We start from the raw sequence: 57671 nt of genomic DNA on the forward strand, positions 1-57671 counted from the left end.
ACTCATCGCTTTCTCCAATCCCATGTTGTCATTCTTTAGCTGTCTATTTGTGTTACTTAATTATACAAAAAAGTACCCTACAGGTAGACTTTTTTTAATGTCTACTTTATAGGGTACATTTTATAAACTAAGCGTTTTTTAAAGTAGATTAATTATTTCTTACAAGCAATGCACAGCATTCCACATGAACAGTGTGTGGGAATAAATCAACTGGTTGCACCACTTTTAACGTATAACCAAACGGCTCTAATTCTTTAATATCCGTTGCAAATGTATCTGGATTACATGATACGTAAACAATTCTTTCTGGTTGCGAACGACCAATTCTTCTCATTACTTTCCCACCTGCTCCTGAGCGCGGTGGATCTAGAAGCAATAGTTCTGGTCTACCAAAGGTTTCTAGTACTTGAGCTAGTCCATTTCTTGCATCTTTTGCTAAGAACATCGTGTTATCAATGCCATTGTCACTTGCATTTCGTTTTGCAGACTCAATAGAAGTCTCGACAATTTCAATTCCAGCCAGTTTTTCTACCTTGCTTGCAAAAGGAAGAGAGAAGGTTCCTACTCCACAGAATAAATCAATCATGCTTTCTGTTTTTTTAGGCTCGCCCATTTCTACTGCTAAATCCACTAATTTTTGCGCTTGAGTAGGATTTGTTTGGAAGAATGTATCAAACCAAATTCGGAATTTATAGCCATCCATCATATCATAAATGAAATCTCTACCTGCTAGTGTATGACTTTTTTCTGATTGTGTACGGTCTGCCCAGTCCGTGTTTTCAAGCCACATTAAGCTTTTTACTTGTGGGAATTTTTCTGTAATACGGGCAATTAGGTTATCTACTGCTGGCTGAATAGGGGCTTTTGTTGCAAAAATAGCTAGCATCATTTCTCCAGTAGCAAAAGATTGTCTTACCATTAGGTGACGTAATAATCCTTCATGTAGGTCTTTATCATATCCTTCAAGACCAAATTCTTTTACCCATTGAGCAATTTCCATTGCTGCTTCTACCATTTCTTCCCCTGCAATTAAACATGTTTCTAAAGAGATAATTTTTCTGAAGTTTCCTTGCTCATGCAAGCCTAGTGAACCATCTTTTGCAAATGTAAATTCCATTTTATTACGGTAACGCCATGGGTTGTCCATGCCTATTGTATCGCGAACAAGACTTGTATCAAAACCTTGCTCTCCAATAACATGCTTCACATGCTTTGTTTTTTCTTTCAATTGTCCTTCATAATCCCAATGTTGCCATACACAACCACCACATCGATCAAAATGTATACAAGGTGCAGCTACTCTTTCTGGATGCGCTTCTAATATCTCATCAGGCATTACTTTTCTTCTACGTCTCTCAGGTTGATCTACTGTTACACGAACCTTTTCTCCTGGCAATGTTTGTGGAACAGTTAATTTCAATTTCTTTTTATTTCCTAATTCATTCTCTCTCCAGACAACTCCTTGTCCAGCACCCTTTTCATCTACTCTATCTATATCAACAATCCATGTTTCTTTTTGCATTGTGGTCAAAAGCCTGTTCCTCCTGTAAAAAAAATTTATCTATATTTATATAGTTTATTTGTTGTTCATAAATTTACATACTTAAATAGTATATAAGAGAATGGCGTTTAATGAAATCATTTATTTTTGGAAGATGAAAATTGATACTATCCATTTTAACCAAGTTATACTATCATTCATTCCAAATTATAGATCATTAAAACCCCTAGTAAAGGGAAATTCCATCCTTACTAGGGGTTTATAATTGAATTAATTATAATAATCCTACCATTCTTAACCCATTTACAATTCCATTGTCATCTACAGAAGTTGTCACATGCTTTGCAACGGCTTTTACTTCTTCCTCCGCATTTCCCATGGCAACACTATTTTTAACTGTTGATAACATTTCCAAGTCATTAAATCCATCTCCAAATGCATAAACACAATCAAGTGGGAATTCTAATTTTTCGATAACTTTTTGAATACCTCTTGCCTTTGAACCACCTTTTGGTAATACATCTACAGAAAGAGGATGCCATCTTACAAAATCGAAATGATCAAATGCCTCTTCATACTGCTTCTCTTCACCTTCCGCACAGAAAAGCAGTGATTGATATAAATCTCGACCTTTGTAGTAATCCGGGTCATGTGTTGGAAAATGATTAATTTTCAATGTTTGTATACTTTCATTAATATAAGCATGCTCTAGAACATTCGCTTTCATGTCTTCATGATCCATATACACAATTGGATGATCATTTAGAAGAGCAGCAGCAGTTAGTTTTTCAAGCGATTCTAAATTCAATGGATTGGTATGAAACACTTTTCCTTCAAAAACAATGTATTGTCCGTTATAGCTAAGATATGTATCGATTTCCAGTTCTTCTCGTAATTCCTTATACATAAATGGAGCACGCCCTGTAGCAATTGCTACAATATGCCCAGCTTCCTTTAGCTTAAAGACAGCTTCTTTAGCTGAAGCGGGTAAGTTTTTATCATGATCTAACAATGTTCCGTCAATATCGAAAAAGATTAGGCTTTTTTCAGTCAACGTAATACCTACTTTCTAAATTTGTTATTGGAATAAATTATGTATTCTTCCATTACCCTACTACATGCTAACTGGTAGTTCAAGAATTCAAGCTACAAATTTTCTTTCTTTTAATTATGTAAGAGGTGTTTAGGTATAAATTTTTGGTCAATTATTGTTAATTTAGATTTTCATCTATACTATAATTTATGAAACGGGTATCAGGTCAAGGAAGAATTATTATTGTTGTTTTAGAACTTTATGAAAAAATATTTTATATTAAGGGAATGAACTTATTTGTAAGCAAAAAATTTCCCAAAAGCAACTTTTTTTATTAAAATTAAATTAATCTTATCTTAAGATTGAAAATATACTATATAAATACGTATTATTTTATTCCAAAAAGAGGTGAATGAAATGTTTAGAAAGATAATTAAATCCCTTACAAATATGTCCCGTAGTCATAGCGATAGAGGAAGGCATAGAAGACATCGTAGCTATAGTAGTAGTGATCGTGGATATCATCGTGGCCGTAGAAGCTATAGCAGCTCTGACCGCAGAAAACACAACCCATACGGTGGAAGTTCTTACTACAAACGCCGTAAATACAGCAGTAGCTAAAATAATAACCTAAATAAAAAATTCTTGTACCCTAAATTAGGCACAAGAATTTTTTTATTTTACTGATTCTATAGCAGCTTGTAGATCATTATGTATCATTTCAATGTTTTCATACTCTTTCGTAATGCCCAATAATCCTTTTAACAAATATTCTAACTCGGGAGTCAACGTTAATTCCTCAAGCCAGCTCTTCTTCCTACTCTTTTTACCTGTATAAAGGGAATACAACATGAATAATATCATTTGTCCAAAATCAAAAAAGTCGTCTTGTTTGCGATTATGGATCTCTTTTACTTCTTGTGCTGATAATTTCTTTGCTAGCCCGAAATCGATTAAATACAGCTTTTCTTCATTCAAAATAACATTTGGTGGACGAATATCTGTATGAAATATTAGATGAGAATGCAAGTAATTCATAATGTCCAAAAGTTTACACATTAGTAGTAAGGTCTCTTTCTCCGTAAACTTCCCGTCTTGAAAAAATAATACTTCTTCAATATTATCTCCTTTTATATATTCCATTACATAATAATATTGATTTTCCCAGTCTAAATCCTGGATAAATCCCGGAATGGCTGGACAATCTATACTCATAAGAAGTTTTCCTTCTTCCTTAAAGCGAATTTGTTCTTTTGTTTTCTTTTTTTTACTTGGGCGAAGTTGTTTTAAAACAAATTTTTCACCTTTTGTATCTGTACATAGATAAATTATGCCATATCCACCTTTTCCTAAACATTTAATAATTTTATATGTGCCTATTATCGTACCAGGTTTATGTATCGTATCAAAGATCCATCTTGTAAGATGATTCCATTTCATTTTCTTGCTCCTCTATACAAATTGATAAATATATTTTAGCATAAAGACAGCAAAAAACACCGACCCAAAAGAATCGGTGTTAGCAAACTAGTTATTTAGCAAATCGATGATTACCGATTGTTAGGGTTACTTCTCTTGATGTAATCCATTCACTTTTAGCTGTTTTTGGATTATAGAAGTATAAGGAACCATTGCCACTTCCACCTAATGCAATTGCTTCATTCACAGCTCGTTTTGATTCTGCATCAGCTGGTTTATTTATTTCTCCATTCTGCACAGGAGTAAAGGCATAATATCCAGATGATTTTTCATTTACAACTCCACTAATAGTATTAGGGAATAAATTACTTTTCACACGGTTTAATACAACAACTGCTACAGCTACTTTTCCAGCATAAGGTTCACCTATTGCTTCTGCACGCACTAAACGTGCTAGTAAATCTTTTTCTGCTGGTGTTACTGTTGCATTTGGTAGAATCATAGTTTGTCCAGTTATAAGTGCTTTGCTTTTATTTGCCTTCATCAAATCACTTACAGGCACGCCAAATCCCGTTGCTACCTTCCAATACGTGTCACCTGATTGAATAGTGCGGTTTGTTGCTGCTTCTGTTTGATGAGTAAAAGTAAAAGCTGAAATAGATACCATTAATCCAGCGGCTACTATCAGTTTCTTTAGTTTGTTTTTCAAATGAATCCCTCCTAGTAGTCGTTCGTCTACTATTAGACTAGCAAATGTAATATAGTCATTCATCGACCAAAAAATGACATTTACAAGAATAGTAGAGCAAACTACTGAGAGACTTAGCTTTATTATTAATGTGGAAAATTCATCCATAGTATAAAAGATACCAAGAACAAACTCAGATGGATTAGTCTGGATGTATTATTACAAAAATGAATATTCATATTACAAACTCCATCTAATATACTTGCATATTTATTTCACTTCCATCAAGATAAAGATAGTTTTTAAGAAAAGGTGTGAACATCATGAAAAGAGTTTTATTATTAATTCTCCTACTTTTCATCATAATTGGAGCAACTATTTACTATAAAAGTAAAGAAGAAGTGGTGGAAGTGCAAGAAGTAAATCCTCAAACCATCCATGTTTCATTATCTGGAAGCGATGAGAATGATGGAAGTGAAGAACATCCATTTAGAACACTGAGTAAAGCTGCAAAAGAAGCAGTAGCAGGAACAACTGTTTACATACATGAAGGAACTTATGAAGAACCATTAGAAATTCTACATAGTGGTACAAAGAAAAATCCAATTGTCTTTCAAGCATATAAGCAGGATAAAGTCATCATTAGTGGTGCTAAAATGGAAGACAAGGAAGAAGATATTGCACTTGTTTCTATAGATAGCAAAAACTATATCTCCATAAAAGGACTCATTCTTCAAGATTTAACAACGGAACTAGAGAATGCCACCACCATGGGGTTATATGTTACTGGTTCAAGTAGTCATATAACTATAAAAAATAATACCATCAGAAATATTCGCACTTTACATAATGACGGAAACGCACATGGACTTGCAGTATATGGAACTGAAGGTGTACAAGATATAAAAATACAGAATAATATAGTAGAAGATTTAAAACTCGGCTGGAGCGAAGCATTAGTTATTAACGGAAATGTAGAGGACTTTACAATAGAAGGAAATACAGTTCGTAACAATGACAATATTGGAATTGATGTAATAGGCTATGAAGGTACAGCAAGTAAACATGACTATGCACGAAATGGTCAAATAATAAATAATAAGGTGTACAATAACTCTTCTTATGGTAACCCTGCATACAGGGACGCATATTCGGCAGGTGGTATTTATGTCGATGGAGGTAAGAGTATAACCATTAAAGAAAATACTGTTCATGACAATGATATAGGTATCGAAGCAACCTCTGAACATGATGGGCAATATGCAGAGGATATCACAATAAGTCATAATATTGTTTATAAAAATGTATACACTGGTATCTCCATTGGAGGATATGATGAAGAGCGCGGGGGTACAAAAAACTCCATCATAACTAAAAACATTCTGTATCAAAACGATACAAAAGGTTTAGATGGTGGGCAATTATTACTTCAGTATGACACTAAAAATAATACTATCGAGAAAAATATACTGACTAGCAGTTCTTCTAGTTTGTTTATCGTCAATTACTTTACGAAGAATGAGGATAATACACTTCTGCAAAATATTTATCATAAGGAAGAAAAGAAAAAAGGAATTTGGGTGTGGAAAGAGGAAGAATATGATAACTTTGAAGAGTTCAAGATCGCTTCTAATAGTGATAAAAAATCTCAATATATTGATCCAAAATATGAAGATGCTGAGAACGACCATTTTCAGCTAAACTCTGACTCACCAGTTTCTTTTTAATTCTATCTAAATAGGAGGCTAATAGATGCAAGTTAGAAATGTACAAATAGAAGATCTAGAACAACTATATTTTCTTGAAAACACGGGATTTACACCTGACGAAGCAGCCACAAAGAATGCGTTTCTTCACCGTATTCATACTATTTCCGATACATTTATTGTTGCAGAGGAAAATGGGATGATTATTGGATATATAAATGGTCCTGTCATTTCTGAACCTTTTATTACCGATGATTTATTCAAACAAACCTTACCAAATCCCCCTAAGGGTGGGCATCAATGCATTCTTGGGATTGTTGTTCATCCCAATTATCAAAACTTAGGGATAGCAAGTTTATTACTGGCTGAAATGGAAAAAAGATCGAAACTACACCAGCGTTTAAGCATTACCCTTACCTGTAAAAAAGAGCTAATCTCATTTTACGAAAAAAACGGCTACACAAACCAAGGAGTAGCAAGCTCCCAGCACGCAGGAGTAGTTTGGTATAACATGAACAAGGGACTGGAAGTTTAATACTCCCAGTCCCAAATTAGTCACATTTTAAGAAAAAGCAAGAAAAAGCACTGCTATAAAAAACAGAATAACTAAAATATAGAAAATAGTAGACACAATAAGAACAATCCAACCTAAAAGTTTTCTATCTGTTCTAATTAGATAGATACCCAGTGCAATAGTCCCAAAGAAGAAACCTAAAATCCCCCATAATACAGGACTCTTTCCATATTTTTTTGAATCAATAATTAAATATACAGTAATTAATATATTTATTGCCCAAGAAAACAAAGCTTCCATCTATACATTTCACCCCTCTTATTAAATTCATCATAATACAACAAGGAAAAAAAATATAGAGATTTTCTATAGAATGATTCAAAATAAAAGCCTATATTACTGTGTTTGACTTTGATTAGTTGTAACCGGATTTAATTACTTGTCTTTCTATATTCCATCTGTTTTTTAAAGACCTTTTAATTTCTTACCCTTCCAAGTGCTTCGCTAAAGGAAGTAGTAAAAAAACTATGTGCTTTTCTTCTTTCTTCTTTCTTCTAAAGGTATAACTTTTGTTCTTTTATAAAGGTTGTTTTGTAGAGAATGTATGTTGTGGTTATTTTGTATTTGTATAATACGCAGCAATCATAGAGGATTTTACTTTTAATATATACTCTTTATTGTTTTTCATTTAAGTACTCAAGCACACTTTGATGCTGTTTTTGCACATTTACCACTTGAGTTATTTCGCTACTTAGCTCCGCTTTCGTTTCATCCAGCTTCTTCATTAAACTACCGTAATAAAAAGCAGTTTCTTTTCTAACTTCACTTAGTTCCATACTAAATTCCTTTTGATTATCCTCAACTACAGTTAATCGTGTTTCCACTGAATTCATCTTAGTTTCCATCGAATCCATTTTGTTTTCCATTGAATCCATCTTAACTTCCATCGAACCCATCTTGGTTTCCATCGAATCCATCTTGGTTTCCATTGAATCCATCTTAACTTCCATCGAATCCATCTTGGTTTCCATCGAATCTAAGCGATTAAGTATTTGTTGTAAGATTTTCTCCATTTCATTCACCTCCATTCATATCCTATTCTACCTCTCCTTATCTTTGTTGTCATCATACAACCAAACGAAAACAGAAAATAGACAGCAAAAAGTGACAATTTTCATCATGTCCCATTTCGCTGTCTTCCACTTATCTTTAGTATTAATTTTTCATAATAGAAGCATCATAAATGGATGTGACTGCATTTTTTAATACTTTATTAAATTCCTCCTCTGACTGCTTTACATTCAAGTCTTCACTTAACGCCCTAGAAAAACTAGCAATTACTCCTACGTTTTGTTTTAATTTTAGATTTGCTTCTTCTCGGCTATAACCTCCAGAAAGAGCTACTACTCGAACAACTCTCGGGTGCTCTGTTAATTCTTTGTATGTGTTAGCGACAGTAGGAATCGATAACTTTAGCATCACATTTTCTTTTTCAGTCAATAGATTTAGGTGATGTATTAATTCTTCTTTTAAGATAACCTCTGATTGTTCTTTATCCGCACTTTGAATATCTACTTCCGGTTCTATGATAGGTACAAGTCCAGCTTCGATAATTTTCTTCCCTATATCAAATTGCTGCTTAACTACTTCTTTAATACTTTCTGGATTTGCCACTTTAATAACAGACCTCATCTTCGTTCCAAAAACATTCCGCTCCCTTGCACGATGAAGTATAGCATCTAAGTCTGGTATAGGATTCATTAACTGCACTCCGTTAGAAAGCTCCGCTAACCCCTTATCAATTTTCAAGAAAGGTAAAATCCCCTTCTCCTCCAATAGATAATCCGACGTATACATTCCTTCTATTTTGCTATCCATTGTTTGCTCAAATAAAATAGCTCCAAGAATATATTGAGAATCGAAGGCAGGTGCAGTGATAATTCTTGTACGCATTTGGTGTACAAGATCAAACATTTCCTCCTCTGTTGAGTAGGCATCCTCTGTTACCCCATAATTTAACAATGCTTTCGGTGTACTACCACCACTTTGATCTAGCGCAGCAATGAATCCTTTTCTATTTCTCATGACACTTAATAAATCTTGCATGTAGTCCACTCCTTTAAAAGAGATTTATGTCTTCTTATATGGAGTATTTACTTTTAATAGGAAGTTAAAACATTTATCTACTTTAACAAAGGACGAACCTTTCAAGATATATAAATCTTGAAAGGTTCGTCCTTTGTTCTACTATACTTTTAAAAATTATTTTGTATACTCTTCCTCTTCTTTAGCTGACAACAATCTAGTAGCCTCACCAATTGTTCCATCCTGAAGATTCCAAATGTCATTATGATCTTCCACCGCGTTACTGAAATCTCCTGCAGACCATCTTTCTAAAATACTTATGTATAAGTCACTCTCATCATATTCAGCACTATTCTCTTTCACAACTGCAAGAATCCGATCAATTTTCTCTTGAGTTGGTACAATATAGCCCCATTTTTCCTCTGCATGTACTTTTGTATGACTCATTTTATGAATGACATCTTGTACATCTAACTCTGACATGTCACTAGGGTATTCTAAAGCTAAATCTTCAGCAGTTTCTGTTGCTGATTCAGTAGCAACCTCTTCTTTCTTTCCCTCTCCTTCTATTCTATTCTCACTAGTAGGATTAGGAGATTCTTCCTCACTAGAAGTACCCGTAACATTCTTAGCTGCATTACTAGTAAAGTATATGCCAGCTCCAATAATAAGCATAGCCAATGTAATACTAATAAATTTAATTTTCATCGTAACCTACCGTATATGTATGACCTGATAATTCATTATGATTTTTCTTCCTGTTAATAACATTCTTTAGTATTCTCTCTGTATAATTTACTTTCATTTGTTTCCCCACCTTCTTACTATTTATAGCATAAGTACTGATGTAAATGCTAGTTCGGAGATTATATAATCATATGATAGTATATTGTTTTTATATAAATTCTATATTATACTACTATTCGATTTCCCCTTTCATTTTCCCTCTTTTTGTTTTATCTAGAAGGTTTTATAATTGTGAATAAGAATCCACTACAAATTATCTTTAGTTAAATTACTTCCGTCATCCACTTTAAAAATGCTATGATAATTATAACTTATCTAATTGATCAACAGGAGGAATTTTACAATTGAAAAAAACAGTAATGGTAGTAGCTGCAATTATTGAAAATGAGGAAAATGAAATATTATGTGCTCTTAGATCACCACAAATGTCGATCCCAAATAAGTGGGAATTCCCAGGTGGAAAAGTGGAAAAAGGAGAAGATATATATACTGCTTTAGAGAGAGAAATTAAGGAAGAATTAGGCTGCGAAATAAAAGCTGAAAGCCTTTTTCATGAGTATACTCATGAATACGAAACCTTTATCATCACATTAATATGTATTAAATCTATAATAGTTAGTCAAACACCAACAGCTAGTGAACATTCTAAATTAATATGGTTAAAGAGAGAAAATTTAGATTCATTAAATTGGGCACCAGCCGATGTTCCAGCAGTGAATATATTGATAAATGAAAAATAAATGTCTAATAATCCATTAATTTATTAGTAATGGATTATTAGACTAGGTACTTAGTAAAAATAAATACTAAGAATAAGATGAATGAACTAGAAGTAATCGATAGTATTATTACCACTTATATACATTTTGATTTTACAAATTTTACTCTTAATTATTTTTATATAATAGATTACCTAAAGTTAATTTTTACTCTTCTACTAAATAGTGATAAATATCATACTGAACAGGGTGCTCTAAAACTAAATTCATCGTAACTACAGATAAATAACTCCCTTTTCCATCAGACATTGTTTCATTCTTCACACTCTCTTCATCAATATCCACTTCACCCAAGTAATAAAAATCAGTACCTTCTCCATCATCTTTTTTAGTAAATAAATGAATTTTCATCCCTGATTCTTTATATGATAATATATTCTTTACTTCTTTAGACTCAAGGGTTAAACGATTACGAGTGAACCATCTAAATAAATCAGGTGCTAAAAATTCATCTCCGTACGCTTGACTTGTTTCAACCTCATCCTTTTTATGGTATGTAACAAAGATTGGACATGTATTATGTTTTGCACGATAACCATAAATAGTTGATGAATCATCATGTGGCCAGTTTAATAAACGACAAACATCTCTACGGGAATACTTTTTAAATAACGTCATGGCTTTAGATTTATCGTATTTTTCATTTTTAGAAAATGCACACCTAATTATATCCTCAATAAACCCTTTAAAATATGAATCTCTCAAACTTTCTTGGATTTCCATATTAAATTGGTAATGACCATTAATCAACTCAATAATTGGTTTAAACTTATATTTTTTCACATCGCTTTGGACATGGAACTTTAATGAGAACATATTCTCAATCGATTGAATAGTTGCATCATCTATATATGTACCAACTTTTTCAAGTTCATTAATATAATCATTTTTAGAAATAGATTCATTAGCAAGCAATATCTTTATTAATAGTATTTCGTGTATTCTTTTTCCATTAATAAACTCTTTTGAAAACATATTTATAATTGATTGTTCATACTCAGTAAGAGAAGGTACTGACTCTTTCATCTTCAATAAGAAATTATAATAGTTATCGGAATAACCTATAATCACCTCAGGATCAATAGAGTTTTGTTCAATGAAATTAAAAAGATTAGGGATATTTCCTAAACGATTCTTCATTTCTATATAAGCATCTCGTAAAATTTTTAAAGTCGATAAGTTTGTATTATTTATTGCATTAAAAATTTGTTTCTTAGCGATTTCCTCAAAATTCACTGTTGAAATGCCCTGTATATAGTTAGTATTCACAGTTCTTCGTCGAACGTTGTCTTTGTTCATTGTTTGATCCCCTGAAAGTGCAATTGGAATCATGTAGTTATTTTTATAGTTACCGATAAAATCAATAATAGAGACATATTCTTTTGAATTATGTTTACGTAAACCTCGACCGAGCTGTTGTATAAAAATAATACTCGATTGTGTTTGTCGAAGCATTACAATTTGATTTAAGAACGGGATATCAATGCCTTCATTAAAAATATCAACTGTTAATATATATTCAAGTTCTCCACTACTCAATTTTAATATCGCTTCTTCACGTTCTTCCTGTGGACTGTCACCCGTTAAACCAATAGTTTTTAACCCCTCAAGGTTTAACATAGTTGACAGTTCACTAACCTCAGCTTTTGAACTACAAAATATTAAGCCTTTTACACGATCACCTGAATATCCATAATAATTAATTTTCTCAATAATATGTTTAACTCGTTCATTAGAAACTAATCTTCGGAGCTCTGTGGCATCATCAATTGTTTCCCCATCTTTTACATAATCTAATACACCAAAATAATGAAAGGGACAGAGCATATCCTCTTCAAGTGCTGCTTGTAGCCGAATCTCATATGCAATGTTGTAATCAAATAACTCATAAATATTAAATCCGTCTGTACGCTCAGGAGTCGCTGTCATACCAAGTAAAAACTGTGGATCAAAATATTTTATAATTTTCAAATAGGATTCAGATCCTGCTTTATGTACTTCATCTATTAACACATAATCAAAATGATCTTTGGTAAATTGTTGTAAGTACCCTTCTTTTGAAATTGTTTGGATAGTTGCAAACAAATATTTGGCATGAAAGTCTTTAGAGTTACCAGAGAGAATACCAAAATCATCTTCATGTCCACCGAGAATCTTTCGATAATCTTGCATTGCCTTCTTTAAAATTTGCTCTCTATGTACAATAAATAGTAATTTACCAGGAGAAAAGTTTCTTACATCAAAAGCTGATAAATACGTTTTACCAGTTCCTGTTGCAGAGATAATTAATCCTTTTTGAGCTCCAGTTGCACGAAGTGACCTTAATTGTTCAAGTGCGGTTGATTGCATTTTGTTTGGCTTAATCGCTAAACTATCAGCGAGTGCATTTGATAAATATTGAGTATTTAACTCTAGTGTATTAGAAGTACCCTTCTTAATAAAAGGTTGTAATTCATAAACTTTTTTATAATTAGAAATCCATTCTTCATTTAATATGTATGCTTCTTGCCATGCTTCTTCAAATTGATTTTTAAAATGATTAATGATTTCTCCACTTTCTAAAGATGTTAGAAATATATTCCATTCGTAATTTGCTTTTAATGCACTGTCTGTTAAATTAGAACTACCTACAATTAAAGAGTAGTACTCTTGATGTTCAAAGATATAACCTTTTGAGTGGAAACCTTTTTCACTAGTTAAACGTACTTCCACGTTTTCAAGCTTAAGAAGCTCAACAAACATATTTGGCTGATTAAAATTCAAAAATGTTGAAGTTAAAATACGTCCTTTTACCCCTTTTAGTTTTAAATCAAAAAGCATTGTTTTTAAAGTCGCTAAACCACCCTCAGTAATAAAAGCTACTGAAAAACTAAAGGTTTTACATGTTTTCAATTCTTGAAGTAAGGTAGATAACACTGTTTCGTGATACTTATTTGTTAATAGTTTTGGCTTAAATTGTGCCGAGACTGGTTTAGTTTGGTCAATAAATCCCTTGTAAATGGAATTTTCTATTTGTCGAATTAGTTGCTGTTGTTCCATTTAAATTCACATCATTTCATTCAAATTGTAAATTTTTTCATTTTTCTCTTATAGCCCATATAGAACTAAAGAAAATTCTTGTATTGTCATATCCTCTATTTTCTCTTCCCATACATTTCTCTTACAAATCAATTAATGTAATTTAAACAAAGAATATCCACTAGCTCCTATTAAATACCTGGTTTATGAATTTTACTTTTACGTTTTAGACTATCATTTATCACCATCCCTTGTAGCTATCTTTAAGTCTATTATTAATTAATTGTGTAGTATAGCTAGAAAACACTCTACATAATTTTACATTTTTCTACAGTTTTATACTAGTTTTGTTTTTTTATAAATTAGTACTATTTATATTATGATTAACTCTTTTTCCTTAATTGCTTATACTACATTTGCATAACCAATCTCATAGAAATTATATATTAGAAGTTGTATGAGTACACTTGCAACCACAGCTAATCATAACTAAAGAATACTTGATAAGGGACATACTTCATTCTCTTCCCTTGTTCTAAAATGATCATTGGTGGCTTGACTTAAAATTCACTTTTACCTTCCTACCATTTAATAAATAAAGGATATTAAAAGTTTAAAATATCCCTACCAATTTATACCCATTAATATCCTTTTTATTGGTACAATATAACTATATCAATAGATTGGAGAGAGTATTATGGTTGCAATTTTAGTACTATTAGTAGTCATCGTTATTCTAAAACGTTCCTATCCTAAGGTAAAAGGAGCAATAGGTGAAAAAAAGGTTAATGGAATTTTATCGAATCTTCCTTCTGATACATATAGAATTTGGAATGATCTTTATGTTCCTAATAAAAAGAAAGGAACTTCTCAAATTGATCATGTTGTCCTTACTAACAATGGATTATTTGTCATTGAAACGAAGAACTATCAAGGCTGGATTTTTGGCCATGAGCAAAGTCAGTATTGGACACAGAGTATCTATAAAAGAAAAGAAAGATTTCATAATCCTATTTGGCAGAATTATGGGCATATCCGAGCTTTAAAAGAGCTTCTGCAAGAAGATCTACCAAATGAATTTCCTATTTACTCCATCATCGTTTTTAGTGACAAAGCAACACTTAAATCTACCTTTGAAAATGCATCTGTTATTAACAATAAACAACTACTATCAACTATAAAGGAATTAAATTCAAACATTTTTTATGAAGCTATACCCTTAAAAAGTATGATAGAGAAGATTACCAAATATGCCATTACAGATAAGAAACTCAAAAAACAGATTTCCAAACAACATATAATACAGATTAGAGAAGATAGAAAGTTAGATTCGCAAAAGATCAAACAAAATATTTGTCCACGATGTGGCAGTTCTTTAGTTGAAAGGAAAAGGAAAAACGGGTCTTTTATTGGGTGTAGCGGATTTCCAAAGTGTCGGTATACTCGTTAATATAACTTATAGTATCAATATTCTACTTTCTGTACTTTGACACAAACTAAAAGCTCTAACATCTCTTAGTTATGTGTGTTTGACCTATTCATGTCCTTCAGATAGCACCTCCTTCTATAGTGAGATAAAGTGATTAAAAAAGCATCTTATCCAAAATTGAAGAGAGTTTTTTTATAACATGCTATAAGTTCTCTGGCCCCCAGTATAGTGTGGGTTCTCTAAAACATAAAAAAGACCCACAACTTTTTTCAAGCTGCAGATCTGTTTTAATTACTTCATCTCAACCCCAACCCCAAAATGATCCGAAACAATCGGAGTTACTCTCCCATCAAAAATAGTTTCATAAGATTGAACAGATAGATGACTAGAGACAAAAATATAATCAATTCTTAGCAAATCGTTATTATTTTCCCAGCCATCTATTTTTTTGACAACCGTATATTCCCCGTTTTTATTAGTGGCATCCAAATAAGCATCTTTAATAGATGTATGTTCTGAAATGACCGTATATCCTTCTTTCTTAATATGGGCTGGATTATTAAAATCTCCCATTAACAATACATTCTCTTCTTTATAGGGTTCCCATGCTTTAACGAGTTTCTCCCATTGATAGAGAAATGGATAACTTTCTATCTCATCCTGCCACCAAGAGAAATGCAAGCCATAAACATAATAATTTTCACCATTTGCTTGAATAGTAACTTCTAGTGCTTTTCTTGTACGATAATCGCTATAATCATCTGAGCGTGAAAGCAATATTCCTCTTGCTTGTTTTATTTTAGATTTAGTTAGAATGGCAATTCCTTCATCATACTTGTCATAACCAATATGATTTGGAACCCAGCTCCAATAATACTCTAATCCATTTTGCTTCAACTCTTGTTGAAGAAGAAATGCAAAGTTATCTTCTTTAATTACAATATCTTGGCTTGCTGAAATGTAGAATGAATCTACATACGCTTTCTTAGCATTCATGGATTGATTTACTTCTTGCAAGGAAATAACATCATATTCCTCAGCAAGTAATTGGTCATGAATTGCTGAAAGCTTCTCTAATGGATTCTCTTCCATCCAACTATGGGTGTTTAACGTTAATAATTTCATTCGTTTTGCTCCAAATAATCATTTATATCAGATTTCAAAATATCTGCTTTTGGACCATAGATAGCTTGAACTCCTCCATCTTTCTTAATTAACCCCATTGCTCCTGCAGATTTCCATGATGATTCATTACCAACTTTATCTATTTCCTTTACAGAAACACGTAAACGAGTCATACATGCGTCAACATCCAAGATATTTGTTTTACCACCTAATAATTCTACAATCTCTAAAACTTGACTATTTATAGTTGCCGCATTTTCTTTTCCTACTGCTGTTTCTGCTAAAGAAGTATCTGCGTCATTTTCATAATTGCCATTACGTCCTGGTGTAGCAAAATTAAATTTCTTGATCATGAAATTTGCGATGAAATAAGTGAGCACAAAGAAAATAACACACACAATCACAAAATTTAATACATCTCCACCAAGTCCTGCTTTGAAAGAGATTGGTAAACGTGTCAATAACTCTAAATTACCAAAGGAATGTAATCGTAAATGGATAATATCAGCTGATGCAAATGCTAATCCTTGTAAGATAGAATAAACAAAGTAAAGTGGTGGTGCTGCAAACATAAACATAAATTCTAAAGGCTCTGTAACACCAGTTAAAAATACAGCAACAGCTGCTGAGAAAATCATTGATTTATACTTTGTTTTCTTATCACTATCCACATTGCGGTATATTGCTAAAGCTACTGCTAAAAGGATTGCGGTTGCACCAATCATTTGTCCAACTTTAAAACGTGCTGGCGTAACAGTTGAAAGCAACTGATTATAGGCAGTAGAATCACCAGCATTTTGTAAATTAACTAAATCACTTGCCCATGCTAACCATAGCGGATCTTGACCAAATACTTCTTTTCCAGCCATTACACCTGACATAATAGTATACGTTCCACCTAATGACGTATAGTTAATTGGAATCGTTAACATATGATGTAAACCGAATGGAATAAGAAGACGCTCAGCCATACCATAGATAAATGGAGCAAGTACTGGAGCGCTTTCACTCGAGGTCGCAATCCATAATCCGAATTGGTTAATTCCAGTTTGAATAGTTGGCCAGATTACAGCTAATAGTAAAGCAACAATAGTAGACCATACAATCACAACAAAAGGCACAAATCTCTTTCCATTAAAGAAAGATAATGCATCAGGTAACTTTCTAAAATTATAGTACTTATTATAAACAATAGCTCCAACAAAACCAGAAATGATTCCAACAAATACCCCCATATTAAGTGCAGGTGCTTCCATAACACTAGTAAAATATCCATCTACCAATATCTTCGTTCCAAATAATGTGTGAGTAAATGCTCCTTCCTGTGAAAGCATCTCGTTTGTAACACCAAAAATGGATCCTGTTATTCTATTAATGAGTAAAAAAGCAATACCAGCTGCAAATGCACCCCCTGCTTTTTCCTTTGCCCAAGATCCACCAATAGCTAATGCAAATAGTATATGTAAGTTACCAATAATTCCCCAACCGATATTTTCTACAACGCTTCCAATCGTGATAAACATAGAAGCATCAATCATAGCTATTAGCTTTCCTATGCTAATCATAATACCAGCCGCAGGCATTACAGCTACCACAACCATAAGCGCTTTTCCGAATTTTTGCCAAAATTCAAATGAGAACATCTTTTTCATTATTTTACCTCCAATTTCAATTCAATCGTTTGCACTAAATTCAACTTTGATTATAGTGATATATCAATGTTTTTGCAAGCGTTTTATTACATTCTCTATAATTTTTATCGTTATTTACGCAAACGATTGCATTATATTAGTATTTACTATTAAATACTGCATAATTAATAAGGAGAATACATAATAAAAAGGCACGAGAGAATGCTTCAAACTCGTGCCTTTAAGAAAGAATATGTTATATCTCTAGCCTACTATTCTAGAACTGTATTCTTTATATAATCCCCTGCTCAATCATCGCGTCTGCAACCTTGACAAACCCAGCAATATTAGCACCTACAACTATATTGCCTTTAGTAGCATATTCTTCTGAAGCCTTCATACTTTTAATATATATATCTTTCATAATGTCTTGCAGCTTTCTATCTACCTCATCTTCTGTCCAAGCAACTCTAGCACTATTTTGCGCCATTTCTAAAGCAGAAACTGCAACTCCTCCTGCATTAGCTGCTTTTGCAGGCGCAAATAATACATTATGCTCAAGAAAAGCGTCAACTGCTTCTAAAGTTGAAGGCATATTTGCTCCTTCTCCTACTGCTTTTGTTCCATTGGAAATTAACTTTTCTGCAGATTCCTTATTCAACTCATTTTGTGTTGCACATGGTAAAGCTATATCACAAGGAATTCCCCAAATACCAGTATAGCCTTCTTCGTAAGAGGCACCTGGATGTGCTTTTACATATTCATAAATTCTCTTATTATCCTCTTCTTTTAAGCGTTTCACCGTATCTAGATTGATTCCATTTGGGTCATATATATAACCATTAGAATCACTACATGCAACTACTTTTGCTCCTAATTGCATCGCTTTTTCCATTGCATAAATAGATACATTACCTGACCCAGAAACGACAACTGTGCTGTTTTTAAAACTTAATCCTTGAGCAATAAGCATTTCTTCAACAAAGTATACTAATCCGTATCCAGTTGCTTCTTTACGGCCTAAGCTTCCACCATATCCGATTCCTTTCCCCGTTAATACACCTGCTTCGTATGCCCCTTTTAATCGTTTGTATTGGCCAAACATATAACCTATTTCTCTTGCACCTACTCCGATATCTCCAGCAGGTACATCGATATCAGGACCAATATGTTTGCTTAATTCTGTCATGAAGCTCTGGCAAAAACGCATAATTTCTAAATCAGATTTACCCTTAGGATCAAAATCAGATCCACCTTTACCTCCACCTATTGGCTGGCCAGTTAAGGAGTTCTTAAAAATCTGCTCAAAACCAAGGAATTTAATAATACTCGCATTAACAGAAGCGTGAAATCTTAAACCACCCTTATAAGGTCCAATAGCACTGTTAAATTGAACACGATAACCACGGTTTACTTGTATTTTCCCCGAATCATCTACCCAAGGAACTCTAAAGCTAATCATTCGCTCTGGTTCCAATAATCTTTCTAAAACACCATGTTTGATATATTTCGGATTTTTTTCGAGTACAGGAACTAAAGAATCAAGAACCTCTTTAACCGCCTGCTGGAACTCTCCTTCGTGTGGATTACGCTCTTGTACACTATTAAATAGATGTTTCATGTAATCTTCCACGGTTTGTGTGTAAATCTCTTCTTTCTTCTCCAGCACTTTCATTCTCTTCAGCCCCTATATCAATTAATGTTAGAAAATTCTCTTTTCTTAAATTTGTTTTTATTTTATAATTTTATAATTAATAGGTACAATACTAATTTCGAAACAAATTCATGCGAATTTCGCATCAATAGGGAGAATCAGCAATGGAAATGAGGCAAATTCAATATTTTTTGGAGGCAGCAAAAAGAGAACATATCACGGAAGCAGCAGATGTTTTGCATGTAGCACAATCATCAGTTAGTCGACAGATTGTTAATTTAGAAACAGAATTAGGAGTGGAACTTTTTATAAGGGAAGGGAGAAGTGTAAGATTAACCCCCTTAGGTAAAGTGTTTTTTGAACGTATGAAACAAGTGTGGAGTATGATGGAGGATGCGAAAAGAGAAGTGGAAGAATCATTAGATCCTGAAAAAGGAACAGTAAGAATTGCCTTTCCAATCAGTATGGCTGCTCATACTTTGCCTTCTATCATTTATTCTTTTCGCACCAGATACCCAGAAGCTAAATTTCATATGAGCAATGCCCTTTATCACGACCTTATTGATGGTGTTATTAATGGTACATTTAATTTGGCCATGATTGCTCCAATGCCAAATCGAGAAAAAGAACATAAAATTGAAGGTTCTACATTATTTACTGAAAATATTGTTGCACTTCTCCCACTTCACCATCCATTAAGTAATCAAGAAACAATTCGTTTACGAGACCTAAAGGAAGATCCCTTCTGTGTGCTGCCTGAAGGCTTTGTATTTCGAGAGCAAGTTGTGCAAGCTTGTCAGGAATTAGGTTTTTCTCCACAGATTGCATTTGAAGGAAAAGATATTGATGCACTTAAAGGATTAGTATCAGCTGGATTAGGAGTAGCCTTGATGCCTGAGATGACGCTAGTCGATAACACACCACGTTCAACGTGCGTCATTCCCCTTTCTGATGCCAATCTCACTCGAACAGTAGGTGTAATCTATCCAACCCATCGTCAACTGCTTCCAACAGAATCATTATTTTATGATTTTCTCCTAGAAACGTATGAAAGATTAAATGAGTTTCGGAAGTAAGGAAGCGTAAAGATGCTTTTCCTTCTTTGCATTTATAAGTAAAGAATATAGTAGCTGTCACTAAATTCTTTACTTATAATCCTTTAACCTATTTTGTTATTCTTATCTTTAGTTCCTTAGTAATCTCTGTCTGAGAATGCTTAACCAACATATTGGTGACTCCTGATTTTATTGCTTGAATAGAAATACTATTATTATCCATTTTAGTCATATTTATTAAATCTTGTTCTTCTAACTCCCATGTAAATGGTGCATCAACTGTAATCCAATCAGGCTTTAAATGAGCATCAATGGTTTCGCTCTCCCCTACTATTAGCGTTATATATTCCGAACTCACAACAATGCGCTCGACCTCATTTTTCTTAGGGCGTTCACGCGATGTTGAAAATAAATGATAGATATCTAATGAAACAACCTTTACTTTTCCACCTTTAGTGTATAGCTCAATGCCATTACTCGTAGGTTGAGAATAAATTAGGTTAGTAAAGGCATATTCACCATCATTTATAAACACTTCAACAGAGGATTCGTCAATAAAGCCTCTAATTTTTATTCGCTTTGTTTCAGGAGTAAAGGTCGTTGAATGACGATTCCCAAACTGGAATGAGTTACCATTGCGATCGAGCAAAGTTGTTAGCCCCGCATTAGACCTATCAAGAAATAATTGATGACTCTTGGTATCAAATCCTATAACAGTATTCTCCTTATCCGATTGACGAACTCTAATTCCGAATTCCTCCACATCATCCCACTCGAGTACAGCCTCAAATTCATAATTCACACCAGTAAAATCATCAATAGGTTGTTCGCCTTCGACTACCATTGAATTCACAGAAATATGATCAACACGTAAACTTTCCAATTCACTTATCGGTTCCTGAAATAATTTAATATTTCCATCTTCGACTGTCTTTAGAGATAATTGACGAGGAATAGATATAGAACCCTTCCATGGGTCAGTTGGAGATTGGTAAGGGTATCTCCAATTTGCCATCCAACCTAACCATATTCTTCGACCATCCTTTTTCGGGATGTCTGAAAAGGATTGTGCAGCATAAAAGTCTTGGCCATAATCTGTTGTCAAAATGGTTTCTGGAGAATTATCATTTATAAACTGTGTTCCGTCAAATTCTCCAATAAAATATTGTGCTGTTGAACCATTTGTTACTTCGTTATCTCCAACACTGACATGGAGTAGCCATTTACGATTATTTAAATCGCCATCCACCGGTAATTCGAATAGATCTGGACATTCCCATACAGCTACATGTGATCCTTCCATATCCCCAAATTGACTTTGAAACTCCCAGTCAATTAAATTATCAGAATTATAAAAAGCCACACTTTGATCGGTAGAAACAACCATTACCCATTTATTTGTATTTTCATGCCAAAATACCTTTGGGTCACGGAAATCCTTTATTCCTGGGTTCGCAATAACTGGATTACCTTCATATCTTTTCCACGTTCTTCCGTTATCTGTGCTATAAGCAATACTTTGAGATTCGCCACCCTCTGTATTTGTATAGATGGCAACTAAACCCGCTTTCCCATCAAAAAATCCTGTTGAATCATTCCAATCAACAACAGCACTTCCAGATAACGCTTGCCCTAAATAATCATGTTCTAACGCAACCGGTAAATGCTCCCAGTGCAGTAAATCCTTACTTACTGCATGTGCCCAATTTCCATTTTTTTGATGGAATAAATGATATTCTCCCTCAAAATAGATTAGTCCATTTGGGTCCGCTAAATTTCCTGTAGGTGTTGAGAAATGATACTGAGGACGATACAACTCTGTGTAATAGTTTGAAGTGGCAGCTTCCATATTATCTGGTCGTAATGAGTCCAAAATTTCACCATCCTTCCCCATTTGTATGATACTACATCCAGTTAAGAACAATATGGCAAATAAAACAACTATTAAGATTCTTTTAAGAGCCAAGCTATATTCTCCTCCTAACTTGATTTCTCACACCAGTTAGTTTACTTCAGTTCTTAGATGCTTCAAGATAAATTCTTCTATTTGTTGGAGAGTAGGCATGGAAGGAATTCCCCCTCTATGCTGTGCGACATATGCACCCATCGCATTTCCAAAAGTTAAAATTTGTTTTAATGTCTCACGTTTTATATTTTGAGATAATAAATCCCTCTTTAATAATTCATAAAGTATTCCAGCAAAAAATGCGTCCCCACATCCTGTTGTATCAATAGCTTTCACTTTCATCCCTGGCACATACACTAATCCATCTTCTCCGTATGAATAGCTTCCTTTATCTCCCATCGTCACAAAGAGCAGCTGTAAATGGTATTTTTCATACAATTGTTTCGCTCCAATAGAAATATCATTTGTGCTAGTTAAAAATTCTAATTCCTCTTCCGAAACCTTCACTATATTCGCAAAATGCATGATAGCTTCTATTTGTTCTTTTGCATCAGCTAAACTTTCCCATAGCAGTGGCCGAAGATTTAGATCAAAGGAAATTATTTTATCATGTTGTTTAGCACATTTTAATGCATATAATGTGGCTTCTCTTGATGGCTCATTTGTCATGGAGATAGAGCCTACATGAAATATCTTCGTCTTCGAGAGTAAAGATAAATCGATATTTTCCTTCGCTAGCATCATATCTGCACCTGGTTGTCTATAAAAGGAAAAGGAACGTTCTCCCTGCTGATCATTATGAACAAACGCGAGTGTCGTTTTTGCCTCAGAATAAGTAATTCCATTTGTTTGAACACCTTTATCATTTAAAGTGGACACTAGTAATTCGCCAAAACGATCTCTTCCTATACATCCAATAAACTCAGTGCATATCCCTAACAAGGATAAAGAAACTAGTACATTTCCTGGAGCACCACCTGGATTTGCAACAAAAATTGGATTACCATATTCATTTTCTCCCTGAGAAGTAAAATCAATTAAGATTTCACCCAATGCTACTACATCAGTCATTTCTATATCCCTACTTTTCTATGTTATTTTTCAATAGCATTATTTACAATTAATCAAAAATAGTGCATGAATGGATATCATGTACTTTAAAATGACACTTTAATCAGTAATAACCCTGCCTTTTCGATAACAGAGATAAAATAGCCAGAGGCATAGATTAACTCAATCCTCTGGCTAAATTTACATGTTTCTTAATTTTCGAAAGGAACGAATACCTTTCCACATACTAGATTTATCTTTCCCTCAGATGCAAAAAGAGATATTCTTTTGCACGCTTTATCTGGATAGATTAAGCTTGTTAATGCTTGTTCTCCTTCATTTATAAATAATTCTAAGGAAGATGAATCTATAATTAATTGCAGATGAATGCGATTTGATTCTCTGAGCTTAACCCTTTGCAACTTAGGGAAATTATCGGAAAAATCAATCACCCCAGATTTTTCGCGATTTAAACATAGTTGATTCTCTTTTGGATCAATAGTAATCGTAGTATATTGAGTGTCCGTATGCTGTATAGTAAAACCATATTCATTAGCATCCAAATTCTCTAATGTTAGTAATATCTTTGTGTAGTTTGCATTCACTTCAAAAATATTGCCTTCTCTTTCTGAAATGATTGTTTCCGTTCTTTCTTCTTTTATCTCAAAATATGACTCTATTTCTCTTACTACATTTTGAAGGAGATGATAATCGCCATTTATCTCACACAGCTCAAGTTCTCTTGGAAGGGTCATCTGACTTCTCCACCCTTCTGTTGGAACTTGATTTGCATAGCGCCAATTACTCATCCAGCCAAGATATATTCTTCGTCCATCTTCTTTAGGAATATCGGAAAAGCTTACCCCTGCATAGTTATCTTTCCCATAGTCTAGCCATTTTATATCCTCATGCTCTGGTATGAATCTCTCTCCATTGAAAGAGCCAACGAAATATTGAGTGCGTGATCCTGTCTCAAATTGAGGATTATCGCCAATGCTGACCATAAGTATCCATTTTTTTACGTTAAGGTTCTTTATTGTTAGTTCAAATAAATCTGGACATTCCCATACTCCATCATGAGAGCCAACATGTTCCCCAAATTCACTTTCAAATTTCCAATCTTTTAAATTAGGGGATGAATAGAACGAAATGGTTTGTCCTGTAGCTAGAACCATTATCCATTTGTCCGATTCTTTGTGCCAAAAAACTTTCGGGTCCCTAAAATCTGATTTAAATGGGTGACTAAGTACAGGATTACCATTATATTTAGTCCATGTTCTTCCCTTGTCGAAACTATATGCTAAACTCTGTGTTTGAACTGCCTGATTGCCAATTTGCCCCTCCCTATGATGAGTGAAAATAGCCACCAAACCTGGTTCTTCTGAGAAGAAACCAGTTGTATTATTCCAATCCACTACAATACTGCCCGAGAAAATAGTCCCATTCTCATCCGGAAATAAAGCAATATCTAATTCATCCCAAACTATTAAATCCTTGCTGACTGCATGGCCCCAATGCATGGGCCCCCAAATACTATCATTAGGATTATGTTGATAAAACAAATGATACTCACCTTTAAAAAATACTAAACCATTCGGATCATTCATCCAGTTTCTCTTAGGAGAATAATGCAAAGCTGGCCTATATTTTTCTAGTTTAGTAATCTTCAATTTAATGCCTCCTATTAGTTTACTGTTCGATCATAACCATCTTGCTTAATTTGCAGCCATGTGCTTAAGCCAAGTCTCTCTAGTTCTTTTAAGTACTCATCCCATTCTGCATCTATCTTCCCGTTTGTCATCCATTCAGCTCTTTTTCTTTTAACATAAGCAAATAAATCGGTTTCAATCTTTGCTTTTTCATCTGCATCATCCAGTGAGAAAAATACTGGCGGATAGAAGTTTTCTGCTTTAACATGTGGAACAATAGATTCTTCTAATATATTCAATCTCCAAGCAGCATCGTCTGGTTTTGTTGTATATACATTGTAATATTCATCCAGTATAGCTAATGGACCCCCTACATTTGTCTTTTCTCTTAACTCAACAGGAGCTGTACCTTCTAACGGAAGATGCTTTAACATATTAGCCTCTTCATCTAATTCAAAAATATTTTTCTGTTTTGTGTCACCATATGTTCCCCAGTTATTTTGTACAGATTGTAGTGGCTCATAAAGCTGATCGATCCATTTTGCTGTTAACTCCAAGTTTTGATTCGCACTCGTAATCACCATTCTTCCTCTGTCAAGACCAAAGCCATTTGTTTGAGCTACATTTACTTCTCCATTAGGACCTGCTACTGGCGGCATAACATCGTAAGTATCATTCATGCCAGTAATGTTTCCTTTATCCCATGTAAAGTAGAGACCATATTTGGAGTCTTTTCCTTTAGCTACATACTTATTCCAATCTTGTTCATATGCTTCTACATCAATTAGACCTAGTTCATTTAGCTCATTAAAGAATTCTAGTGCTTCTTTATAACCTTCTTCCGCAGCTGTGAAAATAACCTCACCGTCATCTGAAACAACTGTATGGTCCCAGTTATCTCCTAGACCAAATGAAGCAAATAAAAAGGCTGGATCTTCTCCTCCGTGATTAATCATAAAAGAAAGTGGTATTTCATCTGCTTCCCCATTGCCATTTGGATCTTGCGTTTTAAAAGCAATAAGTACCTCTTTCAATTCTTCTGTTGTTGTAGGCATTTTTAATCCTAGATTATTTAGCCATTCCACATTTATCCAAGGAAGATCATCTACCACTTGAATGCGGCTTTTGCCGCTTCCCAGCTCCTCAATCCATGGAAAACTATATATATGTCCATCAGGTGCTGTAATCATAGATTTATATTCAGGTGCCTGCTCCAGTACCTTCTTCACGTTCGGCATATACTTATCAATTAAATCTTCTACTGGAATGATGGTTCCATCCTTGGCATATTTCAATAAATCATAATCGCTAAAGGCAGCATCTAAAATAGCGTCTGGCAAGTCTCCACTCGCTAATGCTAAATTACGCTTTTCCACAAATTGATCTTTTGTGTAGTTTTTCCAATCAATATGCACACCTGTCTGTTCCTCTAACCTTTGGTAGATTAGCTTTTCATTCGGATCCGTTGGCGCTAAAGCCGAGCTTTGTGTCATAAAATGAAGTGTAGCTTTCTCTTCTAGCGGAAATGTAATATCTGTCAGTTTTAAATCCTCTGTAGAAGAATTCTTGCTAGCCTTTTCGCCACTACAACCTGTAAGCACAAGGCCTGCAACAAGAAAAGAAGAAAGAAGATTATTGATTTTCCCCATAAATTAACCCTCCATATGCTTTATTTTTATTTTAGAGATCCGACCATAACACCTTTTTCAAAGTATTTTTGGAAGAATGGATACATGATTAGAAGTGGTAAACTTGAGATTACAATAGATGCATATTTTATTTTTTCTGCCAATTTACTTAGTTCAGCCATTGCCTGTTGATCACTAATCATTCCAGGCTGAACTTGATTTTGAATTAAAATGGACCGTAAAACTAATTGAAGCGGATGCAATTCTTGATCCTCTAAATAGATCATGGCATCAAAATAGGAATTCCATTGTCCAACAAAGGCATAAAGAGCGATTACAAAAATGATAGGTTTAGACAATGGCAAAACTATTTTTAAAAAGATTTTCAATTCCGAAGCACCGTCTATTTTAGCTGCTTCAATTAATTCTTTTGGCAACCCTTTAAAAAACGTCCTTGCCAAAATAATATTCCAGACACTTATGGCCCCTGGCAAAATAATCGACCAAATAGTATTTAACATCCCTAAGTCTTTTACAACTAAGTAAGTTGGAATTAAGCCACCATTGAAGAACATCGTAATGAGAAAGAAGACCATTATGACGTTTTTTCCTCTGAAACCATCCAGAGAAAGCGGGTAAGCCGCGAATATGGTGACAATCACAGTAACTAGCGTAAACCCTGCTGAATAAATGACTGAGTTAATAAATCCTTTTACCATTAAGCTATCTTGAAAAATTCGTTTATAGCCTTCTACACTCCAATCATTAGGATTAAAGGAAATACCTCTACTAAGCAAAGCATTTGGATCTAAAAAGGACGCCAATAAAATATAGAGCAATGGTAATAAAACTAATAAAACCAGTAATATTAAAATAATTTTGTTACTAAAAAGAAGCATTTTATCACTTTTTGAATTGTTCTTCATTGGTTGTTCCCTCCTTTCTAATATAGCCCTTCTCCTTCATTCAACTTCTTTACAACAAAATTCACAAAAACTAGCAAAATCACATTGATTACAGAGTTAAACAATCCTACAGCAGTTGAGTAGGCATAGTCACCAGCCTGTAAACCTACCTTATAAACATACGTTGGCAAAATTTCCGAGCTTGGTAGATTCATGGAAGTTTGCATTAAATAGGCTTTCTCAAATCCTATCGCCATAATTCCTCCTGCACCAAGAATAAATAAGACTGCCATTATCGGTTTAAGAGTAGGAAGATCAATATGTCTTATCCTCTGTAAAAGTGTTGCTCCATCGATAGTTGCCGCATCATGTAATTGAGGATCAACATTCGCAAGTGCTGCCACGTAGATAATAGATGACCACCCTGCTGCTTGCCATATTCCCGATAAGATATAAATAGATCTAAAGTATTCTGGATCTGTCATAAATGAAACGGCTTTAACATTAAATAGGGATAATAGGGCATTTATTGGTCCTGTCGGCGACATGAAGATAAACAACATTCCTGTAATAACTACTACAGAGATAAAGTTTGGTGCATACAAGATTAATTGGATGTTTTTCTTAATGGCAGCTCTTCTCACTTGGTTAAGACTAAGAGCTAAAATAATCGGGATAGGAAAGCCAATTATCAACCCATAAAAACTTAATTTAAGCGTATTCATAAAAATGTCTGCAAAATTAGGAGAAGTCAAAAAATCCTTAAAATGTTCTAGGCCAATCCAATCACTTCCCATAATTCCTTTCATTGGACTAAAATCTTTGAAAGCTATTACAGCCCCGTACATTGGCACATATTTAAAAATGACTGTTAATATGATGGCAGGAGCTAAAAATAAATACAGTGCATAGTTTTTTCTAAAGTATTGAAAAAAGTTTTCTTTCTTCTCCATTGAGATAATTTCTCTTTTCTCAGCTATTCTTTCAGGTTCCGGCAATGACATAATACTTCGCCTCCTTTTATATAAATTTAAAGTATGATTTATGTCAACCGCTTGACATACTCTTAATTCCCCCTCTTATTCTATTTGCATCAACCGTTTCTATATTTATGATAACCGCTTGATACAATCATTTTAAACGCTTACATTTAATATGTCAACCGCTTGACTTATTTGTTTTTAAAAAATATAATCTAGCCTCTTAGATTATATTTTACCGATTTAAGAATTAGGTTTCTGTTTAGATAAAGCGAAATTCGAGAATATGAAATAGGCATAGTCTAGGAAAGTGTAAAACTAGATAAACGTTCAATGAATGTCTTTCTAGATATCCTTTTATGCTAACAATAAGACTAGATTATGCCGTATTATTTTTCAATAATTGAACAGGTAAAATAATTTCCATCCTTTCATCCTTGTTTACATCATTAATAATGTCCATTAATCTTTGCACGGCCGTTTGGGCTATCTCTTCAATCGGTTGTTTAATAGTTGTTAATTGTGGCAATAACCTCATAACACTTTGAGTACCATCGTATCCTACCACTTTTAGTTTGTTTGGAACAGGAATACCCAGTTCATTTGCTACTTTTAAACAGGTGGATGCTATTAAATCATCACTTGCGAAAATGCCATCCGTTTCTGGATTATCCACAAAAATTTGCCTAATTGTTTCTGCAGTAGCTTCCTCTTCAAATAGATTCGTAAGTTCATATGTAATAGGATTTTCTACTTGATCTTCATAAGCTTTTCTTCTATTTTGAGTTGGAGTTTCTAACTCAATTGGCCCATTTATATGAACGATAGATTTACAACCCTGATTAAGTAAGTGTTGCACCGCAAGTCTTCCGCCTTCATAGTTATCTGATCCAATTACAGGAATTGTTGGTGATAGGTAATGGTCAATTGCCACAATGGGAAGTTTGGGATTCTTATATATTCCAATTCCTCGATTGTAAGAACAGACAATTATACCGTCTACTTGATGTCTGATGAGCATCTCTGCATATGACTTTTCTTTTCCAACTTGACCCAAACTATTGCAAAGAATGACTTTAAATTCATGATTTGAGCATATATTCTCAATATATAACGCTAGTTCACTAAAAAAAGGATTATTAATCGTCGGTAAAATGAGCCCAATAAAATTAGTCCTTTTTTTAAAAAGAGAACGGGCAATATCGTTTGGATAGTAATTTAAATCTTTAATTGCCTGTTCTACTTTTTCTCTCGTTTTGTCACTAATATAACCTCGATTATTCAGCACACGGGAAACAGTTGTCGGTGAAACACCAGCTAGCTGTGCTACATCTTCTAATTTTATTTTCATTATAACCACCCGAAAGATCATTAATTAATTTCATCAAAAATTATGTTAATCGTTTTCATACATACTAACATAATCCTTAATAATTTGCATCTCAGCTTACTTTTCCTATTTCCTAATGCCTTATCTCTGTTATCTATAGAGGTAGGTAATAAATAAAATTAACAATTCACCATGAATTATTGAATATCAAAATGGCTAGAAAAAGGTCATTGTCCTGTAACCTATCCAATAACCATCATTAAAACAAACTCATCTGCTGAACTTCACCAAGACGCTCAATTATTTGGGGTTCATGATCCTTGAAAAACGCATATGTAGCCACGTTTCCTTGGTCATTATCTTTTTACTAGCGTCACTCAAAGATCTTAATCGACAGCTAGAAAATAAACTTGTAGAAACTTCACTTCTGCATGTGCTGTCAGTGCAATGATTTGGAACCCTTACTGCTCGGCAATGAAACACACGCGACTTAACACATGATCACTGGATGCTTTCCTGAATGGATTATCCAGTATGACTACTCTGTTCCTTTTTCTGTTAGTTGGTTGGTATTTTTTCTTTTCTGCCACATAGTTGAGTAATCCTAAGAATAACGTCATATTCTTACTCCATTTTTCCCCACCGGACCAAACGTTACTTTGCGACAAATTACTTTAAGCACATCATTAAGACTAACAAGTGGACCTTCTACTCGGAGGAGATTAAAAATATATTACTATTATTGTACTAGATAACAATAAATAGACTAAGTGCTTTTTCAAATATAGAATACATATACAAAGATATTTCTATTTTTTTGCAAAGAAACTGTTGCTTAAAACGTGGAGAATATTACCCTCATACGAGATGTAACCTAGTAATAAAAAAGTGGCAATAGTCCATGTTCCAAATAAAGAAACTATGTCATAATTAGAATAATCTGTTTATTTTATTTTAAAGGAGAGCAAAACTATGATAGAAAAACTTTATTGGTTGCCAACAGGAAAACTAACTTTAGATTATTCTTCCTTAAATCAAAGACTAGAACCCGGTAAGCTAGTAACCTTGCAAATATGGTCCTATCTTCTCGAAACGAAGGATGGACCTATTCTCATAGATACTGGTATGCCAGAATCATTTATTGAGAATCCAGGCTATTTTAACAATACGGCATATGAAGGATTATTCTTACCTGATATGAGAAAAGAAGACCACATTGTATCTGTTTTAAATAAAATTGGTTATAAACAGAACGATATTCAAGCCATCATTTCTTCCCATTTACATATGGATCATGCTGGGGGAAATCCATTGTTTCCCAATACACCTATATATGTACAGCAAGCAGAACTTGATGTTGCCATAGGGAATGAGGCATACGCTCCTCCTGAATGTACTCAAAATGGATTAAATTATAGAGCTATTAACGGTGATTATGAACTTCTGCCCGGCATTCAACTTCTCTCTACACCTGGCCACACACCCGGCCATCAATCAATACTTGTTACAACGAAACATTCTGGTCCAATTTTATTAACCATTGATTTAGCGTATACAAAAGAAAATTATGAAGAAGAAGTACCCTTCGCTACATTTGATCCACAATTAGCGAATGATTCTATTAGAAGAATTAAAACGCTTATGGCAGAAATCCATCCTACACATATTTTCTATGGTCATGATTTAACCCAAGCTAATACACAAAAGGCATACCCAGATTTCTCTTAATAGTAAGATGTCAGGTATTTTGTAAATTTGACTTCGGCTTTATTCACATCTTAACATCCTACGTATTTTTCTATACAAAAAAGCCAAGCAACTAATTAGCTGCCTGACATCTTCTACAATCATATATCAAGTGTTCTAGTACCAATCCACTTCACCATTTCCGGATCTCGATGAGAAAAGAATAAGCTTTCTTTCGTATCTAATGTAGCGATTGTTTCCATCTCTTTATTACTTAATTCAAAGTCAAAAATATCGATGTTTTCAATAATTCTTTCCTTACGAACAGATTTGGGAATGACCACCACTTCTCTTTGTGTTAACCAACGTAATATAACCTGTGCTACCGATTTATTATACTTTTCGCCAATCATTAATAACGTTTCATTTTGGAACATATCGTTTCTTCCTTCAGCAAAAGGTCCCCATGATTCTATCTGTACATTATGTTCTTTCATAAAATCATGGCTTTTTATTTGCTGACAGAACGGGTGTGTTTCCACTTGGTTTACAGCTGGAACTACTTCATTATGAAGGATTAAATCTACTAAACGATCAGAATGGAAATTACTTACTCCAATAGCTTTAATTCTTCCTTCTTTATATAATTCTTCCATCGCACGCCATGAACCGTAAATATCTCCATATGGTTGATGAATGAGATACAAATCTAGATAATCTAATTGCAGTCTTTCTAAGGATTTTTCAAAGGCTTGCTTCGTTCTTTCATAGCCGGTATCTTGTACCCATAGTTTAGTGGTTATGAATAATTCTTCTCTTGGTACCCCACTTCGCTTAATTGCTTTACCAACAGCCTCTTCATTTAAGTAGGAAGCTGCTGTGTCAATTAAACGATATCCTGCCATAATTGCCTCATAAACACTTTGTTCACATTCTTTTGCATCTTGTATTTGAAAAACGCCAAATCCTAATATTGGCATTTCTACAACATTATTTAATAATACTTTTTGCATGATAATCCTCCTGCTCTTCTATTAATGATCTTATTATTTTCCAACTCTGTTCGCGTATTCAGACGGATAGCGATCTCCTAAGATTTTTATTTTAGAAAGTGCTTCCTCTATTTGACTAAGATCTCTAGTAGTTAACTCAATAGTAGCTGCTCCAAGATTTTCTTCAAGGCGACTTTGTTTTCTTGTTCCAGGAATTGGTACTATCCATGATTTTTGAGCTAGCACCCATGCAAGGGCAATTTGTGCAGGTGTCGAATCTTTATCTGTAGCTATCTTCTTTATTAAGTCTACTAATGCTTGATTTGCTTCTATATTTTCCTTTTTAAATCTTGGAACAATGCTTCGAAAGTCTGAACTTTCAAAAGTGGCATTACTAGAAATAGTACCAGTTAGGAATCCTTTTCCTAACGGACTAAATGGGACAAAACCAATACCAAGTTCTTCTAACATTGGCAATAGCTCTTCTTCAGGACTTCTCCACATCATGGAATATTCACTTTGAATTGCAGTTACTTTTTGCACGGCATGCGCACGGCGAATTGTTTCAACTCCTGCTTCTGATAAGCCCCAGTGCTTAATTTTCCCTTCATTTATTAAATCTTGAACCACTCCAGCTACTTCCTCAATAGGAATATTTGGATCTACTCGATGCTGATAATATAAATCAATTGTATCTACTTTTAGGCGTTTAAGTGAACCTTCTACTGATTGTTTAATTTGTCTAGGACTACTGTTTAAAACTTGCTTGCCTTCTTCCATTTGTATACCAAATTTAGTTGCGATAACTACCTTATCTCGATAAGGGGCAAGTGCTTCACCAAGTAGTTCTTCATTTAAATATGGACCATATACTTCTGCTGTATCAAAGAAAGTAATACCACGATCAATTGCCGCATGAATCAATGAAATCATCTCTTGCTTGTCTGAAACAGGGCCATACCCATGGCTCATACCCATGCATCCAAGTCCAAGTGCAGACACTTCTAATCCACTTCTTCCTAATTTACGCTTTTGCATATGTTTCATCCTTTCTTTTATGAATTACTCTTATTATGCAACAATAAGAAAAGCTATCGGTATCATATTCCCCTCAAATAATTGCCTAATACTCTCATAAAGAGATTACTGGAAAAATATTATCAAGAATATTATTTTATAACCATTAATAAAATGCAAAAAAGCCCTTCTACTACATAAGAAGGACTTCCTCTTCAAGCACCATATCATTCCTTTATCCTACTAAATCAATCCATACTTTATAAAACTTTGATAAATTCCATCTTCGTCTGGTGTACCCGTAATATCATCTGCAGATTTTTTCACAAGCTCTTTAGCATTCCCCATGGCAACTCCATACTTTACATACTCAAGCATCTCTATATCATTTAATCCATCACCATATGCATATGTATTTTCTTTATCTAGCTTTAAGTGCTGTAATAGCTTTTCAATAGCTGTTGCTTTGTGAATTCCTGGTACAGAAAGCTCACCACTGTTATTTCCAAACATAGGTACAGTACTTGGAATAACATGAAAATTCTTTTCAAACTCTTGACGAATAACCTCAATGGCGACATCTGACCCTAAGAAAGAGATTTTATTAATATCATCTCTTAATAAATCCTCTGCTTCTACTAATACATCATGAAATGGCTGAAGTCCTTTTTCCACTTCTTCCCTTGCATCAGGTTGATCAAGAAGTAATGCATCGATGATTCCTTGAATATGACTTTTACAGTTTTTACTAGCAAATAATCCACCATTTGATTCTAAATAGAAGTCAATACCATTCTTATTGAAAAATTCTACGAGATGCTGCACATCTTCTCTTTTTACACGTTCATGTAATAATACTTCTTCATCCATTTCAATATAACCGCCAGCCGCTCCGATAATTCCATCGAACCCAACTTCTAGGATTTCAGGGAATAATTCTGCTTTTGATCGGCCAGTACAAATAAATACCAAATGTCCATTTTCTCTTGCTTTTTTAATAGCAAGTGTAGCAGATGCTGGAATAACTCCATTATCGTTTACTAGTGTTCCATCAATATCCATAAAGATAATTGCTTGCATGTTGACACCTCTAACTTCTTATTTTATCCACAATAAGCATACCACTTTCTTTGAGTACTATTCTAACAATTTTACGTTTCCCAATTTGAAACATAATGTTATCGATAAAACTTACTTGAAACGTGATAGCTCCCTTTCCTATTTAACTAAATAATGAAGTTCCACAAACTGATTAAATGTCTTTGTTCCTACTAATTCGAGATTTAATGTATGCTGCCCTTTTTTAAATAATGGAATACCATCTCCTAAAATCGTTGGTGCTACAGTAATAATGATTTCATCTATTAAATTATCCTGGATAAATGTATGCAGTAGCTCACCGCCACCAACAATCCAAATTTTCTTGCCTGATTGCTCTTTAAGGCTATCAACAAGACTGGAAGGATTTCCACTAACATATGTAATATTATCTGTATCTTGTTTTGAGTTTGATGTAAACACATAGCAATCTTTTCCTAGATAAGGAAACTCTTCCGTATCCTGCTTCATAATCCAATCATAGGTTTTTCTTCCCATCATTACAGTATCTATTGTTTCATAAAATGCAGAAAAACCATTATCTCCTTCACCCTCTACTGCAAACAACCACTCAAGGGAATCTTCTTTTGTTGCAATATAACCATCCAAACTGCAAGCAATAAATAATACCACGTTTCTATTTGTACTCATTTTAATTCCCCTTTAACCACGTTATACGTTTCTTTAATAACATTATATACTTATGTAAGTGTTATTAAATTCTTTTTATCTTAAATAAAGATTTAGAAAATAAAAAAGTCCTTCCCTGGATAACTTAAACAGGGAAAGACTTTTTATAAGGATTAATTAGTGTTTTCTCCTCCACCATTTAATCCTACTTTAATTAGCTCATTCACTTTACTGCTTACTACCAATCCTAAATGTCCAACACCACTAATTTGTACATTTTTAGCTCCATCTAACTTAGAAAGCCAATTTGGAACTAAGTAATCGTTCTTGCTATAAATAGAAGTGTATAGAATCTTGTCATTCGGGTCTTTTCCTACTGGTGCTTTTGAAGTGACGAATTTATTCGGGGAACCTAATGTAACGACATCATTCACTTTCGTTCCACCACTATTTAGAATATAAGTGAGTGTATTAATACCACCAGCACTATGTCCAATAATATCTACTTTACTTTTTCCCGTTTCTTTTAACACTTTGTCTACATAGGAAGATAACTGTTTCGCATTTGTTAAGCTATTTCCTGTTTTATCTATCAACTCTATAGCATATAGCTCATTAGAAGCCCAGCCTTGTTGTTTCAAGTAATTTTTTATTGCTAGAAAATTAGTACTGTTACCGCCTGTTCCGTGAACATATATAACTGGATCATGGCTTGTTGTTTGTGCTTTGGAAACAGTTGGCTTTAGACCCATAACTGAAATGATGGACATACATATAGTTAGAGAAAGTATTATTCTCGTAATCTTCATTATTATTTCCCTCCTGTTTCTTACTTGCTGTGTTGCTATAACCATTGTTATATATTTTAAGAGGAGAAACAACCGGTAACATTTTCTAACATATGATTTGTCCAGTCCTATCAAGGGTTTACACTATTTACTTTGTTTCTAGCTTTAGTTCATCCCAAACTGTTTTTAAATCTCCACTCCTATCTTTCACCAAATATCGAAATCTATTATTCTCCGCTTCTTCTTTTTCCAGTATATATCCTGATATGGTTCTATTTTTTCCTATGTAATCTACATTAAATTGATATATAACCGATTCATTAATAGATAAAGATAATGGAGATTCTATCACCATGTCATATTCTCCTATTTCTTCAATGAATATTTCAGAATTACCTATTAATATGTCTTTATCTTTTATTTTAATGATAGTCATTTGTGCATTTATTGGAGAGGATAAGGTAAGACGGTTGCCATTATCTTTTTCTATAGAATTCACTGTATTTTTCTCTGGATATTCTAACACAGATTTAGTTAATAACTTGTAAAACTCGTTTGCCGGTAGTGGCTTACTAAAAATATATCCTTGTATCTCATCACAATTTTGTTGACTTAGAAAGGTTAATTGATCAAGCGTTTCCACTCCTTCAGCCACTACTTTCATTTCTAATCCTTGCGCTAGGCGTATTATTGAACTAACCACTGTTGCATCTTTTGGATTTTCCATAATACGGCGAATGAACTGACGGTCAATTTTTAACCCATCTGCATTAAACTGTGTTAGATAGGCAAAAGAAGAATAGCCTGTACCAAAGTCATCAATAGATACTCTGATACCTTGCTTTTTCAATTCTTTTATTGTGGACTCTACTAAAAGATGATTATCTAAAATAGATGTTTCCGTGATTTCTATTTCTATTAATTTGCCGTCAATTCCACTTTCACGAAGAATGGACTTGATATTAGATAAGAAATTCTTAGATGTAAATAAATGGGCACTTACATTAATAGATATTGGTACAACCTCTGCATTTCCTACCTTCCATACACAAATCTGCTTACAGACATCACGCATGACCCAATAAGTAAGTGGAAGGATTAGTCCTGTTTCTTCTGCAATCGGCAGGAATTCAGCAGGTGATAGCATACCCCACTCTGGATGATTCCAACGTATTAATGCTTCTGCAGATAATATCTTTCTTGTTTTCGTACAAACTCTTGGTTGAAAATGCAATGTTAGCATATCCTCTTGTATAGCTACTCTCAAGTCTCTCTCTAGTGATAATTTTCTAAAGCTATTAATATCCATCATTGGATTGAAGAGCATATAGGAATTTCTTCCTTTTTCCTTTGAACGATATAGAGCAATATCTGCGTTTTTCAATATTGTTTGTACATCTTTTCCATGTTCAGGATACATACTAATTCCTAAACTAACAGTAACAAAAAGTTCAAATTCACTTAAGTAAAATGGGACTTCCTCTAAATTTTTTATAATATGGTGTACTAATGGTTGAACTTGGCTTTCTAAGACCAATTGTTTTTCTAAAATGATAGCAAATTCATCTCCACCAACTCGGGAAACAACCCCCTTATCCCCAATAAGCTGGACTAACCTATCTGCCATTTGTTTCACTAGTTCGTCTCCAAGTCGGTGACCTAGCGTTTCATTTATATATTTAAATCGATCCATATCAATATATAGTAAAGCAAATGTATCTTGCTCACTTTTGCTTTTTTTAATGGTTTGATCAAGTATCATTTCAAACGACCTTCTATTAGGAAGACCTGTGATAAAATCATAAAAAGCAATATCTTCAATCGATTTTTGATATTTTTTCCGCTCCGTTATATTTAAGGTATATCCTATCAATTCATCTTCTATCGGCATAATCCGTACCTCTAGCCATTCATCCAAGTGGTCAAAGTATACTTCAAAAACAACAGATACTTTTTTTTCTAATGCTACACGAAAATGATTATAATTTTCCGAATGCAATTCTTGTGGAAATACATCCCACATATTAATACCTATTAATTCCTCTCGTTTTTTCTCCATTATCAATTCAATCTGATGATTTAGGTATACAATCTTCCAGTCACTTCGCACAATAAATAATCCGTTTTCAATTTTGTCTAAAAAATCTTCTTTTAATGATAAGTGAAGTTCACTTTTTCTTTTATTATTTTCAATCCAATTTACTAATGTATGCACCTTATTCGTCCTCTCTCCCAATAAAAAAAGTGGCTTTCTCGTCAAAAACCGAGCAAGCCACTTTTACGTGTTAGAAAATGTAAATACAAGTGGTAATCGGTAGCTGGCTGACATTGAATGCACTCTTTAGTCCCTATAGCTTTGCGTCCTCATTTTTCAATAAGTTTGCCTTTATCAAAATATTTCTTCTTTAATTCTAGGTCCTAGCACCTATAAAAACAAGTTTAAATACCTTTATTTAATATATATGTAACAAAATTCTAGTTTTATCGACAGTTTTTAACAATTATAAATTATTCCGATCAGCAGCCATAGGTGGTTGCTCCATCCAGCCTTTTTCCATCATAATTTTTGCTGCACTTTGCACAAAGACTGATATTTTAATAAATGATTTTCCATAAAGCAAACCTACATCATGCCTTCCATTCACAGCTACAGAATTTCCAAAAGCTCTCATTTTCATGGAGAACATATCTACTTTATGAAATAGCATCAGTTTATCCGAAAAAGGGGAAAAGGTTGACTTTGTTACTAAGTCATCTAGGAAAGACGGTGCTGGTAAATTCTCATCACTAAGCATTTTCATATAACTTTCCACATTTTTATGTGTTAAATTGGCCCCTTTTACGAATAAATCACGAATTTTCTCATCCTTAGCTACTTGAGCAAACGCCATAATTAATGCCTTACTCGTTACATTGTTTTCAATATTATCGTAAAAATGAGCAATCTCTAAAGCATGTAATGGACGAATATGACCTATAAATCCATTTAGAAAATCTTTATGAACAAATTCAACTTTATCAGGTACTGGAATAATTGGTGGCTTACTAATGAACCCCTTATTTAATAATATTTCATTTATATGTTCTATTAACGACATGGTGGCTTTCATACAATGTACAAAAAACTCTCTTACATCTTTTCTATAAACGATTGGAATAGCAATACTATAAATGCTTATCCCTGCTTTTGCTGCATATTTTAAGTAATGTACATAAAATTCGTCTTCAAACAATCTTGGAGCTCCGAGATTTACGTCTTCTTTTCCAAAACCTTTTGGAATAGGAAGATCCTCTTGATCAAATATTTCTTTTGTTTTTTGTATAAATTCCATGCTTAAACCCAAAGCCTCTTCTAATAATGCCTTAATATCCTTATCCTCTACATGTTGTAAATAATAGTTTAAAATACAACCAGACATACTGTTGCCTGTATAAGTTGCCCAAAGCTTACTCATTTCTGTGGATGATAGTTTTTCTTTTGTACTTCCTTTATTCGAATTGGATTTTTCCATCATTTTGTTTTTCAAGATAGCAGCTCCTTTAGCTTCTTTGTTTTTATTATTTATCACTCACTTGTTAATTATGTAAATCAATATGAATGTAAAAAAGTATTCATTATCTACTATCCTTAGCATTAAAGAATGTATGATAAAAGGCAAAAGCGATTCATCGATAACCAATTTCAACTAGAAAAACATGTAACCTATTTATATTTTTCTTATGTTTATTAAACAGTGAAAGGGAAGCATACAGAATATGCTTCCCTTCCTTTTTTTATGTGGTGCTTCCTGCCCTTTCAAATACCCCTCACTTAGATAAAAGATGGCATTCTTCTTAAAAGTGAGTTTAACATCAACATCTTCCTATTAACGGAAAAGGAAATATCCATCAAAAAAACAATAAAGTTTGAAAGAAATTGAAAAAGAGTATTCAAAGTTCATCCCTCCACATAATTTTTGTGTTAGCTTTCTAACACTGTCTTTTATATTTTACTAAATAGAAAAGATTATTCGTGATTTACTGTCTCTCCTAAAAAATCTCATTAATGCCTATAAACTCTAATTAAATTTCCTACATATTGGCCAATTATATACACCATATGCTCTTCTTTATAGGAACGAAAATTACTATCCAATCAATGTATCTCCAATAGTCTATAACCCGCTAAAAACTTGTTCTGTAGTTACTATCGTAGCAAATTCATTATGAAGCATTGCTAATTCATACTCTTGGATAGATTCTGGCCTATGATAAACTCCATTATGGTCTGTAATACCAAATGCTGCTATAGCATCAGATACTAAAAAAGTCTTATATCCTAGATTTCCACTCATCCGGGTAGTGGTCGAAACACAGTGTTGGGTAGATAATCCTGTAATTAGTACAGAATGAATATTCTGTTCTTTTAAATAAGTTTCTAATCCTGTACCAATAAAAGCACTGTTTACATTTTTTTGAAAAATCGCTTCTGTATTAAGTGGCTGAATACAATCTTTAAACTCTACGCCTCGTTTATTCTTATAGTGTAGTGGTGAGTCTGGTTGAATAGACATATGCTGGGAGTAAATAACGTGTCCAATCCTATTTCTCCATTCTTTTAAAAGGCTAACTATATTATCTTCGGCTTTCGGATTATTCCGATCACCCCAATATGGGTCATCAAATCCTTTTTGTACATCCAATATCATTAAGGCAGGAAGTTCTTTAATCGTTTTTGTCATAGTTATACCTCCAGTGCTTCTTCATTCTACTAAAGGTATTTTCTCTGTAACGGTTATAAATTATTACTGTTGCCAAAGTTTTAATAATCTATAGTATCAATTTGGGCTAAAGTATTATAAAAAGACTCAAACTAGTTAAAAGCTTGAGTCTTTATACATTATTTATTAAGTTTAGATTCTAATGTATTCAAATCATGATGTAGTGATTCTGAAGGAATTTTATTCACAGGTACTTGTCCTTTCGGAACAGGCTCTTTTACATAAACATAATCTCCTGTCCCATCTGGAGCTGTTCCAGTTGCCCATAATCCTTCTGCAGAGGCTGTTCCTTCTGATAAATTCCAGAATTCATAAGCTTCTGGTTGTGATTCTTTTTCAGCTTCTGGTGGGAAGCTAGCAGGCACAACTACTCCATTTTTTCCTTCTAACTCTTCTATAGCTGCCATCCACTGATATTGATGATATCTGTCACGTGCTAACATTTTTCTGAAAGTAGCCCTAACCCCTTCATCTCTAGTCATATGATAGAGCCTTGCTACCTGCAAGCGTCCTTGACTTTCTGCATGTAAATTAGAACGCATGTCTGCAAGTAAGTTTCCACTAGCTACAATATAGGAGCCATTCCAAGGTACTCCATTGGAATTAGAAGGAAGTCCTCCTAGTCCACTTACAAGTAGATGTTGTGGATTAATACCTCCCATAATAGCAGCTATTGCAGGGTCTTTCGCTGCTTCTGCCTGATCCTCAGGAGATGCTCCATCTAATAGTTGACTGATTAGAGAACATAGCATTTCAACATGCCCAATTTCCTCTGTTCCAATATCCATTAACATATCTTTATATTTTTCTTCTCCGCGACAATTAAACCCTTGGAAAAGATACTGCATCATGACAGTCATTTCTCCGAATTGTCCTCCAAGTACCTCTTGGATTTGACGTGCTAACATTGGGTCTGGCTTGTCCACTTTCACTTCAAATTGTAATTCCTTTTGATGACGAAACATGCTTAGATCTCCTCCTTTAGTCGTTATAAATTATCGTACGAGAAACAAGTACCCCTTCCCTTTCCTAGTTCAAACATATGTAAAGAAAACAAGTCTTTTATTCAGTATGTAAAACTATTGTAAATTCATTTAATAGCATCTTGTAATCATTATCCTATCTGTTATTGTTTTATAAAGTACTACACTCACTTGTTGTTAGAATTTAATAAACAAGAGTTGAGTTATCATCCATTATTCCCTATCAATTATTCCATTTTATGAATAGAGGTTAAAAATGAAATCAAAAAAGACAACCTTACAAGTCCTATTAGAAATTCTGTTAGTTTCTACGAAATTAGGTTTTACATCTTTTGGTGGACCAATAGCCCACCTAGGATACTTTCACAAAGAATATGTACATAAGAAAAATTGGATCACGGAAAGAAATTATGCTGATTTAGTAGCACTTTGTCAGTTTCTTCCTGGACCAGCAAGCAGTCAAGTTGGCATGGGAATTGGTATAATCCGAGGTGGTGTATTAGGAGGAATTGTCTCTTTTATTGGGTTTACTTTGCCTTCTGTTCTTGCTCTCATTGTATTTGCATTGGTAGTAAACGGATTACATATTAAAGATGATACATGGATACATGGTTTAAAAATTGTTGCAGTTGTCGTTGTCGCAGAGGCCATTATAGGAATGTCCAAGAAATTAACACCAGATTTAAAAAGAAAAACGATAGCTTTATTAGCAATTATTATTACATTGCTTCTTCCTACTGCCTATACTCATATTGTAGTAATCATTCTATCAGGTATTATAGGCTATATTTTTTATAAAGAGTTTAATGATTCTGATACTTCTAACCTGCTTATACCAATCTCAAAAAGGTTGGGTGCTGTCTGTTTATTCTTATTCTTTGGCTTATTATTAGTACTTCCTATATTAAATCAAATAACTACAGTAGGGTGGATTGATTTATTCGATCGTTTCTACCGTTCTGGTGCATTAGTATTTGGTGGAGGGCATGTTGTTTTACCATTATTGGAACAAGAGCTTGTCACTACGGACTGGATAAGTAATTCAGCTTTTTTAACAGGTTATGGAGCAGCACAAGCTGTACCTGGACCATTATTTACCTTTGCTGCATACTTAGGAACTGTTATTAGTGGCTGGCAAGGCGGGGTTCTTGCAACGATTGCTATATTTTTACCAGCATTTCTTCTTATATATGGAACAATGCCTTTTTGGAACTCTATTAGAACTAGTCGCTATATGAATGGTGCTTTTATGGGAATAAACGCCGCAGTAGTAGGAATACTCATTTCCTCCTTCTATCAACCTATTTGGACTAGTACAATCCTTTCTACGTTTGATTTTGTATTTGCTGCCATTTTATATACACTATTAGTATACTGGAAAATTCCACCCTGGATTATTGTAGTAATAGGCGGACTAGGTGGTTTTCTCTTATCCTTCATATAAAAAAACAGACACTTTCAAAAGTGTCTGTTCCTTTTTCATCCCCAAATCTCTTTTGAAATATCAACAATGTATTTCAATTTTTCCCATTGCTCATCTTCTGTCAATTTATTTCCATGATGAGTGGAAGCAAATCCACATTGAGGGCTAATACAAATTTGATCTAGTGATACATATTTGGAAGCTTCCTCAACGCGTGCTTTAATAGCTTCTTTATCTTCTAACTCACCAAACTTAGAAGTAAATACTCCTAATACTACTTGTGCACCACCATTTGGTACATATTCAAGTGGCTCAAATCCACCTGAACGTGCATCATCGTATTCTAAGAAGAAACCATCTACTTTTTCTTTACCAAAAAAGCTTGGTGCAATTTTGTCATATGGTCCTTCGAAAGCCCAAGTAGATTGATAGTTTCCACGGCAAAGGTGTGTAGTTACTACTAAATCTTCTGGTTTGCCTTCTAACACACCATTAACCACACGAAGAGCTAAATCAATTAACTCTTGTCTTTCTAATTCACTTTTTGCAAAAGGAAGTTCAGGTGCACATAATCCAGCAATATACACATCATCTAATTGTATGTAACGGCATCCTGCTTCATAGAATGCTTGAAGTGCATCACGATAAGCTTGAATAATATCTTTTGCAAAATCTCCTACTTCTGGATAAATTTCTTCATTACGAATTCCATAATTAAAAAATTGATTTGGACTTGGAATTGTCATTTTAGCAACAGCTCGTCCACCAACAATCTCATGAAACTCAGCAAAATCCTTTACATGCGGATGATCTGGATTAAATGAAACTTTTCCAGTTACACGGACATCATAAGCTTCTGTTTCAACATCTTTGAATTTGTATCCATGAACAGGAACATATCCCTCTATCCCATTTAAATGTTCCATGAAGTCTGTATGCCAAAATCTACGACGAAACTCCCCGTCTGTTACCGCTTGTAAACCTACTTCAATTTGCTTATCCACAATGCGCTTAATCTCTTCTGTTTCTACAGCTCTTAATTCCTCAGCCGTAATATCTCCATCAGCAAATTGCTTTCTAGCACGATGAATGGATTCAGGGCGAAGCAAACTCCCTACATGATCTGCTTTAAAAGGTGCTTTCACAATAGTACTTGTCATTGAAATCTCTACCTCCGTAAATTTCTTTTTCTCTCTAATTTGACTTTTCAGAAAAATAGACATGCAAAAATACATGAAAAGTATATTACTTTACTAGATGCTCATACAAAACGATTTCCCATTATTCCGTCTTGTTTACTAGCTTTATACTACTGTACCATGAAAGCAGTTAGAGGGAAATAGAATTTTTTGAAAAAATAGAAAGTTGATAGACACCCCAAAATCGTGCCATATCAACTCTACACTGTACCTCTCTCTATTAACGTTACCTCCAATTCAATGCTTCTATTATCTTCTTGCAGAGCTTGATGAAATAATGACATCCCTAATTCAATAAGGGGAATATTAATAGTAGTAATATTCATTAATTTTGCTATATCGTCATTCCCAATTCCAATAATAGAAAGTTCTTCTGGAACCTTTATTCCTTCTTGTTGGCAGCAGATAAGCATACCAGCTGCAACATGATCACTTGTGACTAAATATGCAGTAGGAGGGTTTTTCATTTTTTTTATTTTCCTGAGTATTTTCTCTCCATCTTCAAAATATAGACATCCATCCATTATATACTCTTGATTATATGGTAAATTATATTTAGTTAAAAAATCTTTGTATGCATTCTCTCGGTAATAACTACTTGTTCCTTTTTTTCTTCCAATACTATAGCCAATTCTTTTATGTCCTTTATTATATAAATACTCTAGTGCATAGGAGAAGATTTGATAGTGATCAACAAAGCTAGATGCAATAGTTTGGTTCTCCGTATTTTCACAAACAACAATTCGGCCATACTGTAAATGATTCTCAATAATTGATAAATCGCATTTTCTTGAGCAAAAAATAAGGGAATCAATTTGCTTTTGTTTAAGCATTTCAAGTGCTTCTATTTCCTTTGCTTCTGCGTATTCTGTCTGGAATAAGACAAGTTTATAGTTATTCTCTACAGCCATTTTACCGATCCCTTTTAATAGTAAAGAAAAGTAGGGAAGTTCTATATAAGGAATAACAACACCCATTAGTTGTGTTTTCCCTTTACTTAAATGCACAGCATTAATATTTCTATAGTAGTTGGTAGCTTCAATAGCCTCCAACACAGCTTTTCGCTTCTCCTCCTTCACATAAGGGTGCTGATTCAATACTCGTGAAACGGTTGTGACAGAAACTCCTGCTAGTTTGGCTAGATCTCTAATATTGGTCATAGACTTCCCCTTCTTTACGAACAATGGTTTAAGTGATTGGAATTTTATGTTTTAGCTGAAAAGATCACTTTCTTTTCTGCTTAATCTATACCTATATTTTACATGACTACTGCTTTTTTCTAAAGCGATCAATTAGAGTTTCATAGATTAGCTAAAATGGCAGATATATTTTAAAAGCCACGACTACATTAAGCTCCTTTCTCTTATTTGCGAAACATAAAATTTTATCAGCACTTAAACGATCATTATTTTCGATTCCTCTATGTAACACAAAAAAGACAGTGTCCATATACACTGTCCATCATAACTCTATGCATTTATCTGATGATCCACTTGTTCCCTTACTCGTTTAATATCCTCTTTAGGTGGATAACCGTACATTCGAGAATATTCTCGGCTGAACTGTGATGGGCTCTCGTATCCAACTCGGAAAGCTACATCTGCCGCATCCGTTGATTCCGATAATAACAGTCGACGTGCTTCTTGTAGCCTCAGGTTTTTTTGAAATTGTATAGGACTCATTGCTGTTACTTCTTTAAAATATCGATGTAATGTTGCTGCACTCATATTGGCTCTTTCTGCTAAATCCTCTATACGAAAGGATTGAACAAAATTCTTCTTAATATGGTCAATAACATGCCTAATTTGATAGGTTTGACTTCCCGCAATTGCCATTTGTTCAAGTGCACTTCCATGTTTACCTTGCATAATTAAATATAGAATTTCCTTTTTGTATAAAGGACTCAGAATAGGGATATCTTGCTTTTTATCTAATAACCTAGCTAATCGAAGAACAGCATCTAATAAAGATAACTCCACTTTATTTATGTATAGTGCACGTTTTGCATTTTTCCCTTGTCCTGATTGTCCTTTGGCTTCACTTAGCAGCTCCAATATTTCTTTCGGTGTAAATTCTAGCTTAAATGCAAGATATGGATTTTCTAATGTAGCTTCTACTACTTGACCCGTAACTGGTAAATGTACAGAGGAAACAATATAATCTGCAGCTCCATAATTAAACTGCTCTTTAGCAAGAAATACTTCTTTCTTTCCTTGTACAATAATACAAAAGGAAGGACGAAAAACACCATGAATTGGCTCGGTCTTTTGAGATTCTCTTATAAAAGAGAGCGATGGAATAGCAGTGGAATGCACACCATCCATGCTTGTATTACGGATAATAACTTCCCCAAGCTCCCTTAGTTGAACTGATTCAATCGTCATAATTACACCCCTCACGCACACTTATTATAAGGATCATAAAATATTTTCTTCTATTAGTAAATAACCATGATAGGAATAGGCAATCTTATGATAGCAATTGGATATCGCAACCCCCTTCATATGTTACATAATAAGAGTATAGGATTCATCTTAAACAATATGGATAAAAAGGAAGGAACAGAACAGTGATAGAAAAGCGCTTTACACTTAAGTTCCATTCAGGATATGCTCGTCCAGCTTGCTTATTGGTGAAAAGGCTCACTAATCTCCACGCTCAAATCTTCTTAGAATATAAAGACAACACCATAAGTTTAAACCATTCAGTCGATTCAGTTATGGAAATAATGTCTTTAGGCATCCAACCTGGATCTATTGTCAAAATCTATGCTCATGGTATAGATGAGAAAGAAGCGCTCAAAATAATAGCAGATTCAATTAATTACTGAAACTTCTCTAAATAAGCACTTATTTACTATTAGTATGAACTATTTCACCTATTAAGTACAGGAGGTCAACACAATGAAATATACAAAATTAGGTAATACTGGTTTAGACGTCTCTCGACTTTGCCTTGGCTGCATGAGTTTTGGTGTAGCAGACCGCTGGATTCATCCTTGGGTCTTAAATGAGGAAAACAGTCGCCCTATCATTAAAAAAGCACTCGATCTTGGGATTAATTTCTTTGATACAGCCAATATCTATTCCATGGGTACAAGTGAAGAAATTGTTGGAAGAGCATTAAAGGACTTCGCCAATCGTGATGAAATTGTACTTGCAACAAAAGTTCATGGTCGTATGCATGAGGGACCTAATGGAGGCGGACTTTCTCGAAAAGCAATTATGAGCGAAATCGATAAGAGCTTAAAGAGATTAAGTACTGATTATGTGGATCTTTATATTATTCATCGCTGGGATTATCATACTCCTATTGAAGAAACAATGGAGGCATTACATGATGTTGTCAAAGCTGGAAAGGCAAGATATATTGGGGCCTCCGCTATGTATGCATGGCAATTCCAAAAGGCCTTGCATGTAGCGGAAAAAAATAATTGGACACGATTTGTTTCTATGCAAAATCATTTGAACCTAATCTATCGTGAAGAAGAAAGAGAGATGTTACCACTTTGTAAGGAAGAGAGAATTGGAGTAACTCCCTATAGCCCCCTTGCATCAGGTAGATTAACACGTGATTGGTCAGAAACAACCTATCGTTCAGAAACAGATGAAATTCAAAAATCGAAATATAATCCAAGTGCGAATGCAGATCAAGTGATTGTAGAGAGGGTGGCTTCTATTGCAGAGCAACATGGTGTTCCTCGTACTCAAATTGCACTTGCTTGGTTGCTACAAAAAGAAACCATAACTGCTCCAATTATTGGTGGTACGAAACTATCCCATGTAGAAGGCGCTGTAGATGCACTTTCCTTTCATTTAACAGCAGATGAAATTGCATACTTAGAAGAACCTTATGTGCCTCATTCTGTAGTGGGACATAATTAACTTACAAAACTCTATCTCTGTATTAAACCTAATGCCAGAGATAGAGTTACATATCTACTTTTATTCCTTCCGCATCACATCTTAATCTATAAAAATCTTGTACCCAATCTTTCTCCTCATCTATAGTTTCATACATTTTGATTAATCTTCTCTTACCTACTCTTCTATCTATAATTGCTAATATCAAATAAAACAAAAAAGCCGAATATTTCCATTCGACTTTATTTGTTAAGATCATATTTCTTCATTAGTTATTCGTTTGATTAACTCATCTAACCAATAAATAGTATGATCTGCTTTTGTTGTATAGTAACCACTTATAAATCCCATGAATTTTTCCTTACTTGCATCAACTGACATACGTTGTTCAAGTGATTTTAAATGATTCCAATGTTCGGTATAATTCTTTCGTTTTGTCTCCAGAATCTCTACTACTTTTTCACGCTCAACATACTTAATATTTGCTATTCCAACCAGCATCTCATTAATTCCATCTGCTTTTTCAAAAAGCTTGTAGATTTTCTTTGGTAACTCTTTTCTACCTTTTTCTGTAATACCAAACACTTGTTTATCTGGTCTGTGCTCTTCCTTAATAATTTCAATTGCTTCTACTAAGCCTTGCTTTACCAAGGAATCAAAATGATAGTAAAGTTTACTTTCTGTTAATCCACTTAATTCATCAAATGGAATCGGTTCGGAAAGTCTTTTTTTTATATTATAAGGATAATTGTTACCCTCTATCAGTTTGCTTAGTATAAATATTTGGATAGACATATGCTAATGCTCCTTCAAGAAGAATTATCCTTATTTTAGCAAAGTTAAGCAGTAATTTCAGTAGTATTCTTAACGGATTCAGGGTTAACCAACCCTTTTTCTATTGGCATTGGCTTGTGGAGAAATGTGACAATTAAAATGTTAATAACCATTGCTCCTGCCCCAATTGCAACCATTGACCACATAAACGGGCTTGGGCTAATGCTTCCAAAAAGATCTGCATAATATGCTTGAACAGAATAGTACATTGGTGAAATATGACTCATCCATTGAAATGGTCCATACATCATATCACGAGGAATTGTAGCTCCATTAGCTAATGTTTGCATTAATAATATTGGTAAGTTTAAAATCATTCCACCTTCACCGATTAAGAAAATTAATACAGCTGTGAAATTAAAACATACCATATAATTTAACATTTGATGTCCAACTATATTTAAGAATAATTCTCCACTTGGTTGATTGATTAAATAAGCAATACCTGTAGCTGCTAGAGAAGATACAACGGCAATTAATAAAGCTGTTAACTGAACATAGATGAAAAGTCGAGTTTTAGTAGCTCTCCCTCTACTTGCTCTAAATGCTCCTACTAATTGCATAGCTCCTATCATTGCTCCAACATATCCTGCCATTGTTAAAAACATTGGCATCATATTGTTATTCATTCCATCAGGAACATTATTAATAGTTACAACATTTCCTACATAAGCTGTTTCAATTTTATCTGCTAAACCAGCAGCTTGTTCTTGAGGAACATTAAAGTTAGCTATTACACCTTGTGCTGTTTGCTTTGAAAATTGCTCACTCAACTGTTCATTGATTTGCGTTACAACTGAATTCATAGTGGAAGAAACAGTAGTTGGTCCAGCCTCATTAATCGTAAAGTCAATGCTAGAAGAAACTTCCCCTTTTTGTAAATTCTCAGAAAAAGTTGCTGGAATATGAATCACTAAGGCAAGGTCATTCTTTTCTAATTCATTTAATGCTTGTTTATTCGTTAAATCTGTTTCTATTTCTTTAAAAGGTAATTTTCCTTGTAATTGATCAGCTATTGTTGCACCGTATTCACCAGCATCGTCATTTACAATAGCAACTGATAATTGATCTACGTTTCCTGGAATAGCTGAATATCCAGGTAAAAAGATTCCAAGCATGGCAACTGCGTAAAAAATCCCCATAAAAATAGCAGCAATTGCACCTCTTGTTTTTAAGAATTGTGTAAATTTCATGTATTGCATCCTTCCTTTTTCTAAAATATATTTCAATTAAACTACTTTAATTAAAGTACTTAAATTAGATTACTCGAGTAGTATATTCCAATCTTTATATAGTGTCAATATAAAAAAATTACAACATTAGTTAGTTCTTCTTATAAAAACATAGAGTGTTTGTACTATTTTTTTATCCATATTTAAGTATTGTGTATTGCATGAGAAATAGACTTGTATAAAAAAGGAGAAATGGTAAGATGAAAAGACAAAGAACGAGATTAAGGATAATTTGAGACAAAATGGTGTACCAAAGGAGAGTCACCAGCTTCTTCTAATGGAGGGTGAATGTTCATTAATTTAAAATAATATAAACTTATATGAAGCGATTGCTAATCATTATTATCACTTTGTAAGAATAATTAGCATTTCTATACAATAGTAATTTAAATTTATTTCTTGCGATGTCACTCATATAAATATGCATAAAAGAGATTCAACCTCTACCCTTAATTCTCTATTTTACTCTTTAACACATTTAACACTTTGACAAACGAACAAACTTCCCATATACTAGCATAGTCGATAATCGTCTATGCTAGTATTTTTATTTAGGGAGGAAATAATATGGGATTTGATCTAGAAAATAATGCACTTGGTTTGTTATTATCTAGAACATACTTTACTTTTAAAAAAGAAACTACTCATTTATTACAACCATTGGATATTACTCCAGAGCAATTTGGCATCTTGGAGCAATTGACAAGGTATAATGGTATTTCTCAAAAGGCATTGGCAGAACTTCATGGGAAAGATCAGACAAGTGTTGGCAAAACGCTTGACCGATTGGAAAAGAAAGAGTTAATTAACCGTACTACTGATCCTAATGATAGGAGAGCCATTGTTCTTCAGGTATCAGAAAAGGGACAAGCGCTTTATGAAGAGGCTAAGATAACAATGGAAAAGTCCCTTGAACCATTGAAAGAGATTTTTACAGAAGAAGAAGCTAACCAGCTTATTTCATCCCTAAATAAAATTTATTATAAGCTATCCGGTCAATGATTAGGCCGGGCTTTTTTATCCCATATACTAGCATATGCATTTATTGGTTGTGCACTTATTTTTATTAAAAAGGAGTTAGACATGTTTAAAACAATTAAAGCTTTTTTAGGTATTTTACAGACGAAGATAGGTATTGTATTTGCTATACTTGTACCTTTATTATTTACTGTTATATGGATGACTGGATATAACGGTGCAACAGATAGAGTGGATCAATTAAACGTGGGTATTGTTAATGAAGATGGCCAAGCTGGGGAGAACATTTCTGCTTCCATAGCGAAAGGTGTTCCTTTTACAACGGAGAATTACGCTTCCCTTTCTAAAGCAAAGGAAGATATGGACGCTGGAAAATTAGTAATGATTATTGAATTTCCAACCAATTTCGCAAGTAACATTGGAAGTCATAGCGAAACTTCTATTAATTATTACGTAAACAAAGCAAATTCTGAGGTAGCCGTTTCCATAGCGGAATCTGCTGCTGAGCAAATTACGGCAACTGTCAATAAACAAGTGGTTCAAGATAACCATCAGGATTTAGTAACAACTAATTTGGAAGAAGTGAATGGTGTAGACAATTTTGCTATTACCATGTTACCAATGGTGTTAGGCTTTGTTACTTACATTGGTGTTATGACTATGAATATTCAGTTTAATTTATCCTCTCAATTTCTGAAGAAAAGCTTTTCAAAGTGGGATATTTTTTGGGCAAGACAAATTTTAATGCTCATTATTGCAGTTGTTGGTTCCTTTATTGTAACTAATATTGCGTTATTATTTGTAGATCCTATGGCATCTTATTTAGAAATGTGGGGCTTTCACATTCTAGTTTATATCGCTAGCATGTGTGTTACACAAATGGCATTTGCCTTATTTGGTGGTGTTGGAGCTCTCTTTAACGTTGCGTTAATTCCATTCCAACTTATGACGGCTGGTAATATTATCCCATCCGAAATGTTAACACCTTTTTATCGCCATATTGGTAGTTTCCTACCTGCTTCAAATGCAATTCAAGGATATATGCGTTTAATTAACAGTGGTTCCACTATCTCTACTTATATTATCCATTTACTATTAATTGCTGCTGTTACGTGGGGAATTACTGTTTTAAGAACTGCTTTAACTAAGCCAGCTGTTAAAATGGCTACTAATCCAGTTGCGCATTAATTTATATTAATAATTCACTATACCATACAAAAAAGCTATCTAATTTCGTCTTTTCCAGACTAACATTAGATAGCTCTATTTATTTAAATCTTAAAGAATCCAATCTTATCTTTCATTTCATTTGTCATCTCACCTAAACTTACGGCAGCTCCACTAACTTCCATAGTAGAAGAGGACATTTCCTCAGATGAAGCAGAAATTTCTTCTGCTGATGCCGCTACATCCTCTGAAATAGCTGCAATGTTCTCTAACTCATCTAGAATAATATCTTTGTCTTTTTGAACTAGAGCAGAAACTTCTTTTGATTTCATCATCTTTGGAATCATGCCTTCAACTGCTGTAATAATCTCTTGGAACGATTCAATCGTGAGGTGTAATTGATTCTTCTGGTGTATTAATTCTTTATTCACTTCTTCTGTAGAACCAACCATCTTCCCTGTATCAACCGTTATTCCTTTAATCACGGCGTCAATCTGTTTAGATGATTCACTACTTTTTTCAGCTAGTACTCTTATTTCATTTGCCACAACAGAAAAACCTTTACCTGCTTCACCAGCTCTTGCTGCTTCAATGGCCGCATTTAATGCTAATAGATTAGTTTGATCTGCAATGGAATGAATCATCCCTGTCATTTTCTGTATGGAAGTAATATTATCTTCTACAGAATGAACTCGATTAATAAGACCCATAAATGTCTTATTTAATGTATCAAAAGATTGAATCATATTTTCCATTTCTGTACTATTATTATTTGCTTTGCTCATGATGGTAGTAGCGGAATCATTTATGCCTGTAATAGAGTCGTCCATCCCATCTAAATCACTTGCAAAACGATTGATTATCCCCTTAATATCACTAAGCTTTTCGTGCTGATTAGAAGCACCATCTGCAACATCAGCGATAGCAGATGCAACATTTTCAGAGGTTGTACTAATCTCTTGAGAGAATGTCGATAAGTTTCTTGCATGATTATCAATATTTTCCGCATTTTTTTGAAAATTACCAATAACATCTGTTAATTTATTCTGCATATCAAAAAGAGACTTCCCAATATCTCCAAGTTCATCTTTTCTATTTAATTCCTTTTCGGTAAACTCGTTAATTAAATGCCCTTGTGCAATCGACTCTGCTATATAGCTGTATTTCTTCGCAGTTTTACCCATTCTTGAAGCATAGAATACAATAAAGGCAGAAAGAATTACTGTTGCGATTATCACAGCGATAATAAACTGAGTTAATAAATGATCTAGACTAGCAAGTAAATGATCCTCACTTACAGAAATTGCTATTTTCCATTCTGTATCTGGAATGGTGTCGTAATAAAATAGATACTTATCATTCTCTATACTATAATCTAGTTCGCCTCTTTCTGATTCAAGAAACTCACTTGAAACAGTAGAAAAAGGAGATTTGTCTTTATCAGATATATTGGTAGTTGTTAATAAATCATTATCTACTCCAGCTAGATATATTCCATCTGATTCAACTAGAATAGCTTGACCATTATAATCGATTTTTAAGTCTTTAATAAAGTTTTGAATACTACTAATATCCATATCTACTGTAACTACACCTTGTAGTGCATTGTTAGGTTGTTTGAATGGGTAAGCAGCTGTAACCATTGCTACATTAGTAGATGGATCTACATATGCCTTCGTCCATCCACCATTTTCTTGTTTACCAACTGTGTACCATTCTGTAGACCAAATATCGATATTACCTGTTGTATAAGAGTCATCTGCTTTAATACTAGTACCTTCTCGATAAGCATATGGTGCATACTTCTCTTTTCCTGAAAATGTATTCTTATCAAACCAAACTCCCATACCAAAAGTCTGCTGATTCAATCCGATGTAATTTATGAGCATCTCATCATAATTATTTTCTGATAATAAATCCCCATTTACTTCAATTGTTTTAGCAAACGTTCTGGCAGATTCTTTCTCCATAGTTAACAGTCTACTAATACTTTCTGTTGTTTCCTTTAATTTTGTACCCATTTGTTCATCCAGTTGTTTGACAATTATATTTTTAGCAAACGAATAGCCAATAGTAGATATAATAACTAGTACAACTAATACAATCGGAATAATTAAAGAAATCATAGATGCTGCGATGCCTTTTTTTCCATTGCGTAATTTTCTCATATTATCCCTCCAAATATAAACCTATAAACACTATATCGGTAGGAATAACAACTATTTTAATAGCTGCTTATTGGGAAACTTTTACTGGTCAGCTTTGGTACATATAGCGCGAGAAAAACGGAGCGACATAAACTAAATAATATAAAAGCAAACCAAACTCCATGATTATGATAAATTGGTGGCAGTAGCCAAATTGCAACTAAATAAAAAAGAAGCGCTAAAAAGATGGTATTTCTTACTGGTGATATGGTAGTTGCCCCTGAAAAAATACCTTCTAGCATTAAGCCTACAAAACCTGTCAACGGATAAATAATCATCCAGAATAGATAGCTTTCGGTTGTTTGTTGTATGCCTATTAGATCTGTAAATAGTGGGACTATTGCCTTTCCGAATAGAAGCATCATGAGAGCAAGAACACCAGCACTCAAAATTCCCCACTTGGCTGATAATTGTAATGTGCGAATATATTCTAATCTATTTCCTTTCCCAATTGCCTTTCCAATAAAAATACTAGATGCATTAGCAAAGCCGCCAATTAAATAAGCAATCATATAATGTATTTGCAATAAAATAGCATTAGCTGCTAACGCTTCCTCCCCCATTCTTGCACCACTAGCTGTAAAAATGCCTGTCATAATAAGTAAACAAACCGTTCGAAGTAAGTGGTCTCTATTCACAATAAGCATTTCTCTAAATTTATCTGATTGGAGTAATTTATCTTTTGAGATTAGCAAGCTTGATTTGGTTGTTCGTAAGATAATCCAACCACCAAGTGCAACAGCAAAAACTTCTCCAATTACTGTAGCAAGTGCTACTCCTTGTACCCCCATATCCAATAGAAAAACAAAGACAAGGTCAAGCACAATATTAATAATATTCATTCCAATTTGAGTAGCTAAGGATAATTTTACTTTTCCCATCCCCATTAACCAACCTATCATGACATAGCTAGTTAATAAAAATGGTGCTCCCCAAATACGAATAGAAAAATACATAGCTGCATTCTCTAAGACTGCTGGTGTTCCTCCGAAAACTAGAAGAGATGCAGAAAGAATTGGTTGTTGAAATAGGACAAATAATATACCGAATAACCAAGCAATTAATAAAGGGCGAATGAAAGCAGCTTTCAATTCATCCTCATCCTTTGCACCAAATGCTTGAGCAGTAAAGCCACTTGTACTCACTCGTAAGAAACCAAATAACCAGTACATCGTATTAAAGATGACTGCCCCAATAGCCACTCCACCTATAGCTGCTGCATCTGATAATCTACCTACCACTGCTGTATCGACTGCACCTAATAAGGGCGTAGATATACCCGCAATAATGAGGGGAAAGGAAAGAGAAAGATATTGTTTATTGCTTATTAATTGATCTTTTTTTCGTGCATGTATCACTCTTTTATTCATTCGTATCTCCTTATTAATACCATAAATCGTAATTATTCTTATTTAATATACTAATAATCATTCCATGCGTCAATTACAATCTGTCACTTCAGTTTATATGTCTGTATTGGCATCTTTTTGACTAAAAAAAGATAGATCTAGAAGTCCATCAATGGTCCTTACTAGTTCTATCTTTTTACCCAACTTTCCTATTTTATTCTCCTTTTAACGCTTCCTCCACAAATTCATTGGTAATTACTTTAGATGTATCCATTTCTTTTGCCACACCACCTACAGAATAAAGGAAATCCGCTTGCTCTTGGTGAGCCTTTGCAAATTCTGGTGTAGTCGGACTCAAGCGATTATCTGTTTTCTCGAGCACTGTTTTGATTATTTCCACATCCACTTTTTGTGTGCTAGCAATATCCTGTGCAACTTCCTCCGTATGATTAATGAAATATTGTCTCGCTTCTTCATAAGTCTTTAAAAATAATACTGTTAAATCAGGATGTTCTTGAGTAAAATTAGTTCCTGCGATAAGAAAACTTGGTGTAAGAATATTTAAATCTGCACCAGAAACTAGAATATTTGCCCCTGTTTGGAAAACTGCTGTTGTAACATATGGCTCCCAAGTAGACCATGCATCAATAGATCCATTATCCAAGGCTGGTCTTGCTTCATCTGGTTGAAGTTGAATAATATCAATATCTTTATCTGTCAGAGCGGCTCGATCTAGCACGAAATACAAAAAGTTATATGCACTGCTTCCTTTGGCTACACCTATCTTTTTCCCTTTTAAGTCACCTATTTCTTTAATAGCACTATCTTTAGGAATGACTATTGCATTTCCCGTTTTTCCATCACTAGTAACCGCGATAGCTTTAAAGTCAATATTTGCTGCCTGACCAGCTATGAGAGGAGTTCCACCAGTTGCTCCAAAGTCAAGTCTTCCTGCAGATAATGCCTCAAAATGTGGAGGACCACTGGCAAATTCACTCCACTCCACCTTTACACCTACTTTTTCAAATGCCTTTTCAAAATACTGATGTTCCCTTGCGTATGGCAATACCCCTGTTTTACCTTGTACACCTATTCGAACAACCACTTCCTTTTCTGCTGAATCTGAATTCACACTATTTGAGCTACAAGCACTTAAGAATACGGACAAGACTATCATTAATAGAGAACTAATAGACCAGAATTTTTTCTTCATCATTTCTCCCACCTTTAAATATATTTAACACATTTGAATAGTCGGATTTAATAGATACCTTAACTACCCTTTAAAATTATCTTGCCACTTTAACAACCTTCTTTCAAAAAACCGGACAAAAGAGTCTGACACTTTCCCAAATGCTGCAAAGATGATAATCCCTACAAAAACAATAGATGTTTGCGAAAATTGTCTTGCATCCATTATTAAATATCCGATTCCCTCACTTGACCCCATTAATTCAGCAGCAACAAGTCCTAGCCATGCAGCACCTAAAGATAAGCGAATACCTAATAAGATATTTGGGAGAGCTGCAGGAAGAATTAGCAAAGTGATTTGCTTCCACTTGTTAAATTGTAAAACCTTTGCTACAGCATACAACTTAGAATCTACTCCTCTTATCCCCAAAAATGTATTAAC

The 57671-nt window shown here is 33.9% G+C and carries 51 protein-coding genes and 1 riboswitch (1 of these 52 running past the window's edge); of the genes, 12 read left to right on the forward strand and 39 right to left on the reverse strand.

Features of this window, described 5'->3' with window-relative positions; all coding sequences use genetic code 11:
- Positions 1 to 148: 148 nt before the first annotated feature.
- On the reverse strand, positions 149 to 1522 hold the full coding sequence (rlmD, locus tag F9279_RS18895; RefSeq protein ID WP_413463230.1) for a 23S rRNA (uracil(1939)-C(5))-methyltransferase RlmD: 1374 nt from the start codon (positions 1520 to 1522) through the stop codon (positions 149 to 151).
- A gap of 253 nt (positions 1523 to 1775) precedes the next feature.
- The gene (locus tag F9279_RS18900; RefSeq protein WP_152115856.1) at positions 1776 to 2555 is read right to left on the reverse strand and encodes a Cof-type HAD-IIB family hydrolase; all 780 of its coding nucleotides are present in this window, start codon (positions 2553 to 2555) and stop codon (positions 1776 to 1778) included.
- Positions 2556 to 2951: 396 nt separating this feature from the next.
- Here F9279_RS18900 and F9279_RS18905 point away from each other — a divergent pair, with 396 nt between their 5' ends.
- Positions 2952 to 3155, forward strand: a complete 204-nt coding sequence (locus F9279_RS18905; protein WP_152115857.1) for a hypothetical protein — start codon at positions 2952 to 2954, stop codon at positions 3153 to 3155.
- A 54-nt stretch (positions 3156 to 3209) separates the two neighbouring features.
- On the opposite strand, the gene F9279_RS18910 is transcribed toward F9279_RS18905, so the two are convergent.
- On the reverse strand, positions 3210 to 3974 hold the full coding sequence (locus F9279_RS18910; RefSeq protein ID WP_152115858.1) for a serine/threonine protein kinase: 765 nt from the start codon (positions 3972 to 3974) through the stop codon (positions 3210 to 3212).
- 91 nt (positions 3975 to 4065) lie between these two features.
- The gene (locus tag F9279_RS18915; RefSeq protein ID WP_152115905.1) at positions 4066 to 4620 is read right to left on the reverse strand and encodes a cell wall hydrolase; all 555 of its coding nucleotides are present in this window, start codon (positions 4618 to 4620) and stop codon (positions 4066 to 4068) included.
- A gap of 344 nt (positions 4621 to 4964) precedes the next feature.
- On the opposite strand from F9279_RS18915, the gene F9279_RS18920 reads away from it, so the two are divergent.
- Positions 4965 to 6368: a right-handed parallel beta-helix repeat-containing protein gene (locus F9279_RS18920; protein WP_152115859.1), complete on the forward strand. Its 1404-nt coding sequence runs from the start codon at positions 4965 to 4967 to the stop codon at positions 6366 to 6368.
- A 25-nt stretch (positions 6369 to 6393) separates the two neighbouring features.
- On the forward strand, positions 6394 to 6882 hold the full coding sequence (locus F9279_RS18925) for a GNAT family N-acetyltransferase (protein ID WP_152115860.1): 489 nt from the start codon (positions 6394 to 6396) through the stop codon (positions 6880 to 6882).
- 27 nt (positions 6883 to 6909) lie between these two features.
- Here the strand turns inward: F9279_RS18925 and F9279_RS18930 are convergent, their stop codons facing one another.
- The 4 genes from F9279_RS18930 to F9279_RS18945 form a co-directional block, all read right to left on the reverse strand.
- Positions 6910 to 7161, reverse strand: a complete 252-nt coding sequence (locus F9279_RS18930) for a hypothetical protein (RefSeq protein WP_152115861.1) — start codon at positions 7159 to 7161, stop codon at positions 6910 to 6912.
- 374 nt (positions 7162 to 7535) lie between these two features.
- A complete protein-coding gene (locus F9279_RS18935; protein ID WP_152115862.1) occupies positions 7536 to 7934 on the reverse strand; it encodes a hypothetical protein in 399 nt (132 codons plus the stop codon).
- A 142-nt stretch (positions 7935 to 8076) separates the two neighbouring features.
- Positions 8077 to 8967 (reverse strand): fructose bisphosphate aldolase, encoded by an 891-nt coding sequence (locus tag F9279_RS18940; RefSeq protein WP_152115863.1) that lies wholly within the window; start codon positions 8965 to 8967, stop codon positions 8077 to 8079.
- Positions 8968 to 9123: 156 nt separating this feature from the next.
- The gene (locus tag F9279_RS18945) at positions 9124 to 9654 is read right to left on the reverse strand and encodes a DUF6241 domain-containing protein (RefSeq protein WP_152115864.1); all 531 of its coding nucleotides are present in this window, start codon (positions 9652 to 9654) and stop codon (positions 9124 to 9126) included.
- Positions 9655 to 10037: 383 nt separating this feature from the next.
- On the opposite strand from F9279_RS18945, the gene F9279_RS18950 reads away from it, so the two are divergent.
- Positions 10038 to 10433, forward strand: coding sequence for a (deoxy)nucleoside triphosphate pyrophosphohydrolase (locus F9279_RS18950; RefSeq protein WP_152115865.1), 396 nt, complete (start codon positions 10038 to 10040; stop codon positions 10431 to 10433).
- A gap of 186 nt (positions 10434 to 10619) precedes the next feature.
- On the opposite strand, the gene F9279_RS18955 is transcribed toward F9279_RS18950, so the two are convergent.
- Positions 10620 to 13511: a DUF3427 domain-containing protein gene (locus F9279_RS18955; protein ID WP_152115866.1), complete on the reverse strand. Its 2892-nt coding sequence runs from the start codon at positions 13509 to 13511 to the stop codon at positions 10620 to 10622.
- Positions 13512 to 14187: 676 nt separating this feature from the next.
- Here F9279_RS18955 and F9279_RS18960 point away from each other — a divergent pair.
- On the forward strand, positions 14188 to 14940 hold the full coding sequence (locus F9279_RS18960) for an NERD domain-containing protein (RefSeq protein ID WP_152115867.1): 753 nt from the start codon (positions 14188 to 14190) through the stop codon (positions 14938 to 14940).
- Between the two features lie 270 nt (positions 14941 to 15210).
- On the opposite strand, the gene F9279_RS18965 is transcribed toward F9279_RS18960, so the two are convergent.
- The 3 genes from F9279_RS18965 to gdhA form a co-directional block, all read right to left on the reverse strand.
- Positions 15211 to 16044, reverse strand: coding sequence for an endonuclease/exonuclease/phosphatase family protein (locus F9279_RS18965; protein ID WP_152115868.1), 834 nt, complete (start codon positions 16042 to 16044; stop codon positions 15211 to 15213).
- Complete coding sequence (locus tag F9279_RS18970) at positions 16041 to 17696, reverse strand: PTS transporter subunit IIBC (protein WP_226793699.1); 1656 nt, start codon at positions 17694 to 17696, stop codon at positions 16041 to 16043. The genes F9279_RS18965 and F9279_RS18970 overlap by 4 nt, the downstream gene beginning before the upstream one ends.
- 271 nt (positions 17697 to 17967) lie before the next feature.
- A complete protein-coding gene (gdhA, locus tag F9279_RS18975) occupies positions 17968 to 19350 on the reverse strand; it encodes an NADP-specific glutamate dehydrogenase (RefSeq protein WP_152115869.1) in 1383 nt (460 codons plus the stop codon).
- Positions 19351 to 19493: 143 nt separating this feature from the next.
- Here gdhA and F9279_RS18980 point away from each other — a divergent pair, with 143 nt between their 5' ends.
- A complete protein-coding gene (locus F9279_RS18980; protein ID WP_152115870.1) occupies positions 19494 to 20405 on the forward strand; it encodes a LysR family transcriptional regulator in 912 nt (303 codons plus the stop codon).
- A gap of 88 nt (positions 20406 to 20493) precedes the next feature.
- Here the strand turns inward: F9279_RS18980 and F9279_RS18985 are convergent, their stop codons facing one another.
- The 8 genes from F9279_RS18985 to F9279_RS25760 form a co-directional block, all read right to left on the reverse strand.
- Positions 20494 to 22350, reverse strand: a complete 1857-nt coding sequence (locus F9279_RS18985; RefSeq protein WP_226793702.1) for a glycoside hydrolase family 32 protein — start codon at positions 22348 to 22350, stop codon at positions 20494 to 20496.
- Positions 22351 to 22386: 36 nt separating this feature from the next.
- The gene (locus F9279_RS18990; RefSeq protein ID WP_152115871.1) at positions 22387 to 23361 is read right to left on the reverse strand and encodes a carbohydrate kinase family protein; all 975 of its coding nucleotides are present in this window, start codon (positions 23359 to 23361) and stop codon (positions 22387 to 22389) included.
- Positions 23362 to 23552: 191 nt separating this feature from the next.
- Positions 23553 to 25010, reverse strand: a complete 1458-nt coding sequence (locus F9279_RS18995) for a glycoside hydrolase family 32 protein (RefSeq protein WP_152115872.1) — start codon at positions 25008 to 25010, stop codon at positions 23553 to 23555.
- Between the two features lie 14 nt (positions 25011 to 25024).
- Complete coding sequence (locus F9279_RS19000; RefSeq protein WP_152115873.1) at positions 25025 to 26638, reverse strand: ABC transporter substrate-binding protein; 1614 nt, start codon at positions 26636 to 26638, stop codon at positions 25025 to 25027.
- Positions 26639 to 26664: 26 nt separating this feature from the next.
- A complete protein-coding gene (locus F9279_RS19005; RefSeq protein WP_152115874.1) occupies positions 26665 to 27543 on the reverse strand; it encodes a carbohydrate ABC transporter permease in 879 nt (292 codons plus the stop codon).
- A 17-nt stretch (positions 27544 to 27560) separates the two neighbouring features.
- The gene (locus F9279_RS19010) at positions 27561 to 28475 is read right to left on the reverse strand and encodes an ABC transporter permease (RefSeq protein ID WP_152115908.1); all 915 of its coding nucleotides are present in this window, start codon (positions 28473 to 28475) and stop codon (positions 27561 to 27563) included.
- 406 nt (positions 28476 to 28881) lie between these two features.
- Positions 28882 to 29853 (reverse strand): LacI family DNA-binding transcriptional regulator, encoded by a 972-nt coding sequence (locus F9279_RS19015; RefSeq protein WP_152115875.1) that lies wholly within the window; start codon positions 29851 to 29853, stop codon positions 28882 to 28884.
- Positions 29854 to 30293: 440 nt separating this feature from the next.
- Positions 30294 to 30452 (reverse strand): hypothetical protein, encoded by a 159-nt coding sequence (locus F9279_RS25760; RefSeq protein ID WP_226793705.1) that lies wholly within the window; start codon positions 30450 to 30452, stop codon positions 30294 to 30296.
- Positions 30453 to 30804: 352 nt separating this feature from the next.
- On the opposite strand from F9279_RS25760, the gene aiiA reads away from it, so the two are divergent.
- Positions 30805 to 31560: a quorum-quenching N-acyl homoserine lactonase AiiA gene (aiiA, locus tag F9279_RS19025; RefSeq protein WP_152115876.1), complete on the forward strand. Its 756-nt coding sequence runs from the start codon at positions 30805 to 30807 to the stop codon at positions 31558 to 31560.
- Positions 31561 to 31679: 119 nt separating this feature from the next.
- Here the strand turns inward: aiiA and F9279_RS19030 are convergent, their stop codons facing one another.
- From F9279_RS19030 to F9279_RS19070, 9 genes are all read right to left on the reverse strand, one after another.
- Entirely contained in the window at positions 31680 to 32531 is an 852-nt protein-coding gene (locus tag F9279_RS19030) for an aldo/keto reductase (RefSeq protein ID WP_152115877.1), read from the reverse strand.
- A gap of 33 nt (positions 32532 to 32564) precedes the next feature.
- Entirely contained in the window at positions 32565 to 33548 is a 984-nt protein-coding gene (locus F9279_RS19035; protein WP_152115878.1) for an aldo/keto reductase, read from the reverse strand.
- A 222-nt stretch (positions 33549 to 33770) separates the two neighbouring features.
- Complete coding sequence (locus F9279_RS19040) at positions 33771 to 34607, reverse strand: Cof-type HAD-IIB family hydrolase (protein WP_152115879.1); 837 nt, start codon at positions 34605 to 34607, stop codon at positions 33771 to 33773.
- 138 nt (positions 34608 to 34745) lie between these two features.
- A complete protein-coding gene (locus F9279_RS19045; protein WP_152115880.1) occupies positions 34746 to 35276 on the reverse strand; it encodes a dihydrofolate reductase family protein in 531 nt (176 codons plus the stop codon).
- 152 nt (positions 35277 to 35428) lie between these two features.
- Positions 35429 to 36064: an esterase/lipase family protein gene (locus F9279_RS19050; protein WP_152115881.1), complete on the reverse strand. Its 636-nt coding sequence runs from the start codon at positions 36062 to 36064 to the stop codon at positions 35429 to 35431.
- A 127-nt stretch (positions 36065 to 36191) separates the two neighbouring features.
- Positions 36192 to 38258 (reverse strand): putative bifunctional diguanylate cyclase/phosphodiesterase, encoded by a 2067-nt coding sequence (locus F9279_RS19055; protein WP_193224628.1) that lies wholly within the window; start codon positions 38256 to 38258, stop codon positions 36192 to 36194.
- A 95-nt stretch (positions 38259 to 38353) separates the two neighbouring features.
- Positions 38354 to 38438: riboswitch (cyclic di-GMP riboswitch) on the reverse strand.
- A gap of 106 nt (positions 38439 to 38544) precedes the next feature.
- Complete coding sequence (locus tag F9279_RS19060) at positions 38545 to 39558, reverse strand: DUF3231 family protein (protein WP_152115909.1); 1014 nt, start codon at positions 39556 to 39558, stop codon at positions 38545 to 38547.
- A gap of 639 nt (positions 39559 to 40197) precedes the next feature.
- Positions 40198 to 40764: a cysteine hydrolase family protein gene (locus F9279_RS19065; protein WP_152115883.1), complete on the reverse strand. Its 567-nt coding sequence runs from the start codon at positions 40762 to 40764 to the stop codon at positions 40198 to 40200.
- Between the two features lie 158 nt (positions 40765 to 40922).
- Complete coding sequence (locus F9279_RS19070) at positions 40923 to 41768, reverse strand: manganese catalase family protein (protein ID WP_152115884.1); 846 nt, start codon at positions 41766 to 41768, stop codon at positions 40923 to 40925.
- Between the two features lie 274 nt (positions 41769 to 42042).
- Here F9279_RS19070 and chrA point away from each other — a divergent pair, with 274 nt between their 5' ends.
- A complete protein-coding gene (gene chrA, locus F9279_RS19075) occupies positions 42043 to 43230 on the forward strand; it encodes a chromate efflux transporter (RefSeq protein WP_152115885.1) in 1188 nt (395 codons plus the stop codon).
- Positions 43231 to 43265: 35 nt separating this feature from the next.
- On the opposite strand, the gene F9279_RS19080 is transcribed toward chrA, so the two are convergent.
- The 3 genes from F9279_RS19080 to F9279_RS19090 all read right to left on the reverse strand — a co-directional run bounded on the left by F9279_RS19080 (position 43266) and on the right by F9279_RS19090 (position 46792).
- Positions 43266 to 44369 carry a 5-methyltetrahydropteroyltriglutamate--homocysteine S-methyltransferase gene (locus F9279_RS19080; protein WP_152115886.1) on the reverse strand — a complete coding sequence of 368 codons (1104 nt, stop codon included), beginning with the start codon at positions 44367 to 44369 and terminating at the stop codon, positions 43266 to 43268.
- A 239-nt stretch (positions 44370 to 44608) separates the two neighbouring features.
- Positions 44609 to 45568, reverse strand: a complete 960-nt coding sequence (locus F9279_RS19085) for a LacI family DNA-binding transcriptional regulator (protein WP_152115887.1) — start codon at positions 45566 to 45568, stop codon at positions 44609 to 44611.
- A gap of 309 nt (positions 45569 to 45877) precedes the next feature.
- Positions 45878 to 46792 (reverse strand): AraC family transcriptional regulator, encoded by a 915-nt coding sequence (locus tag F9279_RS19090; RefSeq protein ID WP_152115888.1) that lies wholly within the window; start codon positions 46790 to 46792, stop codon positions 45878 to 45880.
- Between the two features lie 185 nt (positions 46793 to 46977).
- Between F9279_RS19090 and F9279_RS19100 the strand changes: the two genes are divergently transcribed.
- Complete coding sequence (locus F9279_RS19100) at positions 46978 to 47238, forward strand: HPr family phosphocarrier protein (protein WP_152115890.1); 261 nt, start codon at positions 46978 to 46980, stop codon at positions 47236 to 47238.
- 73 nt (positions 47239 to 47311) lie between these two features.
- Positions 47312 to 48292 carry an aldo/keto reductase gene (locus tag F9279_RS19105; protein WP_152115891.1) on the forward strand — a complete coding sequence of 327 codons (981 nt, stop codon included), beginning with the start codon at positions 47312 to 47314 and terminating at the stop codon, positions 48290 to 48292.
- Between the two features lie 46 nt (positions 48293 to 48338).
- On the opposite strand, the gene F9279_RS25285 is transcribed toward F9279_RS19105, so the two are convergent.
- From F9279_RS25285 to F9279_RS19115, 3 genes are read right to left on the reverse strand one after another with little or no spacing between them, the layout of a single operon-like run.
- On the reverse strand, positions 48339 to 48530 hold the full coding sequence (locus F9279_RS25285; RefSeq protein WP_193224629.1) for a hypothetical protein: 192 nt from the start codon (positions 48528 to 48530) through the stop codon (positions 48339 to 48341).
- Positions 48527 to 49066 carry a PadR family transcriptional regulator gene (locus F9279_RS19110; protein ID WP_152115892.1) on the reverse strand — a complete coding sequence of 180 codons (540 nt, stop codon included), beginning with the start codon at positions 49064 to 49066 and terminating at the stop codon, positions 48527 to 48529. Before F9279_RS19110 ends, F9279_RS25285 begins: the two co-directional genes overlap by 4 nt.
- 44 nt (positions 49067 to 49110) lie before the next feature.
- Positions 49111 to 50298, reverse strand: coding sequence for a YhgE/Pip domain-containing protein (locus F9279_RS19115; protein WP_152115893.1), 1188 nt, complete (start codon positions 50296 to 50298; stop codon positions 49111 to 49113).
- A 606-nt stretch (positions 50299 to 50904) separates the two neighbouring features.
- On the opposite strand from F9279_RS19115, the gene F9279_RS19120 reads away from it, so the two are divergent.
- Together F9279_RS19120 and F9279_RS19125 are read left to right on the forward strand one after the other, a co-directional pair.
- Positions 50905 to 51339 carry a MarR family winged helix-turn-helix transcriptional regulator gene (locus tag F9279_RS19120; RefSeq protein WP_152115894.1) on the forward strand — a complete coding sequence of 145 codons (435 nt, stop codon included), beginning with the start codon at positions 50905 to 50907 and terminating at the stop codon, positions 51337 to 51339.
- Between the two features lie 81 nt (positions 51340 to 51420).
- Positions 51421 to 52503 carry a YhgE/Pip domain-containing protein gene (locus F9279_RS19125; protein WP_152115895.1) on the forward strand — a complete coding sequence of 361 codons (1083 nt, stop codon included), beginning with the start codon at positions 51421 to 51423 and terminating at the stop codon, positions 52501 to 52503.
- Between the two features lie 83 nt (positions 52504 to 52586).
- On the opposite strand, the gene F9279_RS19130 is transcribed toward F9279_RS19125, so the two are convergent.
- From F9279_RS19130 to F9279_RS19145, 4 genes are all read right to left on the reverse strand, one after another.
- Positions 52587 to 54650 carry a methyl-accepting chemotaxis protein gene (locus F9279_RS19130; protein ID WP_152115896.1) on the reverse strand — a complete coding sequence of 688 codons (2064 nt, stop codon included), beginning with the start codon at positions 54648 to 54650 and terminating at the stop codon, positions 52587 to 52589.
- Positions 54651 to 54706: 56 nt separating this feature from the next.
- Positions 54707 to 56059, reverse strand: a complete 1353-nt coding sequence (locus tag F9279_RS19135) for an MATE family efflux transporter (protein ID WP_226793708.1) — start codon at positions 56057 to 56059, stop codon at positions 54707 to 54709.
- A gap of 193 nt (positions 56060 to 56252) precedes the next feature.
- Complete coding sequence (locus tag F9279_RS19140; protein WP_152115911.1) at positions 56253 to 57251, reverse strand: aliphatic sulfonate ABC transporter substrate-binding protein; 999 nt, start codon at positions 57249 to 57251, stop codon at positions 56253 to 56255.
- Positions 57252 to 57314: 63 nt separating this feature from the next.
- Positions 57315 to 57671, reverse strand: partial view of an ABC transporter permease gene (locus F9279_RS19145; RefSeq protein WP_413463231.1) — the final stretch only. It continues 435 nt past the right edge of the window; 357 of the gene's 792 nt are visible here — the last part of the coding sequence; its start codon lies off the right edge, out of view — the gene reads right to left on this strand; it ends in the stop codon at positions 57315 to 57317.

Source organism: Bacillus sp. B1-b2 (genome assembly GCF_009183415.1).
Taxonomy (GTDB): Bacteria; Bacillota; Bacilli; order Bacillales; family Cytobacillaceae; genus Niallia.

Excerpts from the sequence above, each read along its gene's own strand:
- F9279_RS19135 (WP_226793708.1), bottom strand. The coding sequence starts at position 56,059 with ATGAATAAAAGAGTGATACATGCACGAAAAAAAGATCAATTAATAAGC.
- rlmD (WP_413463230.1), bottom strand. The coding sequence starts at position 1,522 with ATGCAAAAAGAAACATGGATTGTTGATATAGATAGAGTAGATGAAAAG.
- gdhA (WP_152115869.1), bottom strand. The coding sequence starts at position 19,350 with ATGAAAGTGCTGGAGAAGAAAGAAGAGATTTACACACAAACCGTGGAA.
- F9279_RS19000 (WP_152115873.1), bottom strand. The coding sequence starts at position 26,638 with ATGGGGAAAATCAATAATCTTCTTTCTTCTTTTCTTGTTGCAGGCCTT.
- F9279_RS25760 (WP_226793705.1), bottom strand. The coding sequence starts at position 30,452 with ATGACGTTATTCTTAGGATTACTCAACTATGTGGCAGAAAAGAAAAAA.
- F9279_RS19030 (WP_152115877.1), bottom strand. The coding sequence starts at position 32,531 with ATGCAAAAAGTATTATTAAATAATGTTGTAGAAATGCCAATATTAGGA.
- F9279_RS19070 (WP_152115884.1), bottom strand. The coding sequence starts at position 41,768 with ATGTTTCGTCATCAAAAGGAATTACAATTTGAAGTGAAAGTGGACAAG.
- F9279_RS19090 (WP_152115888.1), bottom strand. The coding sequence starts at position 46,792 with ATGACGATTGAATCAGTTCAACTAAGGGAGCTTGGGGAAGTTATTATC.
- F9279_RS19130 (WP_152115896.1), bottom strand. The coding sequence starts at position 54,650 with ATGAGAAAATTACGCAATGGAAAAAAAGGCATCGCAGCATCTATGATT.
- F9279_RS19080 (WP_152115886.1), bottom strand. The coding sequence starts at position 44,369 with ATGACAAGTACTATTGTGAAAGCACCTTTTAAAGCAGATCATGTAGGG.
- F9279_RS18980 (WP_152115870.1), top strand. The coding sequence starts at position 19,494 with ATGGAAATGAGGCAAATTCAATATTTTTTGGAGGCAGCAAAAAGAGAA.
- F9279_RS25285 (WP_193224629.1), bottom strand. The coding sequence starts at position 48,530 with ATGATCTTAACAAATAAAGTCGAATGGAAATATTCGGCTTTTTTGTTT.
- F9279_RS19065 (WP_152115883.1), bottom strand. The coding sequence starts at position 40,764 with ATGACAAAAACGATTAAAGAACTTCCTGCCTTAATGATATTGGATGTA.
- F9279_RS18925 (WP_152115860.1), top strand. The coding sequence starts at position 6,394 with ATGCAAGTTAGAAATGTACAAATAGAAGATCTAGAACAACTATATTTT.
- F9279_RS18930 (WP_152115861.1), bottom strand. The coding sequence starts at position 7,161 with ATGGAAGCTTTGTTTTCTTGGGCAATAAATATATTAATTACTGTATAT.
- F9279_RS19115 (WP_152115893.1), bottom strand. The coding sequence starts at position 50,298 with ATGAAATTTACACAATTCTTAAAAACAAGAGGTGCAATTGCTGCTATT.
- F9279_RS18940 (WP_152115863.1), bottom strand. The coding sequence starts at position 8,967 with ATGCAAGATTTATTAAGTGTCATGAGAAATAGAAAAGGATTCATTGCT.
- chrA (WP_152115885.1), top strand. The coding sequence starts at position 42,043 with ATGAAATCAAAAAAGACAACCTTACAAGTCCTATTAGAAATTCTGTTA.
- F9279_RS18920 (WP_152115859.1), top strand. The coding sequence starts at position 4,965 with ATGAAAAGAGTTTTATTATTAATTCTCCTACTTTTCATCATAATTGGA.
- F9279_RS19120 (WP_152115894.1), top strand. The coding sequence starts at position 50,905 with ATGGGATTTGATCTAGAAAATAATGCACTTGGTTTGTTATTATCTAGA.
- F9279_RS19050 (WP_152115881.1), bottom strand. The coding sequence starts at position 36,064 with ATGAAGATTACGAGAATAATACTTTCTCTAACTATATGTATGTCCATC.
- F9279_RS18960 (WP_152115867.1), top strand. The coding sequence starts at position 14,188 with ATGGTTGCAATTTTAGTACTATTAGTAGTCATCGTTATTCTAAAACGT.
- F9279_RS18935 (WP_152115862.1), bottom strand. The coding sequence starts at position 7,934 with ATGGAGAAAATCTTACAACAAATACTTAATCGCTTAGATTCGATGGAA.
- F9279_RS19110 (WP_152115892.1), bottom strand. The coding sequence starts at position 49,066 with ATGTCTATCCAAATATTTATACTAAGCAAACTGATAGAGGGTAACAAT.
- F9279_RS19010 (WP_152115908.1), bottom strand. The coding sequence starts at position 28,475 with ATGGAGAAGAAAGAAAACTTTTTTCAATACTTTAGAAAAAACTATGCA.
- F9279_RS19035 (WP_152115878.1), bottom strand. The coding sequence starts at position 33,548 with ATGCAAAAGCGTAAATTAGGAAGAAGTGGATTAGAAGTGTCTGCACTT.
- F9279_RS19045 (WP_152115880.1), bottom strand. The coding sequence starts at position 35,276 with ATGAGTACAAATAGAAACGTGGTATTATTTATTGCTTGCAGTTTGGAT.
- F9279_RS18945 (WP_152115864.1), bottom strand. The coding sequence starts at position 9,654 with ATGAAAATTAAATTTATTAGTATTACATTGGCTATGCTTATTATTGGA.
- F9279_RS19060 (WP_152115909.1), bottom strand. The coding sequence starts at position 39,558 with ATGATGGAAAAATCCAATTCGAATAAAGGAAGTACAAAAGAAAAACTA.
- F9279_RS18915 (WP_152115905.1), bottom strand. The coding sequence starts at position 4,620 with ATGGTATCTATTTCAGCTTTTACTTTTACTCATCAAACAGAAGCAGCA.
- F9279_RS18910 (WP_152115858.1), bottom strand. The coding sequence starts at position 3,974 with ATGAAATGGAATCATCTTACAAGATGGATCTTTGATACGATACATAAA.
- F9279_RS18970 (WP_226793699.1), bottom strand. The coding sequence starts at position 17,696 with ATGAAAAAGATGTTCTCATTTGAATTTTGGCAAAAATTCGGAAAAGCG.
- F9279_RS18965 (WP_152115868.1), bottom strand. The coding sequence starts at position 16,044 with ATGAAATTATTAACGTTAAACACCCATAGTTGGATGGAAGAGAATCCA.
- F9279_RS19040 (WP_152115879.1), bottom strand. The coding sequence starts at position 34,607 with ATGCAAGCAATTATCTTTATGGATATTGATGGAACACTAGTAAACGAT.
- F9279_RS18905 (WP_152115857.1), top strand. The coding sequence starts at position 2,952 with ATGTTTAGAAAGATAATTAAATCCCTTACAAATATGTCCCGTAGTCAT.
- F9279_RS18990 (WP_152115871.1), bottom strand. The coding sequence starts at position 23,361 with ATGACTGATGTAGTAGCATTGGGTGAAATCTTAATTGATTTTACTTCT.
- F9279_RS18955 (WP_152115866.1), bottom strand. The coding sequence starts at position 13,511 with ATGGAACAACAGCAACTAATTCGACAAATAGAAAATTCCATTTACAAG.
- F9279_RS19125 (WP_152115895.1), top strand. The coding sequence starts at position 51,421 with ATGTTTAAAACAATTAAAGCTTTTTTAGGTATTTTACAGACGAAGATA.
- F9279_RS19140 (WP_152115911.1), bottom strand. The coding sequence starts at position 57,251 with ATGAAGAAAAAATTCTGGTCTATTAGTTCTCTATTAATGATAGTCTTG.
- aiiA (WP_152115876.1), top strand. The coding sequence starts at position 30,805 with ATGATAGAAAAACTTTATTGGTTGCCAACAGGAAAACTAACTTTAGAT.
- F9279_RS19105 (WP_152115891.1), top strand. The coding sequence starts at position 47,312 with ATGAAATATACAAAATTAGGTAATACTGGTTTAGACGTCTCTCGACTT.
- F9279_RS19005 (WP_152115874.1), bottom strand. The coding sequence starts at position 27,543 with ATGAAGAACAATTCAAAAAGTGATAAAATGCTTCTTTTTAGTAACAAA.
- F9279_RS19015 (WP_152115875.1), bottom strand. The coding sequence starts at position 29,853 with ATGAAAATAAAATTAGAAGATGTAGCACAGCTAGCTGGTGTTTCACCG.
- F9279_RS19085 (WP_152115887.1), bottom strand. The coding sequence starts at position 45,568 with ATGACCAATATTAGAGATCTAGCCAAACTAGCAGGAGTTTCTGTCACA.